Source organism: Desulfobotulus pelophilus, assembly GCF_026155325.1.
GTDB classification, from domain to species: domain Bacteria; phylum Desulfobacterota; class Desulfobacteria; order Desulfobacterales; family ASO4-4; genus Desulfobotulus; species Desulfobotulus pelophilus.
The window spans coordinates 1-57,671 of the sequence record NZ_JAPFPW010000017.1 but is presented as its reverse complement, the minus strand read 5'-3'; the positions used below and the strand labels follow the sequence as shown (position 1 = coordinate 57,671).

The window sequence follows — 57,671 nt, the reverse complement described above, 5'->3', positions numbered from 1 at the left end:
ATGTCCGGATATTTCTCGAGCATGCCCTTATCTCTGGTAAGAACAAAGGCATGGATCGCCTTCGCGGATGCAACAACCTGAGCACCTTCGATATCTTCGTAGTCAATTTCCATGTAGGAAGGCGTTTTTGCAATAGAAACTTTCAGCAGAAGATCTCTTATACAAAGTTCCATTAGCTTTTTGATCTGCCTCGCAGACAGCCTGTTACCAAGCCTTACTTTAAATTCATGGAATAAAATAACGCTGATATTATTCAGAGAAGAAGAACTAATATAAAAAGAAAATCCAGGCTTTTGCAGAAATTCAAAAACTTTCCCGGATTCCGGATATTTTACAAGTCTTTCATCGGATAAAAAATCAATGATGAGATTGTTATCCAGAACAAATTTTTTCATTGATATTTCTCCGCCAGATACCGGCCCCGGTCCTCAGTGTAACGGGTCATTTTACAACCAGCATCATTCAGGCCAGCCAACCCTTCCGATGCAAGCTTTTTCCAGTTTATATTAAGTTCTTCATCGGAAATAACCCCACTATCTGTGGGAGAAAGGGAGTTTGCGCCTGAAAGCGCAGGAGTTTCTTCTATGCACAGGGCAATAACTTCAATGGTTCTGGATTCAAGATAACGATAGGCTTCAGGCACATCTATTCGGCCGCTTTTTATCTGGGCCTTGAATTTTATAGCATGCATGGGATCCGCCTTTTTTATTTAAAGATGTTTTGATCTCAATGCATCAAAAAGACCGTCAGATTCATTCCGTGAAGCCGCATATGTATAGTGCAAAGACAAATTATTCAATTTGAAGGAAAGATAATCATTCACGCCCAAGGTATCATTGAGCTCCCTGAGCTTATGGATGGTATTGCTCTGACCAACCCGGGGCAGCATGACTTCAAGGGAAGGGTCTATCTCCACATAAAAAGAATCCAGCTCCAGATCCGTATTTTCCAGAATCGGAAGGACATAACTCGAACCCTGTTTTATGACTTTAACCTTCATCTTTCTGATTCCTGTCCTTTACAAAAAACTACCTTAATGTTTCAGAAGCAATTTTTTCCCAGTTTTTTACAACATCTACCGGATATCCACGAAAAAAATGCTTTCTCCACGGATAGGCTGCCTTTTGGGAGCCATCCTGGAGTTTTATTACTAATGTCTTACAAGTTTTTTTAGCAGGAGAGCCCGCATAAACAAAATCTTCTTCCGTAGAACCTTTCAGTAAAGAATGCGCTCCAACGAGTACACCCTTTGAAACATGTGCTCCCGGAAGGATTACGGACATTGTGGCGATGACAGCAAAATCATCTACTGTTACGCCCTGCATAATATTACTGGGGGGATGCGGATCATTGGTTAATACACTATAGGGAAAAATCCATACAAAATCCCCTATAATGCTTTGCTGTCCTATATGAACATTGCTGTGTAAACGAACATAGTTCCCAAAGCTACAGTACCCTTGAATATCGCTCAATGTACCAATCTGAAGGTTTTTACCTGATTTAGTATTTTCTCTGACAGTTACCCTGTGACCCGTAACAAGCTTTTCCTCAAAAATTGAACCTTCATAGAAAATAGAATGTGACCGAATATGAGAATCGCCACCTATAAATAAGTTTTTCCCTTCTGACAGATGATTGGAAACCCCAATCTCACAATGACTTTCTATGATCACATTATCGGCAATACTCACATTATCATAAACTATTGTAAACGGCCCAATATGGACATTTTTTCCTATTCTGGCAGCAGAAGAGACAATGGCTGTTGAATGAATAGTCATAATAGTAGCTCCAAAAAATTCTGATAATCCCTAATATAATCCCCTTCATCATAATACTCATTCGCAAAGACTATCAGCACACAGTCCGGACTGAAATCATGCATCTCGCGCCAGACCATATCCCCAACCAGAAGACCCTTTGACGGTGAATCCAGCCATGCTTCTCCACGGACTCTGCCATTATCCAGAATCATTCTGCATTTCCCACGGACACAGACCGCCACCTGCTGCAAGGATTTATGGGCATGGAACCCTCTGGCAACGCCTTCTTCGGTTCCAAAAATATAGTATACCCGCTTTATCTCAAAGGGGATATTCTTGCCCTCTTCAATAACCACAAGAAAGCCTCTTTCATCACCACGAACGGCAAAATCAATCCAGCGAAACAGGGTCATGTTCTTTCCCCACAAAGACTCAACAAATACTTACCATATCCTGTCTTCTCAAGACTCTCGCCAGTTCTTTGAATTGCCACCCGATCAAGCCAGCCATTGTTCAGGGCAATTTCTTCAAGACATGCAAGCTTCAGACCCTGCCGCGTCTCTAAGGTCTGCACAAACATGCCAGCATCCAAAAGACTTTCATGGGTCCCCGTATCCAGCCAGGCAAAACCCCTGCCCAAAAGCTCCACATGCAGCGTCTTACGCTTCAGATATTCCTGATTGATGCTGGTAATCTCAAGTTCTCCCCTGTCCGATGGCTTTACCTCTTTTGCAATACTCACGACATCATTGTCGTAGAAATAAAGGCCTGTAACAGCATAATTGGATTTCGGCTTTACGGGTTTTTCGTCAATGGAAACCGCCCGCCTGTTCTTATCAAAGGCGACAACGCCAAAGCGTTCCGGATCTTTCACCTGATATCCGAATACAGTGGCTCCATTTTCTCTGGCTGCGGCCTCTTTGAGCTTAGGTGAAAAGCCCTGACCGTAAAAGATGTTGTCTCCCAGAATGAGGCATACCCCGTCTTTTCCGATAAAGTCTTCACCAATGATGAAGGCCTGGGCCAGACCATCCGGGCTGGGCTGCACGGCATAGCTCAAAGAGATACCAAAATCCGAACCATCACCCAGCAGCCTTTGGTAAGAAGACTGATCTTCCTGGGTTGTAATCACAAGGATATCCCGGATACTCGCCAGCATGAGAACGGAAAGGGGATAGTAGATCATGGGCTTATCGTAGATGGGCAAAAGCTGCTTGGATACGCCTCTTGTGATGGGGTAGAGCCTTGTTCCGGATCCGCCAGCCAGCAGAATGCCTTTCATTGTCATACCCATGCCTCCATGGGGCTGTCGCAGCCCAGTCTTTCCAGCCTGTATGCCCCATTCAGTACCCGTTGCCACCAGTCTTCATTATCAAGGTACCAGCGTACTGTCTTTCTCAGCCCCGTTTCAAAGCTTTCCTCCGGCTTCCAGCCAAGATCCCTTTCCATTTTTGAGGCATCCATGGCATAGCGCAGATCATGACCCGGCCTGTCCGTCACAAAACGGATAAGGCCTCTGAATCCGTAAGGATTGCCGCTTTTCAGGCTGTTGGGGTTTTCCGGTGCCATTTCCTCCAAAAGATCACAGATGGTTTCCACCACCTCCATATTTCTCTTTTCGTTGTGGCCGCCGATATTGAAGGTTTCACCAACAGGGCCACGGCATAATACAAGGTAGAGGGCGCGGACATGATCTTCCACATACAGCCAGTCCCGTATCTGCCGGCCGTCTCCGTAAACGGGAAGGGATTTTCCGTGCAGAGCGTTGAGAATCATGTGGGGAATGAGCTTTTCCGGAAAATGATACGGCCCGTAATTGTTGGAGCAGTTTGTCACCAGAACGGGAAGGCCGTAGGTTCTGTGCCATGCTCGTACCAGATGATCGGAACCGGCCTTGCTGGCTGAATAGGGGGAACTGGGCGCATAGGAAGTGGTCTCCGTGAAGGCAGCTTCGCTTTCGTCAAGATCGCCAAAAACCTCATCCGTTGAAATATGATGAAAGCGAAAGGCGATCTTCGCCTCCTCAGGGAGGGTCATCCAGAAGGCCCTGCATACTTCGAGGAGGGTAGCCGTACCCACCAAGTTGGTTTCAATGAAGGCCGCTGGCCCGTCTATGGATCTGTCCACATGGCTTTCCGCAGCAAGGTGCATCACCGCATCCGGCCTGTGGGTGTCAAAAACCCGCTGAAGCTCACTGCCATTGCCGATATCCACTTGCTCAAAGGCATACCTTGGATTATGGGCAGCCTGTCCGAGGGATTCCAGGTTCGCCGCATAGGTAAGCTTATCCACATTAACAACGCTGTCTGTGGTGTTTTCGATAATATAACGGATCAGTGCAGAGCCAATAAACCCCGCGCCACCTGTAACGAGAATCCTCATGTTATGGAACACCGTCTTTCGCGATCTTACCACAAGCCTGATTAAAAATAAAAACCGATTGTTGTTAACCATTATACCATACAGAAGAAAAGCCACGCTGCCTAACACTCCAAAAACAGGCCATATTACCCACAGGCATACTCATATGGCTTATTGCAAAGGGCAACAGAAAGGACATAAACCCGCGTTGTTTAGCGCAAGCTGTTTCGCAAACATCATAAACTTAACGCAACATCCTGCATCACAAAACCCACGATAAGAATCAAAATAAAGGGCTGGAGCAATGCTGCCTCATCTCAACAGACAGATAAGTAACAACCAAGAAGCTATAGAGCCCAAGCAGCAATCCCTGCAGAAAGGTTTACGCCTCCGCCAACGCTATGAAACAACCGCTATGCACGACGAAAAACATAATTTAATTTTTTTACACAAAACGAGTGTATCACAACAGTTATCTGAATTTTTCAAAACCATACTCCCCGCCTGCAAAAATGGCAACGGGTTTTTTCACCAAAACGAAAAAATACAAACACACCTTTCCTTAAAACCAAGCAGAACGTCATCAACGGGTACAAGTTCGCTGGCAGCATAAAATGACTGGAACTCATGGAGGGAAAAAGCTATGCTGCGCCACGGCGCTGTTGCCGGATATCTTGACCCGGAACTGTACGGATATGAAACCTGCACCACCCTCCCCATACGGAACCCGTAACAACATCCCTGTTCCTTCCCGGCCCTCCGACCGGAGCCCTTGTCTGCGCATGGCAGATCTTCTTGCCCTTACGGTCTGCCTTGTCATAGCCACTCTGGTCACCAGCAAATACATGCCCAACCATCAGGCGCTGGCCCTGCGTGCCGAAGCCTTTGTAGGCGGGTACGTTATTCTGCACCGGGTGGCCGGGGCGGTGTTTACCCTTTCCGTGGTCTGGCTGTGCCGGGTACACCGGTGGCCGTGGTGGGGGCAGGGCTTTCTGTTCGCCGCCATCCTCACAGTCTTTGCGCTGGACGAATGGATCCAGAGCATCATTCCCCACAGACACGGCTGCCTGCAGGATTTTTACAACTCCGCCATCGGATGGGGAACGGCTCTGGCCATCTGGGGAATCGCCAGATTTCTGTGGAAGCTTCATGCAAAAAAAGAAGAAAAGCGGCTCTCCTAAAAACCGCATTCCGGCCGGAACAGAAGGCATCACCCCACACCCTGCACCCCGGCATTCTTCCATGGCCGTACGGTACCAATCCGTGCTGTTTCAACACATAAACCGGTAAACCCCTTGCCCGGCCGCCACTTCAATGGTATAGCCAATGATGTTTTTTGTGCCTTTTTCAAGACTTATACCCTTTCCGGGCTTTCCGGCCCAACGAATGCGAACCCCATGAACTCATCCCACAAGCCATCCGGAAAACCCGGTGCCAAACCTCACTTCCGCAAAAAACGTCACAGCGCGGACAAATCGCCCGCAGGCCGGACAATGAAGCCCGGCTCAGACCCCAGGCTCAAACCCGTATTTGCCAAAATAGGGGTGCCGGAATCCAAACCCTTCCAAGCCGATCCCTTTCAGGAGAAGGCCATAGAGGCCGTGGGTAAAGGTGATTGCCTGGTCATGGCTCCCACGGGTTCCGGAAAAACCTATATTGCGGAAAAAGCCATTGAAAAGGTATTCAGCGAAGGGAAAAGAGCCTGGTATGCCTCTCCCCTGAAAGCGCTCACCAATGCCATTCATACCGCTTTCTGCCGCCAGTTCGGGGAAAAGAACGTGGGAATCCTCACGGGTGACCGAAAGGAAAATCCAGATGCTCCGCTGATCATCGGCACCACGGAAATCCTCAGAAACCAGCTCTATGATGCCATGCATACGGGCGAGGATATCCGCTGCGACCTGGTTATTCTGGATGAAGCCCACTATCTGGGAGACCCCGACAGGGGTGTTGTGTGGGAAGAAACCATTATTTATATGCCACCAAGGGTACCCCTGCTGCTGCTTTCCGCCACCATCGGGAATGCGGAAGAAATTGCCGGATGGCTGGAATCCATGCGCAGCCAGACCTGCACCATCATACGGGCCAAACGCAGACCCGTTCCCCTCCAGCCCCTGTTTTTTCATCCCAGCGGTACCCTTTTTCCCTTTCTGGCAGAATACGATGCCAGCCTTCACATTGGCCGAAAAGGGCTGCACAAAAAAGTACTCCAGTATCTTTCCGCCGATAAACCTCCCCTGCTGGCCCCGCCCCGCAGACTGCCCAATATGGCGGATATTCTGGCGGTTCTCCGTCATTACAACCTTCTGCCCGCCATTTTCTTTCTCAAATCAAGGGCAGATTGTGACGCGGCCATTACCCTCTGTGATGAAGCAGGCCTTCTGGCGGATCCGGAACGGGCCAGCGCCCTGCGGAACCGCATGGACGAGCTCACCCGGTTCTGGCCCCATGCAGCCCGCCATCCCCAGCGGATGCACATTGAACGAAGGGGAGTGGCCGCCCATCATTCAGGCCATCTGCCCGCATGGAAAATGGTGGTGGAAACCCTGATGTCCGAAGGACTGCTGGATGCGGTTTTTGCCACTTCCACCGTTGCTGCCGGGGTCAACTTTCCCGCACGTACCGTTCTTGTGGCTAACTCAGACCGCTTCAACGGCACGGAATTCATGCCCCTTTCCTCCACGGAATTTCATCAGATGACAGGCAGAGCCGGACGCAGGGGCAAGGACCGAATCGGTTTTGCCGTGGCTCTTCCGGGAAAATTCATGGACCTGCGCCATTTCGGCCGCATGATCAATGCGCCGCCCACGGAAGTGGAAAGCCAGATCCGCATCGATTTTTCCATGGCACTGAATCTTCTTTTATCCCACACCCCTGCCATGGTAAAAGCTATCATGAACCGAAGCTTTGCCGCCTTCCGCATTGCCCACAGGCTTACGGGTAAAAGTTCCCGAAAGGCCAGTGCCGGAGCAGCGGAACTGCTCTTTGCCGATTTCAACCGTCATTTACGCTTTCTCAAGGAAAAGGGCTTTGTAAACAACGATGACCGCCTCAGCGATGACGGTCTCTGGGCCGCCCAGCTGCGCATCGACCAGCCCGTTCTTGTGGCCGAAGGATTCCGGCGCAGGCTCTTTCCCGAAAAGGAGCCCGCTGTCATGGCCGCTCTCATGGCCTGTTTTGTCAATGAACGGGAAGCGGATGATCAGGAAATTCCGGAGCACCTTATTCCTGAAAAACTGCTCAAGGCCTTTCTCCACCTGCGCAAGCAGCTGCAACCCTTTGCCAAGGAAATGGTGGCAAAGGGGTTTCCTGTTTTTCCGCTTTACCTTACGCCTGCGGTTACCGTGTACCACTGGACATCGGGAATAAGCTGGGAAGAAGTGCATAAAAACAGCCCCCTTGCCGAAGGGGATCTGGTTCGTCTCCTGATGCGCACGGCGGAAAATCTCCGCCATGTGGGTAATCTTGCCCATGTTTTTCCCGGTGTTTCCAAGAATGCCATAGCCGCTGTCAACGCCATACTCCGGGAACCCGTTACGGATGCCTACACCCTGTAGACCCCAAAAAAAACAGGGCGAAACCGTACGCCACCTTTTCAGGACAGTCATGAATGCTTCTGTCTTTTCTGTCAGAACAATCCAGGTTCTCATTCTTATGGTTCTCCTGCCCTTTTCCGCAGCGGCCAACCTGCTGCCCTTTCTGTATCAGGATGCCTACAGGGTAAGCATTCAGGGAGACGTTCCTCCGGAAATCCGGAATATTCTGGAAGCCGTCTCCGACACCTTTTCCATGAAAGACCGCCCGGTCCCCACAACAGAAATGCTGCGCAGACGGGCGGCCAATGATATACCCGACATGACCCGGGCCTTGCGCTCCGAAGGTTTTTACAACAGCCGTATCACAAGGGAAGTGAATCTGGAACGCAGTCTGCCGGAAGTTATTTTTTATGTGGATACAGGGCCTGCCTACATGATCAATGACATTATCATCACCACCGAAGATACCCAGATTCCCCTGCATGCCCTGCCCGTGGCATCCGATCTCCGCCTCACTCCCGGTACCCGGGCACGGGCTCCGGAAATTCTGCAGGCAAAAGAACACCTGAAATCATTTTTCAGGGAGCGAGGCTATCCCTCCCCGCGTTCAGATCTGCAGAGAACCCTTGTCAACCACGCCGAGCGAACAGTGAATCTTCACTATACCTATGCTGCCGAACCCCAGGCTTTTTTTGGTGACACCATCATAGAGGGCAACGAACGGGTCCATTCCCTTTATGTGGAAAACCGTATTCCATGGAGAAAGGGAGAGCTGTTTCAGGCCTCCCGCCTGAACCGGCTGCGAAGCCAGCTCATGCAGGACGGACTCTTTGCCATTGTGGATATTGAGCACCCGGCAGAACCCAATGAAGACCTCAGCCTGCCCGTTCATGTCTCCCTTCTGGAACGAAGCCCCCGAACCATACGAACCGGTCTCTTTTATGAAACAGACACCGGAGCCGGTACCAAGCTGGAATGGGAACACCGCAACCTCAGGGGGATGGGCGAACGCCTTTCCACGGGTCTCACCGTGGCGGAAAAACAGCAGCGCATATCATCGGAATACCGCATTCCGGATTTTCTGGATAAACGTCAGTCTCTTACCCTCACAGGATGGGCAGGCCAGGAGGAAAGCGAGGCTTATGAAAGTGAAGAAGGTGCCGTGGGAGCCAAGCTGTTCCGTCAGCTCAACCATTCATGGTCCGGTGGCATTGGGGTTCAGTACCGGGTCAGCAGTATCACCCAGCTGCAGGAGACCCAGACTTACGGCCTCCTCTCCTTTCCCCATGAACTGACATGGGACAAACGCAATGACGTACTCAATCCCACCCGCGGTTTCCGCATGCAGATCAAGGGGGAGCCTTTCTGGGATTCTCTGGATACGGGTCTGTGGTTCTACAAACTGTACGGCTCTCTCTCGGGCCATCTCCCCCTCATCGGGGAAGACCGGCTGGTTCTTTCCGCAAGGGGGGGTGTGGGCTCCATCATTGGTGAATCCAACCTCAATATCCCTGCGGATGAACGCTTTTACGGAGGCGGTGGCGGCTCCATCCGCGGCTATGCCTACCAGTCCATCGGCCCGGAAGAAAAGGGCGAAGTGGTGGGCGGCAGAAGCATGGTGGAAACAGGGCTGGAACTTCGCTGGCGCATGAAAAACAATCTGGGTCTGGTGGCTTTTCTGGATGGCGGCCAGGTTTTCACCCAGTCTCAGCTTCAGCTGGAAGATGAGTTCCACTGGGGAGCAGGGCTGGGCCTGCGCTATTATACGGATTTTGCGCCTTTCCGTCTGGATGTGGCCTTTCCACTGAACTCCCGACCCAATGATGACGCATTCCAGCTTTACATCAGTATAGGCCAGGCCTTTTAGCCTTCCGGCCCGCAACACATGCAACCCTCACCCTGAAAGCAACCGTAGGAAACCCACAATGACCGGGGAAACCGCACCACAAGCCACTCCGCAATCCCGCCGAATCAGAGGGCTGTTTCTTATCCTGTTATGGATATTCCTTGGCCTGATCTTCACCCTTTCCACGGCAAGCCTTGTTCTCCTGCGAACCCATACGGGCCATAAATTGCTGGAATCCGGCATCAACCGCCTGCTCCATTCGGAAGAAGGCCTCCGTGTGCATATTCAGGGCCTGCACGGTGCCCTTCCCTTTGCCATTGGCATAAGCGGGCTCCGTCTTTCAGACCCCGAGGGAACCTTCTTTGAGGGAAAAGACCTGCGATTGGTCCTTTCCCCAGCCGATCTTCTTTCCGGACGCATCCACATCACAGAAATTCACAGCCGCTATCTGGGCCTCTACCGCCTGCCCGGACTGCCACCCGGAAAAGCACCTGCCGAAAAACCCGGAAAGGAAAAGGCCTTTCCCCCGAACCTCCCGGCCATTCTGCTGGATCAGCTGCTGCTGGAAGAGGTCTATCTGGCAGATACTGTGGCAGGAGAAGATATCCGCTTTCGGGTGGAAGCCTTTCTCGGTGCCGATGATACCACCTGGCAGGCAGGACTGCATGCCAGAGTATTCGAAGGGCCTCCCGGTACCCTGCAGCTGGACGCCGGATATTTTCCGGCAACCCGACTTCTCAATATGAACCTGCAGCTGGAAGAGAGCAGCGGCGCTCTGGCTCTGATGCTGGGACTGGCGGAAAAAATGCCGCTGTCCGCAAGCCTCGGGGGAGAAGCCCTCAGCGGTGCCTGGTCCGGAGATCTTCATGTGCAGGCAGGAGACAGAAACAAAATCCAAACAAGCATTCACCTTTCATGGGAAGATCTTCCCACCCTTCTTCTGGACGGCCGATGGGAGCTGGATGAAAACCTCCTTCCCGCCCCCCTTGCAGGCCATATGGCATCGGGTCATTTTGCAACGGCCCTTTCCAGAGAACAATCCGGGGATATTTTCATCTCCGATCTTGCCCTTGGTAACAAGGCCCTGGACATCCGGGCCAAAGGCCACCTCCACCCGACTAAGCAGGAAATGGATACGGACCTGTCCGTTCATCTCCGGGATACGGAAACCATAGCCCGGTGGATCCATGTCAACCCCGGTTCGGAAGTCACCCTGCATGCCAATGTCTCCGGCTCCTTCACCTCTCCCCATACCCGGCTGGAGCTTCAACTGACAAATCCGGATGTTGTAGGTATTTCCTTTTCAGATCTCTCTCTCAAAGGAGAACTTTCTCTCAGAGAAAACAAAAAAGGCCTGCCAGACCTTGTTGCCAGCGGACGCATTACGGGCAAGGACTTTCTGTATGTATACGCTCCCCTGCCCGACCGTCTGGAAGCGGATTTCGACCTCCACTATGCCCTTTCTTCCGGAGACCTTCTGGTCAATGATCTCTCCATTACAGGAGAAGGACTTGCCTTTCAGGGCCATGGCAGCATGAACACCAAAAATCTCCGCAACAATTTTTCCGCTCGTCTGAATCTCAACCAGCTTACCCCCTGGATTGCTCCCTACGGTATGGCAGACCTTGGTGCTGCGGGGACCCTGACAACCCACATGCAGGGCGTTTTCTACCCTCTGGATCTTCATTTTGACATAGAAACCAGCCTCACGGAAATGACAGGCCTGCCCGCTCCCCTGGACATCCTTGCGGGCGAGCGGGCAAACCTTACGGGCGAACTGGAACTCGGCTACCGCCATACCGAAGGGAGTGAACTGGGAATTCACATACGGGGAGCCCGGCTTACCACCGCCCTTGCCGAATTAAGCGGTCACATGAATCTTTTCCCCATGAGCCGCCACATGGAAAGCCGGGGAGACATGCTTCTCCATGAAACCGCCGATCTTTTGCCGGATAAAGGCGTCAGCGGTGCACTGAATCTTGGCGCAACCCTGCAGGGCAGGCTGGACGAGCTTTCCCTTTCCGCCACCCTTACCAGCACCACCTTGACCCTGCCCACAAGCCCCATGCCCTTTTCCCTTGATCTTGCGATCACAGACATTCCCCGAAGGCCCACAGGCAACCTCACCCTTTCCGGCGGGCCGGAAAAACTTCCCTTTTCAGCCGACATCGCCTTTTTCCGTGATAACGGCGAGCTGATGCTGAATGAAATTACCTTCCGCCTCCCCGGCGCCGATGTAGCGGGTAATGCAGGAATCCATCTGTCCACCATGGATGTGCTTGCAGACATCAAAGCCCATATCAGCGATGCCGCTCCCCTGGCCAGCCTCGCCGGTCTGAATGCCGCAGGTACGGCAACTCTGGATCTGCGTCTTCTGTCCCATCAGGGGCAGCAGGATGCCACCCTTCTTCTCAGCATGAACCACTGGAAAACGGACGTTGCCAGTCTGGGTCATCTTCTTTTTGAAGGAACGGCCCATGACCTCACCGGGCAAGCGACCCTGGATGCCACTCTGCTGGCAGACAACCTGGCTTCCGGAACCAGTTTACTGGAACATACAAGGGCTTCGGCCCGGGGATCGCTGAAGGACCTTTCCCTTTTCTTTGAAAGTCAGGGAAAACAAAATGATCTGCCCTTTTATCTGGATTTTGAAGCCCTGTACAATGAAGAAAAACAGAAACGATCTTTCACCCTCCACAGCCTCTATGCACAGCTGGACGGACACACCCTGTCCGCCCTGTCTCCCATAGAACTCCACCAGAAAGGGGATACCTTCACTCTCCGCTCCCTGAACCTTGCTCTGGACAAGGGAGAACTGCAGGCAAAAGGCATATGGAGCCCTGAAAGAATTGAGCTGACAAGCCAGCTCCAGAAACTGCCCATCTCTCTTTTGCTGCCTGCCGCCAAGGGAACGGTCGATGCCCGCATGAGCCTAAGTGGCTCTCCTTCCAACCCGGAAGGGCACGTTTCCCTTACAGCCAGTCAGCTTTCAACCCGAACCTCCCATGAGCAGGCCCTGCCTGAAATGGAAGTGAAAACCGATGCTACATTCCACCATCAGGTTTTTTCCATTGCCATTCACGCCAGGGAAATGCACGGGAACAAACCTATTCTCACAGGAAAAGGCAGCCTTCCCGTGAAGCTTTCCCTTGCTCCCTTCCGGTTCCTCCTTCCTCAGGACACCCCGGTTCAGGCGGCCATCCGAGGAGAGCTGGACCTTGCACGTCTGGGTTTTCTCTTCATGCCGGATCATCAGCTTCTTGAAGGCAAAGCCCTTCTGAACCTTCAAATAGAAGGTCCTCTCCATGCTCCCCGGCCATCAGGAACCCTGACGCTGGAAGACGGAGTGTATCAACATCTGGAACAGGGGCTGCTGATCCGGGATATGGCGGCCTCCGTCTCCATGACGGGCGGAGCCATCCGGCTGGACAGCTTTACCGCCAGTGACGGCTTCCGGGGACTCGCCCAGGGAACGGGAGAGATTAGCCTTTCAAGTAACAATAATTTCCCCTTTCAGCTGTCCCTGAACACAGAACGCTTCCGGGTTGTGGATAACCCATCGCTTATGGCTGCCATTGCCCAAGGCTCCCTGAACATACAGGGTACGCACCTGCAGCAGGAAGTAACGGGAGACATCCGCTTCGAACGCGTGGAGATCTTTCTTAAAGAATTCGGCGGGCCGGATATAGCCGAACTTACCGTGGTAGAAATCCACGGTCCGGGGGAAGAGGATGAGCCTCCCCCGCGGACAAGGCCACCCATGGATACCCGCCTGAACCTCCAGCTGCATTTTCCTTCCCGCATTTTTGTACGGGGGCGGGGCCTTGACTCCGAATGGGGAGGCAACCTGGATATCACGGGCCAGGCAAAGGATCCGGTGGTTCGGGGCGATATACGGCTCATCCGGGGCCGACTGGACTTTCTGGGAAAACGGCTCACCCTTTCTCAGGGAACCATTATGCTGGACGGAAGCCAGCCGCCCAGCCCCTTTGTCTCCTTTGAAGCCAGACAGGAAGGCCGGGAAGTTGTTTCCATTCTCCGCGTGGAAGGCCAGCCCCCTCAGCTGGATTTCACCCTTTCCTCAGAACCTGCCCTTCCCCAGGACGAAGTACTGGCCCAGATGCTCTTCGGCCGGTCTCTGGCAACCATAACGCCCATACAGGCAGCTCAACTTGCCCTTGCCGCAAGGGAACTGGCAGGCTATGGTGGTGGTCCCGGTGCCATGGACACGGCCCGGAGCTTCTTCGGACTGGATGATCTCAACATCGTTTCCGATGGCGATGACAATGACGACATCCGCCTTCGTGCCGGTAAATATGTACACGAAAAGGTATACCTGCGCGTTGAAAAAGATCTGAGAACCAACGATGACCTTGTTTCCGCGGATGTGGAACTATCCCGCCGCATCACCCTTGAAAGTAAAATTGGCCCCAAGGGTGGCGGCATGGGACTTTTCTGGAAAAAAGACTATTAAAAGATCAATAAGGAGATTCTCACATGCGGCGCATTCTCACCCTTGCCATCTGCCTTGCCTTTATTACGGCCTCTCCGGCCTTTGCCGAAAAAACAGCGGCGGCGTCCCAACCTGAAACCGTCCGCATTGCCATGGAAACCAGCATGGGTACCATGATTCTTGAACTGTATCCTGACAAAGCCCCGGAAACCGTACAGAACTTTCTTTCCTATGCATCCACGGGTTTTTATAACGGCACCATTTTTCACCGGGTAATCCACGGCTTTATGGTACAGGGCGGCGGATTCACAGAAAATATGCAGCAAAAACCCACACAAGACCCCATTGCCAATGAAGCGGCCAACGGATTAAAAAACCAGAAAGGGACCATTGCCATGGCCCGTACCAATGCTCCCCATTCCGCCACCAGCCAGTTCTTCATCAATACGGTGGATAACGAATTTCTCAACTACAAGGCTTCCACCGCCCAGGGCTTCGGATACTGCGTATTCGGTCGGGTAGTGGAGGGCATGGATGTGCTGAGCAGAATAGAACGGGTGACCACAGGTCTTTCAAAAGGACACCAGAATGTACCCAGAGAAGCCATAAAGATTCTTTCCGTAAAAAAACTGCCCTGAATGGAGGGGCTGAAAGCTCTGATCCGAAACCGTAGCTATCAGGTCACTCACCAAAAGCCCGGGCATCTTGTCCGGGCTGAGAAAAACTTTCCGGGAACCAGCCCTTGCCATTCCGGCCGTCTTCCTTTAGATACGGACTGAAATGAGTGCCTGATGAAACCTTCTGGCACACTGACATATGGACAAAAAAGCGCACCCCATGGTGCGCTTCCCTTTTATGAAACCCCATCAACAAAGGAGCATTACCCATGAGCGTGGATACCAAAAAGGTCATCTACACAATGATGCAGGTAAGCAAACGGCATGGCACCAAAACCGTGCTGAAGGATATTTCCCTTTCCTATTATTATGGTGCCAAAATTGGCGTACTGGGTTTGAACGGATCCGGTAAAAGTACCCTTCTGCGCATCATGGCTGGTGTGGACAATGAGTTTGCCGGAGAAACCATCCTTTCCGACGGTTACTCCATCGGCTACCTGCCTCAGGAACCCCTGCTGGACGAAAACCGTACCGTACTGGAACTGGTGGAGGAAGGTGCCGGTCAGGTGGCTGCCCTGATGAAGGAATACAATGCCATCAACGAAAAATTTGCAGAACCCATGGATGATGACGCCATGAACAAACTGATTGAGCGTCAGGGCGAGGTACAGGATCTGCTGGACCGCATGGACGGCTGGGACATTGACGCCCGGCTGGAAATGGCCATGGATGCGCTGCGCTGCCCGCCGCCGGACGCAAAGGTGGCCGTACTCTCCGGTGGTGAGCGTCGCAGAGTGGCACTGTGCAAACTGCTTCTGCAGAAACCCGATATCCTGCTTCTCGACGAACCCACCAACCATCTGGATGCGGAATCCGTGGCATGGCTGGAACAACACCTGAAACAGTATGCGGGAACCATCATTGCCGTTACCCATGACCGCTATTTCCTCGACAATGTGGCCGGCTGGATTCTGGAACTGGACAGGGGAGAAGGCATTCCCTGGAAGGGCAATTACTCCTCATGGCTGGAACAGAAACAAAAACGCCTTGCGGATGAGGAAAAACAGGAATCCCAGCGTCAGAAAACCCTGGAACGGGAGCTGGACTGGATCCGCATGAGCCCCAAGGGACGCCATGCCAAATCCAAGGCCCGCATCAGTGCCTATGAGGAAATGCTGGGCCGCAGCAACGAACAGATGGACCGTGATCTTCAGATTTTCATTCCCTCCGGTCCCCGTCTCGGTAATCTCGTCATTGAAACCGATGGCGTCAGCAAGGCCTTTGAAGATAAACTCCTTGTGGAAGACATGAGCTTCAACCTGCAGCCCGGCAGCATCGTGGGCATCATCGGCCCCAACGGAGCCGGTAAAACCACCCTTTTCCGCATGATTTCCGGGGAAGAGACGCCGGATAAAGGGAACATACGGGTGGGAGAAACCGTAAAGCTGGGATATGCGGACCAGCACAGGGGATCCCTTGAATCCGGCAAAAGTATCTGGGAAGTCATTTCTGGTGGTCAGGATATCGTGATGGTGGGTGGCCGGGAAGTCAACTCCCGTGCCTATGTGGCCCGCTTTAACTTCTCGGGAGCAGATCAGCAGAAAAAGGTGGAAGTCCTTTCCGGCGGGGAGCGCAACCGGGTGCATCTGGCCCAGATGCTCAAATCCGAAGCCAACGTCCTGCTCCTTGACGAACCCACCAACGATCTGGACGTAAACACCATCCGTGCACTGGAAGAGGGCCTTGCCAATTTTGCGGGCTGTGCCCTCATCATCAGCCATGACCGCTGGTTCCTGGACAGAACCTGCACCCACATCCTCGCCTTTGAGGGAGATGCGGAAGTAGTCTTCTTTGACGGCAATTTCACGGAATACGAGGAAGACAAAAAACGCCGCCTGGGAGCCGATGCCCTGATTCCCAAACGCATGAAATACAGAAGGCTGACCCGGCAGTAACAGGGCCTGAAACCCCACATACCTTCACCCTTTTTCTTCTCCACACCCGGCAGCCACCACATGGCAGCCCGTCTCTCTCCGGGAGACGGGCTGCTGGGGCGAGGAAAACGGGTCAGCCCATAAAGCCCGGAGTCTGCCATTGTAACGCTGTAAAAAAACCTGCTTTGTCAGATAAAAAAGCAGTCCCTGCTGCTTCCATCAAAATCGTTTTCTTTCTTTACAGGATATGCTAAAAAATCCGTCCGGAAGAGAATTACAAGCCGGAACCGCGGAAAGATTCTTTGCGCGGCTCCGGCTTTCTTGCTGGACTTTGGCTTTATCGGCACAGGCAGCCGATACCGAAGAAAGGCTGAAAGGAACCGCAGTGGTCAGTATGTTTCCCTATGTTGCCCTTGTTACGGCCATGCTGCTCTGGGCCACAAGCTTCATCGCCCTGAAACTGGCATTTACAAGCTATGACCCCATGGTGGTCATCTTTGCCCGTATGGCCATTGCCAGCCTCTGTTTTCTGCCCTTTGTCTTTCGCCTGCTTCCACAGATCCGTTACCGGAACGGAGACTGGAAACTCCTTGGCATCATGGTTCTCTGTGAGCCCTGCCTCTACTTCATTTTTGAGGCCAAAGCCCTTACCCTGACCACAGCCTCTCAGGCCAGCATGATAACAGCTGTGCTGCCCCTTCTGGTAGCCATCGGTGCCATGCTCACCCTGAATGAAAAAGTGAGTACCCGGACTTTCTGCGGTTTTGCCCTGGCCATGGCCGGTGCGGTGGGACTCTCCCTGACAGGAACCGTGTCCGAAAACGCACCCAATCCCCTTCTGGGCAACTCCTTTGAATTCATGGCCATGGTCTGTGCAGCGGCCTATACCCTGCTTTTAAAACGGCTATCCGCACGTTACCCGGTTTTTCTGCTGACCGGTTTTCAGGCTTTCTGCGGCAGTATTTTCTTTTTTCCCGTACTCTTTTTCCCGGCAACCCCCCTGCCCCAGGCCTTTATCCCCATTCCGGCCCTCTCCGTTTTTTACCTCGGGGTCTGCATCACCTTAGGAGCCTACGGACTCTATAATTACGGGGTCAGCCGTATTCCTGCCTCCCAGGCTTCGGCCTATGTCAACCTCATACCCGTATTCACCGTTTTTTTCGGCTGGCTGATTCTGGGCGAACAGTTTACCATGCCCCAATATCTCTGCGCTGCCCTGGTTCTTTCCGGTGTTGCCGTCAGCCAGCATCGTCTCCCGGAACCCTCTGTGCCGCCCCTTATCCCTGCGGCCCAAACTCCACAGGAATAAAACCATGACACGACCCAACAGCAAAATCGCCCAGGAAGTGGCCATGCGCCGCACCTTTGGTATTATCAGCCATCCCGATGCCGGGAAAACCACCCTGACGGAAAAACTGCTGCTCTTTGGCGGTGCCATCCAGACGGCTGGTGCCGTAAAAGCCAAAAAAGCCCAGCGCCATGCCACCTCGGACTGGATGGCCATTGAACAGGAACGCGGCATTTCCGTGACCACCTCTGTCATGAAATTCAATTACAGGGATTATGAGGTGAATCTGCTGGACACCCCCGGCCATCAGGACTTTTCCGAAGATACCTACCGGGTACTCACCGCCGTGGACTCCGCCCTTATGGTCATTGATTCCGCAAGGGGGGTTGAAACCCAGACGGAAAAACTCATGGCCGTCTGCCGCATGCGCAACACCCCCATCATCACCTTCATCAACAAGCTGGACCGGGAAGGGATGTTCCCCCTTGATATTCTCTCGGATATCGAGGACAAACTGCAGATCGAGTGCGTACCCATGTCCTGGCCCATCGGTATGGGCAAACGGTTTAAAGGTGTGTACAATCTTTACAAAAAAGAGATTTCCCTTTTCAACCCGGGCGAAGACAACAAACCAAAGGAAGTCGTTACCATCAAAGACCTCAGCGATCCCGTGCTGGATAAGCTTTTAGGGTCACAGGCCGATGAACTGCGGGAAGACATCGAGCTGTTGGAAGGAGCGGCCAGCCCCTTTGAGATGCACCACTATCTCTCCGGCTCCCAGACACCGGTTTTCTTCGGCTCCGCCATCAACAACTTTGGTGTGCGCGAACTGCTGGACGCCTTTGTGGAAATGGCACCCGCCCCTTCTCCCAGAGCCACGACCACACGTATGGTTTCTCCCGATGAAGAAAACTTCTCTGGGTTTGCCTTTAAAATTCAGGCCAACATGGACCCGGCCCACAGAGACCGTATTGCCTTTGTACGCATTTGTTCCGGAAAATTCACCCGGGGTATGAAGGTCATGCACCACCGCCTTGGCAAGGAAATCACCATCAGCAATGCCACCATCTTCATGGCCCAGGACAGAAGCCATGTGGATGAAGCCTGGCCCGGAGACATCATTGGTGTGCACAACCACGGAACCGTGAAAATCGGAGACACCTTTTCCGCCAGAGAACCGCTGAAATTCACAGGCATTCCCAACTTTGCCCCGGAAATATTCCGCAGGGTCATCCTGAAGAATCCCTTAAAGCTGAAACAGCTGCAGAAAGGCCTTACCCAGCTGGCCGAAGAAGGTGCGGTCCAGTTTTTCCGCCCTCTCAATGCTCCGGATTACATTCTGGGGGCTGTGGGTTCCCTGCAGTTTGACGTGACCATGCACCGTCTCAAGGCAGAATACAGCGTGGATGCCATCTATGAAAATGTCAGCTTTGGCATAGCCCGCTGGATCCGCTGTGAAGATCCCAAAAAATTTGCGGAATTTGAAAAAAAACACAGCCACAACCTTGCAAGAGACGCCGAAGGGCACCTCACATTCCTCACCACAACGGAATGGCAGCTGGGATTTGTGGAGGAACAGTGGCCGGATGTTCTCTTCTTGAAAACAAGGGAAGCGGACTAGACCTCTCCTTGCCTTTTCCCTGTATAAAATGATAGGAACATACGGGCTGTAAAGTCGGAATCCGGCAGATTCAGGCCGGATTCTCCTGCCGGGAAACGTCCCCTATGCGGGTTTGTTTCCCTTTTTTTCCTTTTTAAAACAAGCAGGATGCTCTGCATCCGTACTGCAATATCCGGGAGGTCTGCCCCATGAACGTCAATTACCGGGAAATCCCGTACAATTACACTTCCGCCGATGACAGGCAGATCATCTGCCAGATTCTTGGCAATGACATCTGGCATGTGCTTGAAAACCTTAGAGATCAAAGGGTTACAGGCCGATCTGCCCAGCTACTCATGCGCTTTGCAGGCGATCTTTTCATTCTCCGTCGCAATCCCTTTGTCTACGAGGATCTCATCAATTCCCGCCGCAGACAGAAGGAATTCTTTACCAATGCGGGAAAAGATCTCAAGGCCGTTGCCGAAGCGGCCCTCAATTCCGATGTGCAGATCGTACTGGACCGCTGCCATATCCGCCTTGAAGAGCTCCAGAAGGAAATCCGCGAGATCAAGGCCCTGCGTCGCAAGGTAAAAAAACGCCTTGCCCCCATCACGGGAGAGGAAAGCATTTATTTTGACCCTTTCAGTCTGAACAGCCACGCCACGGATGCAACGGACTGGCGGCTCTGTCTGCCCTTTGCCGTGGTGCGGCCTTCCGAGGAACATCAGGTTCCCCGGATTCTTGCCGCCATCGGAGAGATGGGCATGCATGCCATTCCCAGAGGTGCCGGAACAGGTCTTACCGGCGGATCTGTCCCCGTACGGGATCGCTGCATCATGGTGAATACGGAAAAACTCAACCACATCCACGGCATCGATGAACAGACCTTTACCGGAGACGATGGCACGGAAACAAGCATGCCCGTCATCCGTCTTGAAGCCGGTGTGGTCACGGAAGCAGCCATGAAAGCGGCAGAAGCCAGAAATCTTGTCTTTGCAACGGACCCCACCTCTGCCTGGGCCTGCACCATCGGCGGTAATATTGCGGAAAACGCTGGTGGTAAAACCGCCGTGCTCTGGGGTACGGCCATCGACAATCTTATTGCCTTCAAAATCGCCATGCCCGATGGTCGTTTTCTGGAGGTCCGCCGGACCAACCACCCCATGCGGAAAATTCAGCCAGAAGATGTGGTGGCCTATGCGGTAAAAGATCTCAAAACCCGTGACACCGAGGAAATCCGCATACTGGGCAGTGAAATCCGTAAGCCCGGCCTTTGGAAGGATATCACCAATAAGGCACTGGCAGGGGTTCCCGGTATCCAGAAGGAAGGCTGCGACGGTGTCATCACATCCGCAGAATTCATCCTTTATGAAGCCTATGAGGAAAAGGCCACCTGCTGTCTGGAGTTTTTCGGCAAAGACATGGAAGAGGCCAGCCGGGTAATCGTCGCCCTGTCCGAAACCTTTGAAAACAGGGGCGAAGAAGCCCTCATGGCCCTGGAACACTTTGATGATGAATACATAAAAGCCATAGGGTATAAGGTCAAGGCGGCCCGCAGTGAAATTCCCAAGGCCGTACTGCTGGTGGACATGGTGGCCCACAGACCGGAACAGCTGGAACGGGGAAAAGAGAATCTGGCCCTGCTCCTTGAGCCTTACCCCAACACAGAAATCTTCTTTGCCAAAGATAAAACGGAAGCCACACGCTTCTGGCAGGACCGCAAACGCTTTGGTGCCATTGCGGCGCGCACCAATGCCTTCAAGCTCAATGAGGATATTGTGCTGCCCCTGCCAAAGCTGGCCGCCTTTGCCCGCTTTGCCGAGGACTACAATGGCGAGGAAAACCGCTACAATCAGCGGGCTGCCGTGGAAGCGGTTCGCATGTATCTGGATACCGCCCAGCCTGCGGATGCCGAAGACAGAGACTGGGTAAAGAGCAAGGCCTCCACGGCGGTTCAACTCTGCGAAGATGCCCTTCTGGCCATAAGCTCCGCCACCCACGAAGAACTGGCTGCCGAAAGTCTGCTCAAGGAATTTCAAGAAGATATCCTTGAACTGTTCCAGGGGTATAAAAAAATATCGGCAGAAATTGCCGAACTCATTACCGCTGTCAGATCCAGACAGATTATTCTTGCCACCCACATGCATGCGGGAGACGGCAATATCCATGTCAACATTCCCGTCTTCTCCAATGATCTGGAAATGATGGCCAGAGCCAATAAAACAGCCGATGATGTGATGGAAAAGGCTGTGGCCCTGGGCGGTGTGGTATCCGGGGAACATGGTATCGGCATCACAAAAATGAAGTATTTTGATAAAGAGCAGATTCTTGCCCTGAGCCAGTACCGCCAGAAAGTGGACCCTAAAAATGTTATGAACCCCGGCAAGCTGGAAGACCCTTCCGTTCCGGAAAAGGTGTTTACCCCATCCTTCAATCTTCTGGGCATTGAAGCCAAAATTCTGCAGCACGGGTCCCTCAAGGAGCTTTCCGATAAAATAGCCAAATGCGTCCGCTGCGGTAAATGCAAGGCAGACTGCTGTACCTTTTATCCCCAGCAGAATCTTTTCTATCACCCCCGAAATAAAAACCTGGCTGTTGCCGCCCTCATCGAGGCCATCCTCTATGATGCTCAGCGTACCCATACGGGTCGTTTCCGCGCTCTTCGCCATCTGGAAGAGATTGCAGACCACTGCACCATCTGCCACAAATGTAAAATCCCCTGCCCTGTGGACATAGACACGGGCGAGGTGTCCATACTGGAACGGGAGATTCTGGCGGCCCTGAAATACAAACGGAAGGTGCTGCCCACCCGTATGGTGCTGGCCTATCTCAAAACCAATGCCCCGCTTCCCAACACCATCTTCCGCAAGGGTGTGCTGCGTTATGGGGGTGAAGCCCAGCGCCTGGGTGCTGCCATCGTGGGCCGCATCCGGAAAAAAAGTCCTTTCCGCATTGGCAGCTTCCGCATTTCTCCCCTGAGCCCTGCATGGATCAAAAACCTGAAACCCATGCAGCTGCTGGATGCACCCATGCCCTCTCTGCCCAAAGAAACCCTGCGCGATGGGCTGCCTGCCTGCGGCCCCAACCAGGTACTGCTCATGGAACCTCCCGGAGAAGCCAGTGCCACGGTATTTTACTTCCCCGGCTGCGGTTCAGAGAGGCTGCACAGTGTGATAAGCCGTGCGGGAATTTACATTCTTCTGAAAGCCGGAGTCCGGGTGGTGCTGCCGCCTCCCTATCTCTGCTGCAGTTTTCCTGCCACCGTCAATGCGGAAACCCTGCAACGGGATCACCTGCATCTGCGCAACACCATCCTGTTCAACCAGACAAGGGAAATGCTCCGCTACCTCAGCTTCGACGCCTGTGTAGTGACCTGCGGTACCTGTAAGGAGGCGCTGGAAGAACTGGGAACGGGACATATTTTCGACTGCAACGTTACGGATGTCTCCCGTTTTGTCATGGAAAAAGGACTTCCTGTACCTGAATCAGCGGAACTCCGCCTCTACCACGCTCCCTGCCACGACTCTCTCGAAGGCACTGCCCAGCGCCTTTTCCAGGAAACCACAGGGGAAAAGCTGATCAACACTCCCCACTGCTGTTCGGAAGCAGGTACCATGGCCTTAAGCCGCACGGATATTACCAACCGCATGCGGCTGCGCAAACATGCCACCCTGAAAAGGACGCTTCAGGGGCTGGACAGCCATGAACCACCCGTGTTACTTACTAATTGTCCCTCCTGCATTCAGGGCCTCGGCCGCAATATGGATCTGGGCATCTTACCCAGGCATATCACCGAAGAAATAGCCCTGCGTACCGGTGGACCCCAGTGGGAAAAAGAATTCATCCGGCTGCTTGCCAATACGGATGCCATCAACATCTGAGAAGGCCGGAATGGGGCATCAAAACGATGTCTCATTCCGGAAACCCCAAGGGTTCCCTCCCCTTCCGGAAGTGGCCCGAAATGGCAGAGGGAAGAACATGGCAAAGTCATTCTGCCAATCACAGGAATGCTGCCTGCACCCTGTCTCCTTCCGCCCACAAGGAGAAACCATGCCCCACAGACTACCCGCATTCAGATATCTTCTGCTTCTTTTCATTCCCCTTCTCTTCTTTGGCTGTGAAAAGCTTGCTTTCATCCTTGGCGAACCGCCCTTCTCCTATACCTACACCTATACCGGCCCGCTGGCCGATCAATCCCTTGTCAAAGCAGAAATAACCCTTGGTTTTTCTTCTCAGGACGGCGTTCTGGAAGCCAGAAGACAGCTGGAACGCATGCGGTACGCAACGGACCTCATTGTCCGCCCCTATACAGGTAAACAGCTTAACGACAAAGGAAAGCGGATGCGGAGAATCATCAAACGCGTGTCCGATACCCTCCTGCAGACACCCGTGAAGCGCATCCACATTTCTCAATACGAAGTAATTTTCAGAGAAGACCTGCAAAGAACACCGGGCAGTGGTGAAACGGAAGGAGAAAGCCAGCTCCCCAGAACCTTCCACGGCAACTGACCTTTCGCTTTCCATTCCCCCTGCCTTCCCCCCGGGCCACACATTCCTCCGGCAAAAAAAGGCAGGGCCGGAGGGTCCGGCATCAGCCTTCATCAAGAATAAACTCCCAGGCACACCACCATTCTTCGGGATGGGCGTCCGGCGGGCACCCAATGCAGCGGGTCCGGATACGGCTGTCTATTTCCTTCGCAAAATAGGGATACTCCACCATACCCGCACTTTTACAGGGATAATCCGCAAGGCCCTTCCGTTTTCTGGCATCCTGCACCCGGCATTTATGCATGCGGAAAACAAAGCGATCCAGCCCCGTATCCTCCATGCTCTGTTCATTGATAAAGGCATAGAGCCGTCTTCCCAGAGCCTTTTTCAAGCCTTCCAGTCCGGATTGTTTTCCCAGCTGCAGTTCTTTACGGATCATGGCCGCCTCAAAGGGTGAAAAATGAGCCCAGCAGGAATCGTTGCACCGTTTGGCATCGTTCATTCCATGGGTAAATTCAACCCCCTGAAACCAAAGGCCATCCAGGGCCAGCCAGTTCAGGGAAACGGCTTCCTGAAGGGCCTTCTGCTTTTCTTTCGGCAGATCCACAAGGGGGGCGGGCAGACCATTTTTCAGAGAAAAGCCCAGCACCCCTGCCAGACGCCGGATATGGGCTTCCAGAACCCTGCCACTCACCGCTTCCAGAACCTCATGCCCCACCTCAGGTCCCAGCTGATGCCGTACCTCGGCAAACCAGAGACCATAATGAACCATGCTTCGGTGAAAAAGATCCAGTATTCTGGCTGCATTCAATTCAGCACTTTCCCCTTCATCCATCGTATCCATCATCCTGACCTTCCTTTCTGGCATCAACATTTACGGAGCATACAAACGGCAGGCTTTTTCAATCAACCAGCTTTTCACTGCTTATTTTGCATGCAAAAAAAAGACCTCCCGAATTTTCCGGGAGACCGGCACATTCTCAACACGAAAAAAAACGGGCAGGCTTCCATGAATGACAGGAACCAACTGGCAGGCCCTCAGGAATATCTGCCCCATTCTGTCTGCGAAGCCAGGGCTCCGTCCCCCAAAAACGGGGAGACCCTGCCACAGAAACCTCCTATCAAAACGATGTAACCAATTGATTTAAAAAAATAAAATACCCAAACAACGCAATCCCTCCCAGAGTGGCTTTTTCACCCCATTTTTGCCTATTCCCTCTTTTGTTAATGATGGGCAAACAGGATGAATGTCCTTGACAAATCTTTTAGCCAAGACTAAAAAATACCCAGCCATAAAACCCGCAAAAAATCGGATCCCCATGCGACTTGCCAACAGGTTCAGACTGATTACAGCCATCCATGCCCTCCTTCCTCTGCTGACGCTGACTCTGGCCTCAGGCAAATCCGGTCTGCTGATACACAGCCAGTTTCAGGACAGTCTGGGCATTGCCTGTATTGCAGCCTTTTTTATTATCTTCTTAAGCCCTTATGGCCCAACGTTAGCCTGGCTGGTCAGAACGCCCCTGAACAGAGTCATGGCCTTCTGCTGCAAAGTACAGGAAAACAGAGACCCCTATTTCAGCCTGCCCCCACAAAACGATGATGAAAATGAATTCATCACCCTGATGCGCCACATGAACTGGATGGCCAGAAAAATCCGCATCCGGGAGTCGGAACTGGCAGAGAGGGTTAAAGAACGGACCCTCGCACTGGAAGATGCCTACCATCATCTGGAACAGGCCCGCGATGCTGCCGAAGCATCCAACAGGGCCAAAGATGCCTTTCTTGCCACCATGAGCCATGAAATCCGCACTCCCATCCATGCCATTTCAGGGATGTGTGATGTCCTGCTCCGCACCCCCCTCACCTCCTCCCAGTCAGAGCACCTGCGGGTGATCCAGACTGCCAGCCAGTCGCTGCTGGATCAGATGACAGCCACGCTGGACTTCACCCGCATCAGTGCGGGTCGCCTGCCCATTCACGAAGCCCCTTTCCGTATCCGGGAAATGGTGGAGGAGGTCTGTTCCATGTTCTCGGCAGAGGCGGGGAAAAAAGACCTGGAGCTCATCGCCGACGTGGATGAAAAGGTTCCCAGCACCCTGTCAGGCGACGGACCCAAAATACGTCAGGTGCTCATCAATCTGCTGGGGAATGCCCTCAAGTTCACCGAGTCCGGAGAAATCTGTCTGGAAGTCCGCACCCTCAGCCCCGGCGCACTCCATTTCGGCGTACGCGATACAGGTATCGGCATCGCACCGGAATGCCGAGCCGATATCTTTCTGCCTTTCACACAGGCAGACGGTTCCATTACCCGCCGTTATGGAGGTACGGGGCTGGGCCTTGCCATCTGCAGGGGCATGATTGACCATATGGGCGGAACCATGGACATGGAAAGCTGTGAAGGAAAAGGAAGTCATTTTTATTTTTCCCTGCCCCTTTCGCCCCTGCTCCTTTGCCAGAACCGGCCGGATGTGCCGGAATCCATACAAAGCCTCCACTGCCTTGTGGTAGAAGATCATCCCGTAACCGCAAGGGTACTCTGCCGTTACCTGAGGGATTTCGGTTTTACGGAACAGCACAGCGAGTCAGCCGAAGGCCTGCGCCGGGCAATCAGCCAGACTCCGCTGCCCGATCTCATTCTTATGGACATCAGCCTGAAAGATACCGACGGACTGACCCTCTGCCGCGAGCTGGCATCCATGGAAAGACATCCTCCCGTTATTCTCATGGGAGGAAGGCCCGGAGAAGAAGGCCTTGCCATGGCCTGCCCCGGCTGCCTTGCCTTTCTTCCCAAACCCCTGCGCCAGTCCACTCTTTTTGACACCATCATGGAAATTTTCGGTTCCGATGCCCGCATCCATCCCTGCCCGTCTCAGAATCCTGGTATGGGGATGAAAGGGCTTCGTGTACTCCTTGTGGAGGATAACAGCGTCAACCGCATGGTGGCCGAAGAACTGCTGCAGCCTGCCGGGATTGAGGTGCTATGCGCCGCCAGTGGCCCGGAAGCTCTGGACATTCTCGCAAAACAATCCGTGGATATCATTCTAATGGATATCCGCATGCGGGGTATGGACGGACGGGAAACAACCCGTAGAATCCGCCGCATTCCCGGCATGGAGACAATTCCTGTCATTGCACTCACCGCCGATGCGGGTCCGGAAGAAGAGGCCATTTCCAGAATGGCGGGTATGAATGCCCACCTGACCAAACCCCTGCACAGTCAAACCCTTTTTAACCTCCTGTCCATCCACAGCCCTCACCGCTTCCAAATACATGAAAACCATATAGAAGCGGATATTCTGGATAAAAAAGGAGCTCTCTCGCGTTTTACCGGCAACGAAAAACTTTATGGGAAAGTGCTGGATGAATTCAGGCGGCATCAGGCAGGTCTGCCCGGTGCTATCCGCAGGGCACTGCGACGGGGAGAGACGGACGAGGCCCGCCTGCTGGCCCATACACTAAAAGGAAGTGCTGCCAACATCGGTGCCCGCCTTCTGGCCGATGCCGCAAAGAAAGTAGAGCAACAGATCCGCAAAGGGTGCGGCGAAGAAGATCTTCCCCATCATCTGAGCTTTCTGGACAAAACCATGGATACGTTGCTCCATGCCGTGCAAAATGATCCCCAGATCTCTCCACTTTGCGGGCATGGGGATCGTTACTCCACCTGCCTGTCTTCGGAACTGGAAGAGCTGGACACCCTTCTGGCAGCCAGCAGCATGAGTGCCAAGGCCAGAACCGCGGAGCTGGAAGGCGCACTGGCAGACTGCGGCAGGGCCAGAGATTTCCGTAGGCTCATGGACGCTGCGGAATGCTACGATTTTCAGAAAGCCCGCCATATTCTGCAGGATATCCGGATCAGTTTACCCAAACCCCTTCCAGCTACCCATGAGAAAGCTTCCGCATAATGACTCAGAAAGAACAGGCAACCCTGCTTATCGTGGATGATACCCCTGCCAACATTGATATTCTGGGTAATCTGCTCATGGACAACTATGCCATACAGGTTGCCACCAGCGGACAGCAGGCCCTTCAGCTGGTCCAGAGCCATGACAGAAAACCCGATCTCATTCTTCTGGATGTAATGATGCCGGGGATGGATGGCTTCACCGTATGCAGGGAACTGAAGAAAAACGAAGAAACCCGTGACATTCCGGTGATTTTTGTCACGGCCAAATGCGATGTGGCGGATGAGGCCGAAGGACTTTCCCTGGGCGCGGTGGATTACATACGAAAACCCATTGCACCGGCCATCACCCGCAGACGGGTGGACAATCATGTGGCTCTCAAACGCTATCAGGACCGCATCATCGCCAAACACCGGAAGGCCTGCCGGAACATGGCCGAAGCCTTGCACGAAGAAAACCGCCACCGTATCCGCCATGAAACATATTTTCGCCAGCTTTTCACCCATGCTCCCCAGGCCATTTTTCTCATGGACGCAGAAGGCAGGGTCATGGAAGCCAACCCGGGTGTAGAGCGTATTCTCGGCTACGCCAGCGACAGCCTCTCCGGCAGACCCCTGCCCTGCCTGGACAAAGAAAAGGCCCATGAAGTGAAAGAACTTTTTTCCCGCATCGGTTCCGGGGAGACCATTCACTGCGAGACTTCATCCCTCCATGCCAGCGGTCACAGCGTTCCCGTTTCCATGGTGGGCTACCCTGTACCCACGGACTCTGCCGGCTTTTCCGATATTTTTCTCGTTATGGAAGACATTTCCAGAAGAAAACGGCTGGAAGACGACCTCCGTCATCAGGCCTCCCATGATGCACTCACCAACCTTGCCAACCGCAATCTCTTTGCCAGAAAACTCAACACCCTGCTGGGTGACAAGGAACAACGCGGGCAAAGTGCCGTTCTTTTTGTGGATCTGGACCGATTCAAAGCCGTCAATGATACTCTGGGGCATTCCGCCGGAGATCGCCTGCTCTGCGAGGTGGCATGCCGCTTCCGTGAAAAAGTTCGTCCCTGGGATCTGGTCGCCCGCATGGGCGGAGATGAATTTGCCCTGCTGGTTCAGGGCATTCACCATGAAACAGAAGTCCATGATATCACCCGCCGCATTCTGGATGCGGCGGCCATGCCTTTTAGGGTGGAAGAAAAAACCGTTCACATCGGAGCCAGCATCGGCATTGTCTACCCACTGGACGGCTACGCCGCATCAGAATCGGTTATGAGGGATGCGGACCTTGCCATGTATAGAGCCAAATCCATGGGAAAGGGGCGGTTTGAAATTTTCCATAAAGATTTTCACAACCTTGCCGTCAATGCCATGGAAATGGAATCTTCCCTCCGGAAAGCCCTTGAGGAGAAATCCTTTCCCGTATGGTTTCAGCCCATCGTGGATATGCAGACCGGCCGCGTGGCAGGGTGTGAAGCCCTGGTCCGCTGGCAGCAGGCCGATGGCACCATGATATCGCCTGCGGATTTCATTCCCATGGCCGAAGAAACCGGCCTGATTGTTCCCTTAGGAAAGCTGGTACTGGAAAAAGCCATCGCCGCCGCCACTACCTGGCCCTGCACCCGGCAAACGCCTTATCTGGCAGTGAATGTGTCCGCACCTCAGTTTGAAGAGCCTGATTTTGCCGACATGGTGGCAGACTGCCTGACAACCAACGGTTTTCCCGCTAAAAGGCTGCACATAGAAATAACGGAAAGCCTTCTCTTTTCCCGATCAGAAAGGGCCATGGCAACCCTGCAGAGGCTGCAGAGACTGGGTATCTCCATTGCCATTGATGATTTTGGCACAGGCTATGCGAACCTGGCCTATCTGAGGGACTTCAGCCTGCAACAGATTAAAATCGACAAAAGCTTTGTGGCAGGGCTTCCGGATCAGCCCGAGTGCATGGAAATTGTTCGCAGCGTCATGGAACTTTCCTCCTGCATGGGGTTTTCCGTAGTGGCTGAAGGCATAGAGACCGAAGCCCAGAAAAAAATACTGCAGGATTTTTCCTGCTCGCTGGGACAGGGCTACCTCTTTTCCAGACCCCTCCCCGAGCAGAAGCTTCTTTCTTACTTCCGCTAAGGGGGCTGTGGGAAAAGGAGGCAAGGCAAAACAGGTGGGTGTCCATCTTTGCCTTTACCGCCCTCTCTTTTTTCTTGACAGAAAAAACGGGCGGGCCTATATGAATGACATGTCAGTCACCGCACCCGATAAAGCCACCACACGGCAAAATATCCTGGATGCCGCCGTACGCATCTTCAGGGAAAAGGGCTTCCAAAAAGCCCGGGTCTCGGATATTGTCTCGGCGGCAGGCCTGGCTCAGGGTACTTTCTACCTCTATTTCCGATCCAAGGAAGACATAGCCCGCCAGATCTGTAAAAAATTTATGGACCGCTTCACCCGAATTTTTGAAGAAGATCACGAGGTCTTTGACAGTACATCCCTTTCAGAACTGCATGTGCGCATTCGTAAAATGATACACTCCGCCCTGAAAACACTGAAGGAAGATGCCAATGCTGCGGAAATTGTTCTCCGGGAAGGCATTGGACAGGGGGGACTTTTCAAGGAATTGTACGAAGATCTGATTCTGAGCTTCATTGAACTGCTGCGGGAAAAAATTTCCATGGGGGCCAGCCGGAACATTCTCGGCATACGGGATCCCCATACTACAGCTGTTTTCATTGTCGGGCTTGTGGAACGCAGCTTTTTCTTCTTCATGATCATGAAAAAGGAACTGGACATTGATACCATTGCCGCCGATATGAGCGCCTTTATCCTGAAGGGGCTGGACCCGGCACCACTGCCCTGACTCTGCATCAAAACACCGGACCGTTCCCTTTCGGGATTTTTTTTTAAGAGACCAAATGACTGACAAGTCAGTCACGAAAAGCAGAGGGATCATCACACAAAAGACAGGGCTGTATCCCAGTTTACTCCATGTTTTGAAGGAAGGTCTGCCATGAAAAACCTGACTCTGGCCCGAATTATCCTGCCCCTGGCCCGGAATTTCCGGATGCTGGTCGCTGCCATTTTCCTCCTTACCCTCTTTTTTGCCTGGGGAATGACCCGGCTGCAAATCGAAAACGACATCATGTTCATGCTGCCGGACAGCAACCGGGCCAAAAACTTTTTTCTGGATACTCAGGAAACCTTTGGTTCCACCACTGGCATCGTCATAGCCATTGCATCCCAAAACAGCATCTACGACCCCTCACTGCTGGACAGGGTGGACAGGGCAGGCCAGCAGATCCTGAGGGTCAACCAGATCATTCCTGCCCGCCGTATACAATCCATACTGGACATGCAGCATGAACAGGCCCTTGTGATAACGGCCTACCTCCAAAATCTCACACGGCTGGAAGGCCCGGACTTCCTGCCCGATGCCAGCCATTTTTCAGACAGGGACATGCTGCTGGAGGAACTGGAAGAAGCGACTCCCCATTATCTCCATGGAAGACTGACACCCGAGATCCTTTCCCAGACAGCCGACCGCCTTGCCCGTGCCGTGCGGAGCGATCCCAGCCTTCCCAAAGCCCTTATGACCGCCGTCACCCGGCCTACGGACAACCGGGGCTTCAACCGTGGCATATGGGTGGATCAGATCTCATCGCTCATGGAAAGCGATACGGTATGGCCCGAATTTTACTTTCTGGAAGACATGGATACCTTTTTCCGCTCCCATGGATTCTCCGATACGGCTTCCGCCAGAAAACTGATCAGTCTGATTCTGGAAACAGGCCCGAGGGATACCTCCGCCATCCGGACCCTTTTCAGCGAAGAGACCAGCACCGAAACGGATACGGGCATACCACCTGCATTTTTCCACTCTCTCCGCCAGAAGGACCGGGAAGACCCGGCATTTCTTCCTGCCCTGCAGGAGGCCATCCTTGCCTCGCCCAAGCAGATTCGCACGGGACGCATGTACCGCCCGGAAAGCAGCAGTCTTGCGGAACTCCGCCTGCGGCTGCACAACTGGTCCCTTTTTGATAAGGGTCTCTACAATCAGGAGGAAAATGCCACCCTCCTTCTGGTGAAAACCGCCCCCAACCTGAACAAGGAAAACAAGGCCCTTCTGCTGGATGAGGTGCGCATCATACTGGAAGATGTGTTCAGGGATTCAGGCTTTCGGGTCCACATGGCCGGAGAACCCGTGGTGGATAATGAAATCGGCAGCCTCATGATCCGGGATATCCGCTGGCTGTTCCCCGTGGTGACCCTTGTGGTCATGGCATGCCTTTTCCTCATGTTCCGCAATCTGCCCGGTGTGCTCTACCCCATGCTCACAGTAATGATTTCCCTTGTCTGGTGCTTTGGCGTCATGGGCTATACCGGTGTTCCCGTATCCATCGTTTCCTCCGCCCTTCCCGTCCTTCTGGTGGCCGTGGGAACGGCCTATGCCATTCACCTTACCCATGCCTTCCAGCAGGGACAGGGCATGGGCCTCACTCCGGATCAGCTGGCTGGCAGGGTGCTGAACCTGACGGGTGGTGGCGTTCTCATGGCAGGGCTTACCACAGTGGCAGGGTTTGCCTCCCTTACGGCCAATGAAATCGTACCCTTACGTGATTTTGGCGTATTTATCGGTCTTGGCGTTGTGTTCGCCCTGCTCCTTGCCCTCTGCCTGATTCCAGCCCTCATGATCCGTTTCAGCGGCAAGCCGGGCAGCATAGCTGCCAAAGGGCCGCAACCTTTCCGGCCAGCGGCGGCCCTCTCCCTTTTCTGCTGCCGCAAACCCCGGACCGTACTGACTCTTTTTCTCATCATTTTCATCCTTTCCCTGACCGGCCTTTCCCTGCTCAGGGTGGAAATGAACAACATCACCTTTTTCAAAAAGGATGCGCCCATCCGAACGGCGGATACCTTTATCAATGATCATTTTGCCGGGACCACCGGGGTTTCCGTTATTTTTTCCGGTAAAAAACCCGGAGATGCACTGGATCCCGATGTGGTGGGTGTCATGGAAAGGCTGGGAGATCACCTCATGGCCGAACATGAGGAAATCGGCAAGGTGATCAGTAGTGCGGACTTTATCAAAAAAATGAATCAGGCTTTTTTTGACAATGATCCTGCCTGGTACAGGCTGCCGGGAATAGACGATCTTTCCGGAGAAAAAAGTGCCAAAGCGCTTCATGCCCAGTATGAAGCCTACATGGACAAATACCAGCGCAAGGACACGGAAAGCCTCATGGATCCCCTTAAAAAAGAGGCCGCCATCGGTATCCAGATGAAAACAGCCTGCAGCACGGCGGTCCGGTCCGTCAGCAACACGGCACTGGCCTTTCTGCAGGGACCGGAAGGACAGATTCTCCGGGACAGGGGCATTACGACGCACACCACAGGTCCGGGCACCCTCTATCTGGAAGCCAACCAGCTCATTGTAAAAGGCCAGCTCTGGTCCATCGCCATTTCCTTTGTTCTGGTATTCATTGTGGTGGCATGGATCATGAAGTCGCTTCTTTATGGCCTGTTCAGCCTCATTCCCCTGGCCGTCACCATCATGGGGACCTTCGGCATTATGGGATTTGCGGGTATTGCCCTGGATGTGGCCACGGCCATTACGGCCTGTGTGGCCATCGGTATCGGTATTGATTACGGCATCCACTATCTCGTACACTACAGGGAAGCCAGATTCCGGGGACTTTGCCACGAAGAAGCCATTCTGCACACGGCATCCGGGACGGGGAGGGCCATTTTCCTCAATGCCGCCGCAGTCACCTCCGGCTTTCTCGTACTGCTGGCCTCGGCCTTCATTCCCCTGATCAACCTTGGCATCCTGATTTCCATCACCATGATCAGCGCCGCCCTTGCAGCCATGACTCTGCTGCCTGCGGCCCTGACCCTGGCCGCATCCAGACTCCACACACCCAGGTCCGGCAAAAGCCACAGCCCTTCCTCTCATCCACAGAATCTTCATCAGAAAGGAGAATCCCATGCTGCATAAAATCCTGCTCCCCCTTATCAGCTCCGCCTTCATTATGGCCGGAAGCGCAATGGCAGAAATCGGTCCCTTCAACCCGGAAACCACAAAGGACGATGGCCGTCAGCTGGCCGAAATAGTGGAAGATTTCAACCGGCCGGAACAGGATCTTTCCATACTGGGTACCATGACCCTTCTTTCCGGAGAAAGGACCACGGACACCCGGCAGGTGGCCATCCGCCAGAAAGCCTACGGTCCCACGGACCGCTATGTGCTGCGCTTTCTGGATTCTATCAAACGGGGAGTCACCTTTCTCACCATAGAGAATGAACACACGGATAATGATCAGTACCTTTATATCCCCGCCCTTGGAAGAGCCAGAAAAGTAGCCGTAAACGACAGGCAGAACGCTTTTGAGGATACGGACTTTTCCTACGAAGATCTCGGAGGCCGCAAGATAGACGATTATCTCCATGAGCGGCGAAGCGACGCCCTGTTCAACGGCAGGGAGTGCTACCGGGTGGAGGCCATATCCAAAGACGCCTCCGCACGCTACCCAAGGCAGCTCAGCTGGATAGACAAGGAAAATTTTCTTCCCCTGCAGGTCCGTTTTTTCGGCAGGGACGGCAGTCTGGAGCGGGTCATCGTGGCAGGTGAGGTCCAGAAAATAGAAGGCATTCACATTCCATTCCGCACCGTTGCCAAGGATCTGAAAGCCAATCACACCACCATCATTGAGGCGAGGCAGGCCCTTGTCAACACGGGCGTGGACAGCATGAGTTTTGACCCGGACAGGATGGGGGACACATGGCGATAAACATTCCCGGCATTAAGACCTGTTACAGGATAGTGGTTTCCAGACTCGGCTCCATTCCCGCCCTCATTCTGATGTTCTGCCTTCCCCTGACGGTCCATGGGGCGAGTCTGGATGAGGATGATCTTGACTTTACGGATCTTCTGGGAACCTCCCTGCCCGGAAGTACGGAACCTCTTTCCTCCACAGGGCTGAGGGAGACCTTCCGGTTTGAAGGAGAGCTCAGGCCTTCCGTATGGTACCCCATGCAGTCTCCCCATGACCTGCAGACCACCAACCGGCTGGATATGCTCCTGGAAAAGCACATGGGGAACACCAGCTTCATGACAAGATTCCGTTTGGATTATCAGGATCTTGACAAAGATGAAGGATGGAAGGCCGATGTGCGGGAGCTCTACCTCGAACATCATTGGCACCTGAGCCAAACCTTTTTATCCCTCAGTGCGGGCAGAAAAATTCTGCACTGGGGCAAGGGAGATGAAATCCGTCCCATGGACCGTGTTTCCCCGGAAGATATGACAAGCTTTCTCTATTACGATAAAAACGAGCGGAAAACCGGTATCACCGGTCTTTTTATGGAATCTTCCCTGCCAGGCGGTCTGCGCGTGGAAGCCTTCTGGTCCCCCCTTTTTGTGGGCAACGACATGCCAGACTACGGAAGCTATTTTACCCCTGCCCGCCTTGAAGAATTCAAGGAGATGGGGGGCCGTATCCGAAACAGTGATGAGGACTGGACATGGGACGGGGATGCATCCATGGGCCTGAAGCTGGCCTTTCCCCTGCGCCGTGCCGACGCTTCCCTCTATGCCTGGCGGGGAAAAGATCCCATGCCCCATCTGAGGGTATCGGCCATTCACCAGATTCCCCTTCCTTATCCACCCCATGCCCTGCCCCTGCCTGCGGAACTCTCATGGGTTCACAGCGATGCCGTGGTCTTCGGAGCCGATATGGAGCTTACGGCCGGAGCCTATGTGTTCCGTATGGAGGGGGCCTGGCAGACAAAAGGGCACTATGAACGCGTAGCCTTTGAAGACAATCTTTCCCTGCTCAACGTTTTTTCCGAAGGTATTGAAGAAAAACAGAAGGGCGAGCTGCTCATCGGCATGGACAGAAACGATCTTTTTTTCCGGAATCTTTTCGTCAATCTCCAGTACATGGCCGTCTATATACACGACCACGAACCTTATCTGGAAAGCGATGCCTATACCCACGGTGTCAGTTTCACCATGAAATACTCTGCCTTTGACTCCCGATTCAACACCCTCTGGCGGGTCTTCACATGGCTGAACTCTCAGGACAGGCAGCATCAGCTGGAGGCATCCTGGAAACCGGCAAGAAACACCCTTCTGACTCTGGGTGCCTTCATCTACAGCGGGGGAGATAACCATGACACCTTCGGCCAGTTCAGAGACAAGGACTTTGCCTTTCTCCGGGCCAGTGTGATTTTCTGAAACAGGCCCAAAAGAACAGCGCCCGTCGGCTGAGTCCTGAGACTTGCAGCTTTTATTTTTCTGCCCCTTCATGGTATGATGTCCCATGCAGGATGATAACAATGACCTGAAAAAAGCCTGCACAGGGTTCTCCCTTACGGGAACACAGGGACCCGTTAACCGCTGATTCAATCCTGGAGGCAGAAATGACACAAGGTGCCAAAGAAGAGAGACGGGCAAAGGTGATTGAGGTTCTCAATCAGGCACGGTCCATGGAACTACAGGCCATTCATCAGTACATGAACCAGCATTACAATCTGGATGACATGGATTTTGGTGAGCTGGCGGCCAAGCTGAAGCTCATTGCCATTGATGAAATGCGCCATGCAGAAATGTTTGCGGAAAGAATCAAAGAGCTGGGCGGTGAGCCCACGGTTTCACCCGCCGGTGGAGTGGAAAAGGGGCAGGACGTGGAGGTGATATTTCCCTTTGACGCCAATGTGGAAGACGAAACTCTGGACATTTACAACCAGTTTCTTCTGGTCTGCCGGGAAAACGGCGATGCCATCAGCATGAAGCTTTTTGAAACCATCATTGAGGAAGAGCAGGCCCATTTCAATTATTTCGACAATGTGAGCGATCACATCAAAAAACTGGGTGCATCCTATCTTGCCCGCATTGCCGGAACTCCGGCAGAGGCAGGAACCATGTCCGGCGGATTCATCGGAAATCAGGGCGGCGCCTGACCAAAGCGGAGTGGTCGCCCACGGTACCCGGTCCACTCCGCACACCGTCTGCCAAAAAAGAACCATGCCAGAAACGGACCCTTCCCTTTGTCGTCCGGGCCGGCAAAGGGAAGGAACCTTGGTATGTTCAGGAAGATTTTTTTAGAGATTACCAGTGTCTGCAACCTGGCCTGCCCTTTCTGCTCCCCCATCCGGAGGGACAATACCTTTCTCTCTCCGGATCATTTCCAAAAAATACTGACAGAAGCCTCCTGCCTCAGCCAGCGGATTCTGCTGCATGTCAAAGGAGAACCCCTGCTGCATCCGGATTTTTCCCGCCTCATTCAGCTGGGCCAGCAGACGGGTGCCCGCTTTGAAATCACAACCAACGGTCTTCTTCTGGAAGGCAAGGAAGAGGCTCTTCTTGCCTCCTCCGTGGTTCAGATCAACTTTTCCCTGCATGCCCTGCTTGCCAATGAAGTGGAAAACCTCCCCCTGAAAGTGGAAACAGTGCTTGCCTTTGCCCGTAAAGCAGGCATTGTACGTCCCGACCTCTATATCAACTTCCGTTTCTGGGATATGGGCAGGCCGGAGGAGCTTCCCCGCAATCCCATCCTGCAAAAGCTGGAAGACCTGTACGGTTTCAGGCTGGGAGAAGTTGACGTGCGGAAGAAAAAAAGCTTTCTCCTTTCCGGCAGAACCTATCTTCATTTTGATACGGAGTTCCGGTGGCCCTCCATGAAGGATCCGTTCATCGGTGACCGGGGATTCTGCTACGGACTCAGAGATCAGATCGCCATTCTGTCCAATGGGGTTGTCACGCCATGCTGTCTGGATGCGGAAGGAATCATTCACCTTGGCAATGCCTTTACGGAATCCCTTTCCCATATCATCAGCGGCAGGCGGGCAGAGAATATACGCCAGGGGTTTTCCCAAGGGTTCCTCTCCGAAGATCTCTGCAGAAGGTGCACCTATATCCGGAGATTTTCTTCCAGAACGCTCAAACGAAAACGGGTGGCACACTCCCGGCCGGAAACCATAATCTGCTGACCATCAGCCATGCTCTGCATGCCATCCCGCAGGATATGGAAGCCTTTCATGGGTACTTCTTGCAGAAAAACATTTCTTTTTTCCATTAAAAGTCCTGTTATCATTGACAGCTACCTTCTTCTTATCTATATGACGGTGCGCCAAAAGCTTTTATGAAAAAGGCTTTTGGCGTCCTGCTTTTCGGCCTGTTGGAGCCCTCAGAAAGGTGATGACGGGATTGGGGGATTCCCCCTTATGCTGTTTGATGTTCTGTCCGAAAGGAGGGCCCCATGCCCTATGACACAGCCGGTTCTTCAACTTAAAAACGTAACAAAGCGGTTCCATGATGAAACCGCTGTGGAAAATTTCAGCCTGGATGTCCATCCCGGAGAATTTCTCACCCTTCTGGGTCCATCAGGCTGCGGCAAAACCACCATACTGCGGCTCCTGGCCGGATTTGAACAACCCACGACCGGAGAGGTCATCCTCGCAGGCCGCTGTGTGAACGAGGTGCCGCCCAACCAGAGGGATGTCAATACGGTTTTCCAGTCCTACGCCCTCTTTCCCCATATGAGCGTGTTTGATAATGTGGCCTTTGGTCTTCAGCTGAAAAAAACTCCCAAAAAGGAAATCCGTCAGCGGGTGCAGGAAGCCCTGTCCATGGTCAAACTTGCGGAATATGCCCATCGCAGGGTGCACCAGCTCTCCGGAGGTCAGCAGCAGCGGGTGGCCATGGCCCGGGCCATTGTCAACCGCCCCCTGGTACTGCTCCTGGACGAGCCCCTTTCGGCCCTGGACTATCAGCTCAGAAAAACCATGCAGCTGGAACTGAAACGCCTCCAGCGTCACCTCGGCATCACTTTTATCTTCGTTACCCATGATCAGGAGGAAGCCCTCTTTATGAGCGACCGGGTTGTGGTGATGAACGGAGGACACATCGAACAGGTAGGCGCACCCCAGGAAATCTATGAAGAGCCGGTGAACATGTTTGTGGCCCGATTTGTGGGCCAGATCAATGTGTTTGAAGGCCATATCCTTACGGCAAGGCCGGAAGGGGGCTACATCTGCCGCCTTGGCAAAACGGATTTCCCCCTGAACACCCGGAAATCCTTCCAGAGAAACCAACCGGTTCGCATACTGCTCCGTCCTGAGGATCTCAAAATCGAACGTCTTTCCGATGGCTGCATTCCACCCTATCTGCCCGGAGTGGTGGAAGAACTCCTTTATAAAGGCTCCACCGTGGATCTGGTAATCCGTTTGGATTCCGGAGAACAGATCTTTGTTACGGAATTTTTCAATGAAGATGCGGAACACATCTTCTATGCCGGGGGCGAAAAGGTCTGTGTGAGCTGGATTGAGGGATGGGAGGTGGTCTTTTCCCATGAAGAGTGAAAAGAGTTTCTTTAAAAACGGAGTCATCCTGCTGGTCTGCACCTGGCTGGGGCTCTTTGTTTTCACACCGAATATGCTGGTTCTGTTCACAAGCTTTCTGGAAAGGGATGCCGGTAATTTTGTACGCATCCGCTTCAGTCTGGAGGCCTACCAGACCCTCATTGATCCGGTATTTTTGAGTATTTTTCTGGAATCGTTCCGAATTTCCATGATCGTAACCCTGATCTGCCTGGTGGCAGGCTATCCCTTTGCCTATGGCATTGCACGGGCGCCCCGGCAATGGCGCCGACTGCTGCTGGTGCTGGTGATTATCCCCTTCTGGACCAGCTCCCTTGTCCGCACCTATGCCCTGATGATGCTCATGCGGGCCAATGGCCTGATCAATACCTGGCTGATGAACCTTGGCCTCATAGAGACTCCCCTTCCCATGCTGTATACAGAAGGAGCCGTTCTTCTGGGGCTTGTGTATAACCTGCTCCCCTTCATGATTCTGCCCCTCTTTGCCGCCATTGAAAAAATGGACCCCAAACTCCTTGAGGCCGCCGAAGATCTGGGGGCCAACCGTTTCCAGCGTTTTACCCGCATCGTCATTCCCCTGACCCTGCCGGGTATTATTGCCGGATCCATCCTGGTCTTCCTGCCTGCCATGGGACTTTTCTACATCCCCGATATTCTGGGTGGTTCCCGCAGCATTCTGGTGGGTAATCTCATCCGGGACCAGTTTCTTACTGCAAGAAACTGGCCCTTCGGATCCGCAGCCAGCGTCATGCTCACCCTTACCATGGCCCTCATGCTTCTGGCCTACTGGCGCAGCATGAAACGCTTCAACGAAAGCATCATCCGATGAGCGGAGGAGGTGAATAATGGCAAACCGGGATCAACGCCTCGGCCGCACCCTGTATATGGTAATGGTCTATGGATTTCTGTACACACCTCTGGTGATTCTCATCATCTATTCCTTCAACGCCGCCCGCTACGGAAGCCAGTGGCAGGGATTCACCCTGGACTGGTACAAAGCCCTTGCGGCCAACCCCATGCTGCTGAAAGCTGCCATGCATACTCTGGAGGTGGCACTGGTTTCCAGTTGTATTGCCACCTTTATCGGCACCCTTGCGGCACTGGCTTTTTACCGCTACCGTTTTGCAGGCCGTAAGGTTCTCTACACAATGGTGTATATTGTGATGATGAGTCCGGATATTGTCATGGGCATTTCCCTTCTCATTCTTTTTATCCTCCTCGGAATTCCCGTGGGCTTCATCACTCTGGTCATTGCCCATGTCACCTTCTGCCTGCCCTTTGTGGTGGTAACGGTCTACGCACGGATTTCCGGCTTTGACCATCATGTCATTGAGGCGGCCAAGGATCTGGGAGCGGATGAGTTTCAGACCTTCCGCCGGGTGATTCTGCCCATGATCATGCCTGCGGTTCTTTCCGGCTGGCTCCTGTCCTTCACCCTTTCGGTAGATGATGTTATTGTCAGCTTTTTTGTTACCAGCCCATCCTATGAAATTCTGCCTTTGCGTATCTACTCCATGGTTCGCCTCGGTGTAAAACCGGAGGTGAACGCCCTTTCCACACTGATGTTCGCCATCACGCTGGTTTCCGTGCTGGCTTCACAATGGATGATCAAGGAGCGACGACAATGAAAAAAATGGCTGTCACCCTGCTGCTGGTGTTTTGCCTGATATTTACCGGTTCCGCCCAGGCCCGGCAGACCCTTTACGTCTACAACTGGTCGGAATACATGCCCAATGCCGTCATTTCCCTTTTTGAGAAGGAAACGGGCATCCGTGTGATCTACACAACCTATGATGCCAATGAGACCATGTATGCCCGCATCAAACTGCTGGACGGCAAAGGCTATGATCTCATTTTTCCCTCCACCTATTTTGTGGATAAAATGCGTCAGGAAGGCCTGCTCATGCCTCTGGACAAAACCCGGCTCCCCGGCATGAGCAATCTGGATCCTTCCCTGCTGAACAAGCCCTATGACCCGGAAAACCGGTACTCCATCCCCTATCTCTGGGGCTCTACAGCCATCGGCGTACACGCAGGCATGACCGATGCCTCCGGGGTCAGCGCTTTTGAAGACTTCTGGAATCCCATATACCGGGGCCGGGTGATGCTGACCAATGACATGCGCGAGGTATTTGGCGTGGCCCTCCATGTACTGGGATTTTCCGGCAACAGCACAGAAGAGTCGGAAATTGCCGCTGCCTATGAGAAACTCCGGGCACTCATGCCCAGCCTGCGGGTCTTTGCTGCGGAAAATCAGAAACAGGTGTTGCTCAGCGGAGAAGCGGTCATCGGCGCCATCTGGAACGGAGAAGCCTATATGGCTGCCGAGGAGAATCCCGATATCCGTTACATTTACCCGAAGGAAGGAGCTGTTTTCTGGGTAGACTCCATGGTCATTCCAAAGGGCGCCGCCAACCCCGAAGCGGCCCATCGCTTCATCGACTTTGTACTCAGGCCGGAAATTGCCCGGATGATTACGGAAGAAATCGGATACGCCACACCCAACAAGGCCGCCAAAGCTCTTCTCAGCCCTGAAGTGGCCTCCAATCCTACGGTGTATCCCGATGCCGAACTGGTGGAAACAGGAGAGTTTCAGACCGACGTGGGAGATGCCATTCTGATTTACCAGAGATATTGGGAACGACTGAAGACCGGGCGCTGAAACGGGCGGGAGAGGGAGCACCCCTCTCCCGTTATCATGCCGACCTCCACGGGATCATGCGCCGGAGCGGGCCAGCAGAAGTGCATCGGAAGCCGTTGCCCCCAGATCCGCAAACCGTTTCACAAGACCTTCCACCGTAAGGGAGGTCTTTTCTTCACCGGCAATATCCAGCACAATCTTTCCCCCGTCCATCATGAGAAGACGGTTACCATAGCGGATGGCGTGGGCCATATTATGGGTGACCATCAGGGTAGTTAAGCCGTAATCCTGCACAAAAGAACAGGTAAGATCCATCACACGTGCCGCATTTCTTGGATCCAGTGCCGCCGTGTGCTCATCCAGCAGAATCAGGGAAGGTCGCGACATGACCATCATCAGAAGGGTAAGAGCCTGACGCTGTCCACCGGAAAGAAGGCCCACGTTGTCCCGCATTCTGTTTTCCAGCCCCATACCAAGACGGGAAAGATGGTCCCGGAACAGAACCCGTCTCTTGGCATTCAAACTGATACGAAGCCCGCGAAACCCCTTTCTGGCAGCTATCATCAGATTATCTTCCACGCTCATGGTGGCAGCAGTTCCTGCCAGGGGATCCTGAAAAATTCTTCCTATATACCGGGCCCGCCGATGCTCAGGCTCCCGCCCCATATCCATTCCGTTGATCACAACCCGCCCCGCATCCGCAAATATTTTACCGGATATGAGGTTCAGAAGAGTGGACTTACCCGCTCCATTGGAGCCAATCACCGTAACGAACGAACCCTCCGGTATGGCAAGTTCCAGACCCGAAAAAACCGGATTTTCATCCGCTGTTCCCCCATGAAAGGTTTTCACGATTCCTTCAAGGCGTATCATGAAAAAAGCCCCTTTCCACCCTTTTGGCCCCTTCGGGTCAGCATGAGTGCGGCAATAATCAGAAGGCCTGAAATCAGCTTAAGGTCATTGGGAGTCATGTGGATGGCGTAACCATAATACCGCCCCAGATACAGAATGGCCTTATAAAGGATGGCCCCCAGAAGCACCCGGAGGGTAAGCACCCAGATACGGTTGGAGGGTATAAGAAATTCTCCTATCATCACCGCAGCCAGCCCGAACACCACCATGCCCAGCCCCAGATTCACATCGGCAAAGCCCTGATACTGGGCCACCAGCGCTCCGGAAAGGGCCACCAGTGCATTGGAGATCCCCACACCGATCACTTTATACGTGGCAGGATTCACCCCTGCGGACACGACCATCTGCTCGTTATTGCCCAGAGCACCGAAAATAAGCCCCATATCCGTAAGAAAAAAAAGATCCAGCAGCAATTTGATCAGAAGGACCAGCAGCAGAAAAAAAATCAGCAGTACCCAGGAGGGATCCAGGCCGGGAAAGACTCCTGTAACCATGGAAAAAAGAGTGTCCGTCCGTACCAGAGGCAGGTTGGCCCTGTTACCCATGATACGGATATTGATGGAATAGAGCATGGTCATGGTCAGGATACCGGCAAGGAGATGGGGCACCTTCAGCCGGTTATGAATAACAGCCGTAACCGCACCGGCAAGCCACCCGGCAATAACAGCAAGGCTCAGGCCCCAGACGATACCGGCGCCACCGGCAAGACATGCAGCCATCACGGCGGCCCCCAGAGGAAAGGAGCCATCCACCGTGAGATCCGGAAAATTCAGAATCCGGAACGTGAAAAAAACACCCAGAGCCATAATGCCGTAAATCAGGCCCTCCACAAAAATACCTTCTATCATAGCCTAGCGAACCTCTGTCACCTGTCCGTTTTTAATTAGGATACTGGCCTGTTCCAGCAAATCGGCCGGGATCTCCACGCCCAGCATGGCAGCCACATCCAGATTCACCAGAAGCTCCATGTCCGATGGATCCTTCATATACTGGGTAGGAATATCCGCCGTAGGAGTACCGGAAAGGACCTCTCCGGCCAGCCGCCCCGTGGCCAGCCCCATGCGGTAATAGTCAAACCCCCAGGCGGCCAGCACAGGGATGTTGCGTGCGGAGCTGGGATCCGCCGTCACCAGCGGCACCCTGTGACGCATGCATACTTCCGATACGGCAGGCAGGGCCGCAAATACCGTATTGTCGTTACTGAGATACACTCCATCCACCCTGCGGATGATGGCCTGAATGGCCTGCCTTACCTCCGCACTGTTAGCCACGGTGCTTTCCACAAATTCTATTCCCCTTGCCTCACATACCCTGCGGGCAATTTCGGCAAGACGCACCGCATTGGCTTCGCCGCTGGCATAAATATGGCCCAGACGCTTCATAGGCCGCACCCTCAGCAAAAAATCAATCTGTTCTGCCACAGGGGTCATATCCGAGTACCCGGTTACATTATCCCCGCCCTGATCATAGGAATCCACCAGCCCGGCATCCACGGGATCCGTGACCGCACAGTAAATTACGGGCTGATCCCGGAGAAGATTCACCAGAGCCTGTGAGGTGGGAGTGGCAATACCCACCGCCAGATCCACCTTCTGAGCTCTGAATTTCTGGGCAATGGAAGCGGCCGTGGACAGATCCCCATTGGCATTCTGCAGATCAAACACCGCATTGGGCCAGCTCTCCCGGAGGCCGTCCTGCACCCCCTGCTCCAGCGCATCCAGCGCCGGATGGGCCACAATCTTGGATATACCGATCCGCACCGGCCGCATATCCGCAAACGATAAGCCTGCCAGCATCACCAGCAGAACCGACAGCAGGCACCTCATACTCCGCATTCCCATAAGACCCCATCCTTTTATTGAAAAAACGGTTTCAGATCCACATCCGTCCACTCCTGATAACCCGGCACCTTGATCCGGAACATGCGCTCCCCCGGAAGGGCTATCACCTGATAGACCGTTCGGATATTTCCCTCCGGCGGCCAGGTAGCTCCCCCCTGATCCATGGGTGTATCCAGCACAGCCGCCATGGTATCCAGCCCCATGACGCCCTTATGCTCTTCAGCAAGGTGCAACAGATTCTCCCGCCGCAGGGGAGACTCAAACCCCGTACCCGGCTGCAGGGCAAGGCCCCATGCCGGGTCTGCAAAATGGTTGGTGGCCACCAGCAGCCCCTCCCTGTCCGGCCCCCGCCGCTTCAGGTCAAAGGGTGCCCACTCATAGGCAAAGGCCCCCTCTTTATCCGCAACAGTAATGATAAAGGCAAACTCCGGCCTTGTGCTGTGAAAGGCCGCATCCAGCTGAGGAATCCTTTCATAATCCATCAGAAAACCCATCAAACTGACAATGGCAGGCACCCGGTTCGTGTAGGTAAGCCCGCCGCCGGATGGCATGCCGTTGTTCAGCTCCAGAAAAAGCCCTTCCGCGTTCATGCCTGTGGTCATGTACATCACGCCCGCAAAGGTGACCATGGCCGTGGGGATACCGGAATCGGGATGCCAGACCGTGACCGCAAGCTTCCGGGCAAAGCCCGCATAAGAGTCAAACCAGTCGTAGTTTCTACCGGCAATCAGAGGGCCATTTCCCGCATACTCTCCCCAGGCGAAAATCCCGGAACAACCCGTCAGAACCCCATACAGCTCCAGGGCATTGAGGCGGATCTGCTGCTTCAGGGAAAGCCCTGAGGTTTCCGCCATGCCCGTAAGAATATCCTTGAAGCGTCTGGGATACAGATCATAAAGGGCCTCTGCCGTCTGATCCATGACAGCGGCAGAAAGCCCCTTTTCCTTCAGAAAATAATTCTCGATGGCTTCTCCGTAAAGAAGCTGCAGCTCTTCGGCCAGAAGGTATCCGTACTGCCTGCCCATGGCATGAAAGGAACCGTGCAGATCCAGCACGGGTACTTTGCCGGAACGGTACAGAGATCCCCCTTCAAAGGTGACCACAGGGCCGGTCACGACTGCCTTTGCCCCGGCATGCATCATTCCTGTCACGACCATGATCCCTCCCAGCAGAATCAGAACCATTTTCTTCATATATTCCGGTCTCCAGCACCTAGAGCACAAAACGGCCGATGAGATTCTGGAGTGCCGCCGACATATCGGCCACATCTCTGGCCCGACCATTCACGTCATCACTTACGGCATACATCTTTTTACTGATTTCATCCACCGCCTCAATATCCTGACGGATACTACGGACAAAACCATTCATGGAAGCCATGTTCTTATTGACTTCCTGAATGCCCTGAGCAGCCTGAAGGACATTGCCGGAAATTTCACGGGTGGCGGCGGACTGTTCTTCCACGGCCGTGGCGATGCCCCCCACAATGTCACTGGTGGCAAGAATGGCCTCACTCACCTGCTTCACCTCACCTGTGGCCTGCTCGATAATACTGCGGGCAGCATCAATAATAGTACGGATATTTTCCGTAGCTGTCACCGTCTGAGTGGCCAGATGTTTAATTTCCGTGGCCACAACGGCAAAACCCTTTCCTGCCTCACCGGCACGGGCCGCCTCAATGGTGGCATTGAGTGCCAGCAGATTGGTCTGGGCGGATATTTCGGAGATAGACTCCGTGACTTTTCCGATTTCACCGGCAATACCGCCCAGCTCTGTCATTTTTTCCCAGGCACCCTCGGATCTCTCCACGGCCTTCTGCGTTGTCTGTCTGGCCTCTTCCGCGTTCCGGGCAATCTCATCAATGGTTGAAGTCATTTCCTCCGCCGCTGCTGCCACCATACCCGTATTGGACGCAGCTTCTTCCATGGCGGAAACCACATTTTCCATGCTGTGGCCCATATCACCCGTGGCCGTTGCAACGGCTGTGGCACGCTGCGCCGATCCCCGGGCATCTCCTGCCATCTTTTCAGAAATGGAAAGAAGGGAGGCGGAAGACTCCTTCAAAGTACTGCCGTTCTCCCGGATCTGTCCCATAATAACATGAATCTGAGAAATGAAACCATTGATCCAGTGAGCTGCCAGACTCAGCTCATCGCCCCTTTCTTCGGAAAGTCTCCGTGTCAGATCTCCCTCACCCTCCGCCATATCCCGAACCGCGGAAATCATACCCGTAAGGGGCTGGAACACCATCATTTTCAAAGAGAATGCCATCACGGCCAGCAACAGCACATTCAGGAGCATAATGGTGATAATGGTGTTCACAAGTACCTGCTGAAGATGTTCCCGGAAGGAATCCGGATCCATGAGAACGGTCAGGGATCCCAGAACGTCCTCGTCTCGCTGAAGAATGGCACGCCTTTCAAAAGCTCGGCTGTCGGGCAGGGCATCCGCCATACGGATTTCGTTTTCACCATCACGGATCAGCACCAGAATACTTTTTTCTCCGGAAGAATCGTATAGCGCCAGAGACAGCAGCCTGTGATTCTGCATTTCTGAACGAAGAATAGCTTCTACCGTACCCATATCAAAGTTATAAAGAGGTTCCTGAATGGTCAGGGACAAACGCTGAACGGCCTGATCTGCCCCCACATTCAGATCCTCTTCCAGACTTTTTTTGGCATCATAATACTGCCAGCATCCCATCAGAACCAGAATGGCTGTAGTCAGCATCAGCACGGTGAAAATAAGGCGGATAAAGATTCGTTTTTTCGGGGAAACGGCCTGAGCAACAGACTCCATGGGAACTCCTTAGGAAAAAAATCATACCAAAACAACCTGTTCCTCATACAAAAACCCGGTGACCCACGGCATGAAGATACGAAAAAGCAGGCTTTCTGCATCCGCGGGAATCTTCACAGAACAGGCACCGGGTTGAGCAGTCACGGCTTACTGGTTGTCAATAATCTTAGGGATGTCACCGTTTCGATAACCCTCTGCGATGACCGCATTGAACCGTTCGATAAATTCCCCCATTTCCATGCCTTTATGGAAGGCAAGGTAGTTAGGATCTACGGTCAGGGGCTTGGCAAGGGCGGTAAAATCATCTTTAATTCCCTGAAGCTGCGGATCTTTAAGGATGGTATGCATCGCAGCCCTGCCGGGGCTGATCACAACCGCATCCGCCCTTTCCGCATGCAGAAAGAGAAAAGCCGCCGTGGGGCTGTTGCTTTCATGGGGTTTGAAGTATTCTTTGGCTTTTTCAAAATCAGAGCCATAGCTTGCTCCCCTCTGGTAGGAAATGATCTTTCCTTTCAGATCTTCCAGCTTTTCAAAAGGAAACTCCCTTCCCTTCTTGACCACAAGCAGTACTTCATCATTGTAGACCACATCGGAATAATCATAGACCTTGCATCGTTCTTCCGTTTTAGAAAAACCAGTGATTCCCCCCAGCTGGTTCATGGCATGATCCAGAGCCCGGCTCATGGGAGAAAGCTGAAAATCAAAATGAACTCCCAGCTTCGGCTCCGCATACCGGAAAATATCCACCAGGGTTCCCTTGGCCTCGCTGCCATCTTTCCACAATTTAGGAGGCCTTGCTTCATTCCCGAAAATAGCCATCTCCTGAGCCATGGCCACCTGCCAGCTCAGCAGAAAAAGGGTCATCATAACAACCGTAATCCACATCTTTTTCACTTTCATAACCTTTCCTTTCCCATCATTTCGCAGCACAGTTTGTCAAAAGAGGCTAAACAAAAGGATGGCAGCCCTCTTTATCCCGACCAGCCCCAAGCTCACTTATTCTGGCTGCCATTGTGGTTCTATGGCTTCACCCGGGCCTTTTCAACCTTTTTGTTTGAATTGTTAAATTTTTTTTATTTATCTTAAAACCATTGTATCCCCTCTCCCCGCTTCCATAGGAAACGGATCAAAAAACAGCCGCTATCAATGCGGTCCCGTGCAGACCATGCGGCCTTTTACGGAACAAAAAAAGCCAGGGAGGCCACTCCCTGGCATGATCTGTCTACAAAAAGGAGCACAGGCTCACTCTGCAGGCATCCTATTTCCTCCCTTCTTTCTGAAAGGCATACCAAGCTTACCAAAAAGATTCCGATAACGTTCCTCAACAAGATTCCTGCCTGCCTTTTTAGCCGCCATGGTAAAATGGTGTATTTTTTCAATGGTCCTGTCGGAAAAAGTTTCCAGCTCACAGGAAAGATAGATTCTGAACCCATCGCCACCGGGCTGAAACACATCGGGATAATGGCTGGACACATCTTCCATCCAGCCGCATTCCGCATCCACAATCTCATCTATCAGAACACTGGTTTTCAGGGGCGGAATCTGACCTTCCATCCGCGCATATTTTTCCCGCATGAAATTCCGTCCCTCCGTAACTCCTTCCTGTAAATCATGGAAACAGGAGAACAGAATATCATCAGGAGAAACCGAATGGGCCATCCACCTCATGGCCCGGAAGGTTTTCAGATACTCCTGACAGGGCGAGGTGATGGTTGAGTTAACATTACGGAACATATCCATTTCTATACGAATAATCTCTTCTATAAGCTGATCACGCTGTGATATCATTGGCTTCTCCTTCATTCGGGTGGAAAGATTAGAACGGGGTTTCCCAGCCGATGAAGCAATAAAGCCCATAGGACTCGGCCATTGCCTGCAACGCCCGCATGGCCTCATCCGACGGTGGCGACTGATCCGCCATGGCATATGTCAGCCCAAGCTGCCGGTATTTGGATTCACCAAGCCGATGGAAAGGAAGCAGATTGACCACATCGAGACCGATGTCCTTTATAAATCGAACCGTGCGCTCCATATTCTCCGGGGAATCATTTTCTCCCGGAATTACGGGAACGCGGGGTACCATCACACCATTCCAGCTTGCCGATGCAAGTTTTCTGATATTATTCAGGATCAGCTCATTCCCAACTCCCGTAAGCCGCCTGTGTTCCCCGGAATCCATATGTTTGATATCCGTGAAAGCCCAATCCACATACTGCATGGCTTCCATGAAAAAATCCGTATCCATGCAGGAAGTTGTCTCCACGCAGGTATGAATGAAGCTGCTTTTGCAAGCCTTCAGTATTTCAATGATAAATTCTTTCTGAAGCAGAGGTTCGCCGCCACTGAAGGTTACACCCCCCTTTGATCCCCAGAACTGGCGGTCCCTCTGGAAAATTCTCATCAGCTCATCAACGGAATAATACCGGCCGCTCAATTCAAGGGCTTCCTGATAACAGGTATCCAGGCAGTTATAGCTTGTACATTTCGCGCAGATCTCCCTGTCATGCAGTAAAATGTTATTATCTACACGAACGGCCCCGTTAGGGCAGGATCGGAGGCAGTTCCCACAACGTTGGCATCTGGACAGCTTATGCATGACTACCGGACTTCGGTACAAACCTTCAGGGTTGCTGCACCACACACAATGGAGCGGGCAACCACTTAAAAAAACAGTTGTTCTGGTTCCAGGCCCATCATGAACAGAATGGCCCTGCACATCGAAAATCAATCCCATGGCATCTTGATTAGCACGGCTCCCCATCATCATTCTCCCCGGCTCCTTTCGGGCTTACATCACCCTTTGATTTTTGCAGATCCGGTTTCTCACAAAACTTGAGAAACCGGATGCATGCTTCATAACAAACGGCTATCCCTCTCAATGAACGGCATGGGTACCCATACTCCGGATGGCGGCATTATCCGCCTTAAGGGGCAGGGTGGAGGCGATGCACGCGGAAACAATGAAGGCTACCAGAGCAAAGAGAATGGAATAGGTATAGGAGCCGGTAGAATCTTTTAAAAAACCTCCTATCAACGGTCCAAGAAAAGGGCCAATCCCCATAACGATCAAGGTGGCAAGGCCCCATATCTTACCCAGGGTCTGTCTTCCGTAAACAGCTCCGGTATACCCAACAACTCCTCCCGGAACCACGGCCCAGTACACGGCAAAGATAAAACAGGAAATAACGCCCAGAAGAATGGAAGCAGGACCCGTTCCGGACTGAATCAAAAGAAATGCACAGGCTACAGCCCCCGCTGCCGGACCGAAAATCAGCATTCGCTTCCGCCCCTGGGATTCGCAGCTGGATACGGCCACAACCTTATCTGCAATAATGCCCATGATGGGCATAGAAAAAATCCCAACAATTCCTATGGCGACATAAAGATTGGTGGCCGTACTCAGGTTGTAGCCGAGGTCATCTTTCCAGTAGCTGACAACCTGGGTCCATACGAGAAATTCCGCGAGCATACTGGTCAGAAAGGTAAGGATCGCCCCCCATATGGGATAGGAGGCAAAGGCCTCTTTCACACCCCATACATATTCACTTTGCTGCCCCTGATCCGATGCGGGCGCTTCCCCAAAAGCTTTCAGACCGTAATCTTCAGGATTTTTCTTGGCTACGGCAGCCGCCAGCAAAAGACAGGCAAGGGTAAGCCAGCCCAGAAGCTGCATGGCACTTCGCCAGGCATCGCCCTGGGCACCTGCCAGGGATTCCTTGACAAAAAGGCTCATGATGACCTGGGACATGGGCGCTCCCATAAAGGCAATGCCGAACATCTTGGCGTAGTTCTTGCCTACGTACCACTTGCGAACGGAAATGGTGGATGAAACCCAGAGCATACCCGTGGCAACACCCGCCAGAACCCCATAGGAAGCATAATAAGCGTACAGCGAATGCACATGGCTGGTTACGATAAACCCGGCCGCACCAAAAACAGCGCCAATGACGTAAACCAGCTTGGTTCCCCATTTATCCAACAGCATTCCGCAGAAAAATGCGGCAATGGCATAAAACATCATCAGAATGGAATAGCCCAGAGTCACCTCCGTCTGGGACCATCCCATATCTGCGCTCATGGGTACTTTCAGTATGGAGAATGTCGCCCTGTATCCGAAAAGACAGAACAAAGCCAGCCAGGACGCCGCAACAACAGACCACCCCTTGATTTCAGAATTATTCATATGATCAGCTCCTTAGAGTCGAAAAACCTCATGGCGAATTTTGAATGCAGAACACCCTCTCGTTTTTAATGATAAAAACGGGCACAAAAAGAGGCGGAATCAAAACCCCTAGCATCAGAGCTGTGCTCCATATGGCGGCACACGGGCCGCCAATGGAACAAAAAGTTTTGAAACAGCCTCTCGTGCCGGGGCCTATGCCCCGGCCAAGCCATTCTTTAAATTTTCTGGAACTGATTACAGGTTACTGCCAACATATCGCCGTAGGCTATGAACTTAGGTGTCTGCTCGCTTGCTTCACAAATACCTATATAGTCTTTTTCCTCGGTGTAATTTTTACAGAATTTACACTTGGCAACCATTCCATAGCCATCGGGCGCACTGGCATCGGCCTTCACCATTTTTCCCGTCAGCCGGTCAATGCCCTTATCCACATCAACGGGAATAAACTCAAGCGTATCGCGGTATGGTATTGTCATGATTACACTCCTTCATATTCTGTTCTGGCAATCAGTTCGTCCTGAACCGATTTACCGATTTCCACCCAGTACTGCGTGAATCCGGCGACCCGGACCATAAGATCACGATAATTTTCAGGGTGTTCCTGAGCATCCTTCAGCATTTTTGAGTCAACAATATTATACTGAACATGGAAGCCACCCTTCCGCATATAGGCCCTTGTGAGATCAATCAGTTTTCGTGATCCCTCTTCGCCTTTGATGGCCGTGGGATGAATCTTGATGTTGAGCTGTGAGTTCTGGGATTTAGCATGGTCCCATACGGCAGCCGAAGTCATCAGGGCAAAGGGACCGTTTTTATCCGTTCCCGGATAGGCGGACATGGAGGCGTCGGCAAAGGTTGTGCCGGAAAGGCGCCCGTCTGCAGAGGCTATGGTGGCAGAGCCCATGGCTCCGTGTGTGGATACGGAAATCTGGCAGGCATAAAGGGGATGGCCATACAGTGATTCATAATTGTAGCAGTCATCGCAGAAGAAGGATTCCCAGTCCTGAAGAATACTGTCCGCATAGGGCTCGTCATTACCGTATTTCGGTGACTGGAGGCAGGCAAAGTGCAGTTTGTCCCACCGTCCTTTATCATCATCCCTTTTCTGCTGATCGGCGATGGAGAAGGAATTGACCTCATCAGCGGTTTTAAAGCCAAAGTTTTCCTTCATTGCCTGTTTCAGGGTTTCAAGGTCTGTTTTCTTCTCATCAAAAACGAGTCGGCGAATGGCCGCCAGGGAGTTCACCGTATTGACCGTACCCGTGCTTTCCACATTAAAGGTTGCATTATACCGATATCCCAGCTCATTGATCAGATGACCCGTGGTAAGACAGTCCGGCTTCAGTACGGAGTGGAAAACGCCCATATTATTTTTTCGCCAGACATCATGCTGAATATTGTTGGTAAGCGTCAGAACCTCTACCGCTTTTTGCCAGTATGCCTTGAACTGATCCCAGATCTTTTCATAGGAATCCAGCTCCACACCATGGGGTTCAAAAACCTGTTCGCCAGAACGCTGATCCACCCCGTTATAGAGGGTCAGTTCCAGTATCTTGGGCATGGAGATAAAGTGAACGCCCACACTCGTTGGCTGACCGCATCCACCCGGAATCCAGTATTCCCTGCCATTCAGGTGAAGAGGCTTCCAGCAGCATGCAGAGGTTTCAAGGCAGCCGCCAATGGCCCAGGCACGGGATTCTTCAATGGTCATGCCCTCAGGCCCGTAATGGGAGACCAGAAAGTGTTCGGCAACATCATTGTTCATGAAGGCCGGATAGCCCGCCCCGGTTTTAATGACTTCTGCCGCGAGCATAAGAAAATCTTCCGGCAGCTTTTCATCATAAAGGAGCGCGAGGGTAGATTGGGGCATGGCATTGCTTGCCGCCGCTTTCAGAATGAGATACTCAAGCCTGTTTACCGCAGAATTGCCGAATTTATCCAGCCCCCCTATGGAAACGGTGTTAAAGGTATTCCCGGAAAGAACACCTCCCACAACACCCACGGAAGCAAAGCAGTCGATGGATGTCTTGACCAGCCTGTCAAGCTCCAGCAGTTCCAGCGCCTCATCTTCTGTCAGGCGACCCGCTTCCATATCCTGCTCAAAATAGGGATACAGAATCTGACCGATACGACCGGGAGAAAGACCGGAAATGGCATCTTCATTCAGAACCGAAAGGTGCACGGTTTCAATCAGCTGAAAAGCCTCACGGAATGTCCGCGGAGGATGGTGGGCAATCCACTCAAGGCTATCGGCAATTTCGCCGTATTCTTTCCGCTGAACCGTATCCTTTTCGATGGCTTCCAGCCTGCGGGCCTCTCTGGCATAATTCAGAATCCATGCCTGTACACCTTCAATGGCAAGAATCACCGCCTCATAGTTGTACAGCCTGTTCATGCCGATCAAACCGTCTCCGTCGGCTCGCCCGGCTACTGTATCCTTCATTTCCCTTGCTATTTTGATGATCCCGTCAAAACCATATTCCAGCGGGTAGTAATAATTGATGACCTCACGGCCCTGAGGAAGGGTAAATCCTGAGTCAAACATGCATACAATGTTGCGCATGATTTTTTCTTTGATCTCATACTCAGGGACCATCATTTCGTACTTATGGCCCAGATCATCTACAGACTTGCCAACCCACTTTTTAGCCAGTGCCACAAGAACAGGAATTTCTTCCTTTCTCATGCCAAATTTCCCTGCGATGGAAACCACATTTCCGAAACTCGCCACAACGTTGCCACCGCCCTGGCCAAATTTGGAATGCTCATCCACGGAGGCAGAACCTCTTTTCATGGCTTCCTGATACAGCTCATCTTCCTTGGCCACATAAAAGCCTTCCGAAAGCCATGGCATGGGGAATGAGCCCCGGAAAAAATGAGCTTTGTGCATGACAAGCTTTTCTCCGGGATAAATAACCGGGGTAAGATGGCTGAAAGCACACTTCAGTGCTTTGGCCCTTCTCACAACCGGAATTTCATTGTCATGCTTCATGTACTCCCGGGTATACCAGTATGAAAATTCATTGTTTGCCGAAGAAAGGGTCTCCATGAAAATATTTTTCAGCTTTTTGACCCTTTCATGGGGCTCCTGCTTCACCTCCCGGTCCACCATCTCCTCAGGAGCCGTACCGCACGCCTGAAATCCCATGGAGATACCGGCATCTGCCATGACCTCTTTAAATGTCTTAGCCATTGAATCCTCCCCAAAAAAAGTTGACTGCTCAGATCACTGGAATTCATTTTCCACTGACATGCAGCCTGAACTATTTCAGTATCCGTGCCATCCAAACCGCAAGGGTATAAAACCAAGCAATTACCCTTTAAAACGAGTACCTTATCAATCGGCAAGGATGATTGTTTGACAAAAAAAACTATAGGGTTTATGTAATTGAATGTAACATTCAAAAACGGAGGAGGAGAGAAATCCGCAAGGACAGCAGGAGCTTTCACGCAGGAAAGACAAAAAGGAAGAGATTCGGAAAAAAACTATAATAACAATGCACTATTCAGCACAAACCTCTGGCTGCAGCCAGACCATTGCCCCCTTTCCACGGGTCAGTGAAGAGAAAAACTCTTCTTTTGTCAGAACCCGCCATATCAGAAGCAAAGGCTTTGAAACTCGAGATGTTATAGGGAAACTGCTAACAAAGACGAACATATGTCACGCTCCATTACAAAGCTGCGCACGAGCATGCCAGGCAACGGCTATATGGTATTATGCCATTTTTTACTTTGCTTCATGGAAGAGACCTGCTTTAAATCAAAACGCTCAGTTCATACACGGCAATAGAACCCCGAAATGGAGCGGACATGGAAGATGCCAATCATACCACAAGCGCCTTTAAAAGCTCCGATAACCAGAGCGGCAGCAACCTTGCCATTTCCAATGAAGCCTATGCGATAGTAAAAAATATCGGGACCTTCCCGGATTTAAAAAATCTTATCGATTTTCAGCGCACCATTATCAATTATTGCGCATGCGGCCTCATGGTCGTGGATACAGAGGGACAAATTATCTATGTAAACGATAGTTTCTGCGAAATTCACAATATCAGTCCCCATAAGGTCATCGGCCAGCATGTCACAAAAATTGTGGACAATACGCAACTCCATAAAGCAGCCGAGTCCGGTATTGCCCAGCATGACTGCTTTCAAGACATTTCTGGAAAACATTATGTGGTATCCAGAATTCCAATTCTCAAAAACGGTGACTGTGTCGGCGCACTGGGCCTGATACGTTTCCGATATGTGGAAGAGGTTAAGCTTCTCACAGAAAAAATAGCGGAACTGAATGCCAAAATTAAAAACCTTAAGGAAATCAGGGCCGTCAACATGAATGTCAAGTACACCTTTGATGACATTATCGGCTCTTCTGAAGAACTGACCATGGCGAAAGAAATAGCCATGCAGGCAGCCACAAGCGATGCTACCATATTGATACGAGGCCCTTCCGGTTCAGGGAAAGAAGTTTTTGCCCACAGTATCCATAACTTCAGCCCGCGCAGCTCCAAACCTTTTATACGGATCAACTGCAGCGCCATTCAGGAGAACCTCATTGAATCCGAACTTTTCGGCTATGAAGAAGGGGCGTTTACCGGTGCGAGAAGAGGAGGGAAAAAAGGTAAGTTTGAACTTGCCCATACGGGAACCATTCTCCTTGACGAGATTGGAGATATGCCCATAGCATCCCAGGTCAAGCTGCTGAGAGCCATTCAGGAAAGGGAAATATCCCCCGTTGGCAGTGAAAAAAACATTCCTGTGGATGTGAGAATCATTGCCTCGACCAACCAGCCTCTGGAAAAACTCGTGGAGGAAAACCGGTTCAGGGCCGATCTGTTCTACCGGCTCAATGTCATTCCCATCATTATTCCTGAGCTGAAACAGACTCCTGAAGAAATTCCATTTCTTAGCCGGAAAATATGGGAAGAGCTGTCAAAAGCCCATGGTATTTTTCATAAGACCCTTTCCAAGGGAGCTGTTCTTGCCCTGCAGAGCTATGACTGGCCCGGCAATATCAGAGAACTGCGAAATATCCTTGAACGCTTGCTCATTATGGTACGAAAAAGTCAGATCAGTGAAAATGACGTACAGCGCGGATTAATTTCCTATGCAGATTACGGTTCAGGCTCAAGAAAAGACGATTCCGAAGAAAGGTTCGGGCTGGATCTGCTTGTTAAGCAGACAGAAAAACAGGCTGTTGCTTCGGCACTGAAGACAAGCGGTGGGAATAAAAGCAAGGCAGCCAAACTGCTTGGAATATCGAGACCCCTTCTTTATAAAAAAATAAAAAAATATCAACTGTAATCGTCCGTAAGAATAGCCCGTTATGACTTTTGTCCGCAGACATCCCGCAGGTCTTTTGTTCTGCTGCATCCGGTATATATGAGGATAAGCATGGATGCCCTCTTTTCGGTCACCTCAACGGATCCTTCGGTTCGCGCGGGCAAACAGCAAAAGCCCAGTCATCCTCCCAGCAAAACAGGCAACCGCTGCAAAGGCAAACATTCCAACACAAGCGCCAATAAGTAGAAAAATATACTCAATAAATTCTAAGCCATAAGTCCAGTTTTGAAAATGAGATAAAAACAAGGACTCCATCAGGAAATAAATCCCAACAGCACGATACGCCATATAAAATGACAACATACGTACGAATTTTGGCCGGAACAAAAACCCCAAAAGAAACGCTCCGATAAAAAGCGATATTATATCAAAAGAATTTGAACTGATAAACAAAAGTATTTCTCTAGGGAATACAGACCCCGGATATTTATTTATAGCAGAGTGAACCATACCATGACTCATGGAAAACAGAATCTGTACGCTGAAAAGCCACGATAAAAAACCAACCAAGGCCCAAAGAACAACAATCTGTAACTCCTGCTTATTTATCATTTACTCTCAGTCACCTGCAGTCAATGGCTATGATAAATGACCCACCGTCCATAATCCTGTCCCACCTTACAGCACTACGACGGTTATTTTTATTACCAAATAAAGCTTCTTGCATAGCATACCCCCCTGTGTCAGGGTAGTTGTCACCTCCGTGCGAGCCTAAAATGTAACTCAAGTTTCGGACTTGAGTTATTGAGATAAAAATTGACCATTTTTATTATCTATACAATCTGTGGGATAAAGAAT

General features: G+C 52.4%; 44 protein-coding genes (1 of these 44 running past the window's edge). 24 read left to right on the top strand and 20 right to left on the bottom strand.

Features of this window, described 5'->3' with window-relative positions; all coding sequences use genetic code 11:
* The 7 genes in view from OOT00_RS13000 to rfbB are tightly spaced (at most 28 nt apart) and all read right to left on the bottom strand, a layout consistent with a single transcriptional unit that may run on beyond the window.
* On the bottom strand, positions 1–395 hold the start of the coding sequence (locus tag OOT00_RS13000; RefSeq protein ID WP_265425814.1) for a DegT/DnrJ/EryC1/StrS family aminotransferase. It extends 1,153 nt beyond the left edge of the window; 395 of the gene's 1,548 nt are visible here — the first part of the coding sequence; its start codon is at positions 393–395; its stop codon lies off the left edge, out of view.
* A complete protein-coding gene (locus OOT00_RS12995) occupies positions 392–691 on the bottom strand; it encodes a hypothetical protein (RefSeq protein ID WP_265425813.1) in 300 nt (99 codons plus the stop codon). The genes OOT00_RS13000 and OOT00_RS12995 overlap by 4 nt, the downstream gene beginning before the upstream one ends.
* An 18-nt stretch (positions 692–709) precedes the next feature.
* Positions 710–1,000: a hypothetical protein gene (locus tag OOT00_RS12990; protein WP_265425812.1), complete on the bottom strand. Its 291-nt coding sequence runs from the start codon at positions 998–1,000 to the stop codon at positions 710–712.
* A gap of 28 nt (positions 1,001–1,028) precedes the next feature.
* On the bottom strand, positions 1,029–1,784 hold the full coding sequence (locus OOT00_RS12985; protein ID WP_265425811.1) for an N-acetyltransferase: 756 nt from the start codon (positions 1,782–1,784) through the stop codon (positions 1,029–1,031).
* The gene (locus tag OOT00_RS12980; RefSeq protein ID WP_265425810.1) at positions 1,781–2,179 is read right to left on the bottom strand and encodes a sugar 3,4-ketoisomerase; all 399 of its coding nucleotides are present in this window, start codon (positions 2,177–2,179) and stop codon (positions 1,781–1,783) included. Before OOT00_RS12980 ends, OOT00_RS12985 begins: the two co-directional genes overlap by 4 nt.
* Positions 2,176–3,048: a glucose-1-phosphate thymidylyltransferase RfbA gene (gene rfbA, locus OOT00_RS12975; RefSeq protein ID WP_265425820.1), complete on the bottom strand. Its 873-nt coding sequence runs from the start codon at positions 3,046–3,048 to the stop codon at positions 2,176–2,178. Before rfbA ends, OOT00_RS12980 begins: the two co-directional genes overlap by 4 nt.
* Before the next feature lie 2 nt (positions 3,049–3,050).
* Positions 3,051–4,148, bottom strand: a complete 1,098-nt coding sequence (rfbB, locus tag OOT00_RS12970; protein WP_265425809.1) for a dTDP-glucose 4,6-dehydratase — start codon at positions 4,146–4,148, stop codon at positions 3,051–3,053.
* A 283-nt stretch (positions 4,149–4,431) separates the two neighbouring features.
* Between rfbB and OOT00_RS12965 the strand changes: the two genes are divergently transcribed.
* From OOT00_RS12965 to OOT00_RS12915, 11 genes are all read left to right on the top strand, one after another.
* Positions 4,432–4,740: a hypothetical protein gene (locus OOT00_RS12965; protein ID WP_265425808.1), complete on the top strand. Its 309-nt coding sequence runs from the start codon at positions 4,432–4,434 to the stop codon at positions 4,738–4,740.
* A 169-nt stretch (positions 4,741–4,909) separates the two neighbouring features.
* The gene (locus OOT00_RS12960; RefSeq protein WP_265425807.1) at positions 4,910–5,308 is read left to right on the top strand and encodes a VanZ family protein; all 399 of its coding nucleotides are present in this window, start codon (positions 4,910–4,912) and stop codon (positions 5,306–5,308) included.
* A 216-nt stretch (positions 5,309–5,524) separates the two neighbouring features.
* Positions 5,525–7,684, top strand: coding sequence for a DEAD/DEAH box helicase (locus OOT00_RS12955; protein ID WP_265425806.1), 2,160 nt, complete (start codon positions 5,525–5,527; stop codon positions 7,682–7,684).
* 49 nt (positions 7,685–7,733) lie between these two features.
* Positions 7,734–9,530 (top strand): autotransporter assembly complex protein TamA, encoded by a 1,797-nt coding sequence (locus OOT00_RS12950; protein WP_265425805.1) that lies wholly within the window; start codon positions 7,734–7,736, stop codon positions 9,528–9,530.
* A 58-nt stretch (positions 9,531–9,588) separates the two neighbouring features.
* On the top strand, positions 9,589–13,983 hold the full coding sequence (locus OOT00_RS12945; RefSeq protein WP_265425804.1) for a translocation/assembly module TamB domain-containing protein: 4,395 nt from the start codon (positions 9,589–9,591) through the stop codon (positions 13,981–13,983).
* Between the two features lie 23 nt (positions 13,984–14,006).
* Entirely contained in the window at positions 14,007–14,600 is a 594-nt protein-coding gene (locus OOT00_RS12940; RefSeq protein ID WP_303649985.1) for a peptidylprolyl isomerase, read from the top strand.
* Positions 14,601–14,848: 248 nt separating this feature from the next.
* Positions 14,849–16,534 (top strand): energy-dependent translational throttle protein EttA, encoded by a 1,686-nt coding sequence (gene ettA, locus OOT00_RS12935; protein ID WP_265425803.1) that lies wholly within the window; start codon positions 14,849–14,851, stop codon positions 16,532–16,534.
* A gap of 373 nt (positions 16,535–16,907) precedes the next feature.
* Entirely contained in the window at positions 16,908–17,822 is a 915-nt protein-coding gene (locus tag OOT00_RS12930; RefSeq protein WP_265425802.1) for a DMT family transporter, read from the top strand.
* Between the two features lie 4 nt (positions 17,823–17,826).
* Positions 17,827–19,422: a peptide chain release factor 3 gene (locus OOT00_RS12925; RefSeq protein ID WP_265425801.1), complete on the top strand. Its 1,596-nt coding sequence runs from the start codon at positions 17,827–17,829 to the stop codon at positions 19,420–19,422.
* 188 nt (positions 19,423–19,610) lie between these two features.
* Entirely contained in the window at positions 19,611–23,282 is a 3,672-nt protein-coding gene (locus OOT00_RS12920) for a DUF3683 domain-containing protein (protein WP_265425800.1), read from the top strand.
* Positions 23,283–23,451: 169 nt separating this feature from the next.
* Positions 23,452–23,910: a hypothetical protein gene (locus tag OOT00_RS12915; protein WP_265425799.1), complete on the top strand. Its 459-nt coding sequence runs from the start codon at positions 23,452–23,454 to the stop codon at positions 23,908–23,910.
* Positions 23,911–23,992: 82 nt separating this feature from the next.
* On the opposite strand, the gene OOT00_RS12910 is transcribed toward OOT00_RS12915, so the two are convergent.
* A complete protein-coding gene (locus tag OOT00_RS12910) occupies positions 23,993–24,736 on the bottom strand; it encodes a DUF6125 family protein (RefSeq protein WP_303649984.1) in 744 nt (247 codons plus the stop codon).
* A gap of 472 nt (positions 24,737–25,208) precedes the next feature.
* Between OOT00_RS12910 and OOT00_RS12905 the strand changes: the two genes are divergently transcribed.
* From OOT00_RS12905 to OOT00_RS12850, 12 genes are all read left to right on the top strand, one after another.
* The gene (locus OOT00_RS12905) at positions 25,209–27,794 is read left to right on the top strand and encodes a response regulator (RefSeq protein WP_265425798.1); all 2,586 of its coding nucleotides are present in this window, start codon (positions 25,209–25,211) and stop codon (positions 27,792–27,794) included.
* A complete protein-coding gene (locus OOT00_RS12900; protein WP_265425797.1) occupies positions 27,794–29,911 on the top strand; it encodes a two-component system response regulator in 2,118 nt (705 codons plus the stop codon). The genes OOT00_RS12905 and OOT00_RS12900 overlap by 1 nt, the downstream gene beginning before the upstream one ends.
* A gap of 100 nt (positions 29,912–30,011) precedes the next feature.
* Complete coding sequence (locus tag OOT00_RS12895; protein WP_265425796.1) at positions 30,012–30,638, top strand: TetR/AcrR family transcriptional regulator; 627 nt, start codon at positions 30,012–30,014, stop codon at positions 30,636–30,638.
* A gap of 150 nt (positions 30,639–30,788) precedes the next feature.
* On the top strand, positions 30,789–33,770 hold the full coding sequence (locus tag OOT00_RS12890; protein ID WP_265425795.1) for an efflux RND transporter permease subunit: 2,982 nt from the start codon (positions 30,789–30,791) through the stop codon (positions 33,768–33,770).
* The gene (locus OOT00_RS12885; RefSeq protein WP_265425794.1) at positions 33,760–34,563 is read left to right on the top strand and encodes an outer membrane lipoprotein-sorting protein; all 804 of its coding nucleotides are present in this window, start codon (positions 33,760–33,762) and stop codon (positions 34,561–34,563) included. Before OOT00_RS12890 ends, OOT00_RS12885 begins: the two co-directional genes overlap by 11 nt.
* Positions 34,554–36,011, top strand: coding sequence for a DUF1302 family protein (locus OOT00_RS12880; RefSeq protein ID WP_265425793.1), 1,458 nt, complete (start codon positions 34,554–34,556; stop codon positions 36,009–36,011). The genes OOT00_RS12885 and OOT00_RS12880 overlap by 10 nt, the downstream gene beginning before the upstream one ends.
* Before the next feature lie 185 nt (positions 36,012–36,196).
* Complete coding sequence (locus OOT00_RS12875) at positions 36,197–36,736, top strand: bacterioferritin (protein WP_265425792.1); 540 nt, start codon at positions 36,197–36,199, stop codon at positions 36,734–36,736.
* A 123-nt stretch (positions 36,737–36,859) separates the two neighbouring features.
* The gene (locus OOT00_RS12870; protein ID WP_265425791.1) at positions 36,860–37,765 is read left to right on the top strand and encodes a radical SAM/SPASM domain-containing protein; all 906 of its coding nucleotides are present in this window, start codon (positions 36,860–36,862) and stop codon (positions 37,763–37,765) included.
* 276 nt (positions 37,766–38,041) lie between these two features.
* Positions 38,042–39,136 carry a spermidine/putrescine ABC transporter ATP-binding protein PotA gene (potA, locus tag OOT00_RS12865; RefSeq protein ID WP_265425790.1) on the top strand — a complete coding sequence of 365 codons (1,095 nt, stop codon included), beginning with the start codon at positions 38,042–38,044 and terminating at the stop codon, positions 39,134–39,136.
* A complete protein-coding gene (potB, locus tag OOT00_RS12860) occupies positions 39,126–39,983 on the top strand; it encodes a spermidine/putrescine ABC transporter permease PotB (protein ID WP_265425789.1) in 858 nt (285 codons plus the stop codon). The genes potA and potB overlap by 11 nt, the downstream gene beginning before the upstream one ends.
* Before the next feature lie 16 nt (positions 39,984–39,999).
* A complete protein-coding gene (gene potC / locus OOT00_RS12855; protein WP_265425788.1) occupies positions 40,000–40,782 on the top strand; it encodes a spermidine/putrescine ABC transporter permease PotC in 783 nt (260 codons plus the stop codon).
* Positions 40,779–41,816 (top strand): extracellular solute-binding protein, encoded by a 1,038-nt coding sequence (locus tag OOT00_RS12850; RefSeq protein WP_265425787.1) that lies wholly within the window; start codon positions 40,779–40,781, stop codon positions 41,814–41,816. Before potC ends, OOT00_RS12850 begins: the two co-directional genes overlap by 4 nt.
* A 54-nt stretch (positions 41,817–41,870) precedes the next feature.
* On the opposite strand, the gene OOT00_RS12845 is transcribed toward OOT00_RS12850, so the two are convergent.
* From OOT00_RS12845 to hpdB, 11 genes are all read right to left on the bottom strand, one after another.
* Positions 41,871–42,668, bottom strand: a complete 798-nt coding sequence (locus tag OOT00_RS12845) for an ABC transporter ATP-binding protein (protein ID WP_265425786.1) — start codon at positions 42,666–42,668, stop codon at positions 41,871–41,873.
* Positions 42,665–43,555, bottom strand: coding sequence for an ABC transporter permease (locus tag OOT00_RS12840; RefSeq protein ID WP_265425785.1), 891 nt, complete (start codon positions 43,553–43,555; stop codon positions 42,665–42,667). The genes OOT00_RS12845 and OOT00_RS12840 overlap by 4 nt, the downstream gene beginning before the upstream one ends.
* Before the next feature lie 3 nt (positions 43,556–43,558).
* Positions 43,559–44,548, bottom strand: a complete 990-nt coding sequence (locus tag OOT00_RS12835; protein ID WP_265425784.1) for an ABC transporter substrate-binding protein — start codon at positions 44,546–44,548, stop codon at positions 43,559–43,561.
* A gap of 14 nt (positions 44,549–44,562) precedes the next feature.
* On the bottom strand, positions 44,563–45,741 hold the full coding sequence (locus OOT00_RS12830) for a C45 family autoproteolytic acyltransferase/hydrolase (protein ID WP_265425783.1): 1,179 nt from the start codon (positions 45,739–45,741) through the stop codon (positions 44,563–44,565).
* A 19-nt stretch (positions 45,742–45,760) separates the two neighbouring features.
* Positions 45,761–47,347: a methyl-accepting chemotaxis protein gene (locus OOT00_RS12825; protein WP_265425782.1), complete on the bottom strand. Its 1,587-nt coding sequence runs from the start codon at positions 47,345–47,347 to the stop codon at positions 45,761–45,763.
* 147 nt (positions 47,348–47,494) lie between these two features.
* Complete coding sequence (locus OOT00_RS12820; RefSeq protein ID WP_265425781.1) at positions 47,495–48,247, bottom strand: substrate-binding periplasmic protein; 753 nt, start codon at positions 48,245–48,247, stop codon at positions 47,495–47,497.
* Positions 48,248–48,589: 342 nt separating this feature from the next.
* The gene (locus tag OOT00_RS12815) at positions 48,590–49,135 is read right to left on the bottom strand and encodes a DUF4125 family protein (RefSeq protein WP_265425780.1); all 546 of its coding nucleotides are present in this window, start codon (positions 49,133–49,135) and stop codon (positions 48,590–48,592) included.
* Between the two features lie 28 nt (positions 49,136–49,163).
* Entirely contained in the window at positions 49,164–50,114 is a 951-nt protein-coding gene (locus tag OOT00_RS12810) for a glycyl-radical enzyme activating protein (RefSeq protein WP_265425779.1), read from the bottom strand.
* 108 nt (positions 50,115–50,222) lie between these two features.
* The gene (locus OOT00_RS12805) at positions 50,223–51,530 is read right to left on the bottom strand and encodes an MFS transporter (protein ID WP_265425778.1); all 1,308 of its coding nucleotides are present in this window, start codon (positions 51,528–51,530) and stop codon (positions 50,223–50,225) included.
* 215 nt (positions 51,531–51,745) lie between these two features.
* Positions 51,746–52,006 (bottom strand): 4-hydroxyphenylacetate decarboxylase small subunit, encoded by a 261-nt coding sequence (hpdC, locus tag OOT00_RS12800; RefSeq protein ID WP_265425777.1) that lies wholly within the window; start codon positions 52,004–52,006, stop codon positions 51,746–51,748.
* A 2-nt stretch (positions 52,007–52,008) separates the two neighbouring features.
* Positions 52,009–54,723: a 4-hydroxyphenylacetate decarboxylase large subunit gene (hpdB, locus tag OOT00_RS12795; protein ID WP_265425776.1), complete on the bottom strand. Its 2,715-nt coding sequence runs from the start codon at positions 54,721–54,723 to the stop codon at positions 52,009–52,011.
* Positions 54,724–55,340: 617 nt separating this feature from the next.
* On the opposite strand from hpdB, the gene OOT00_RS12790 reads away from it, so the two are divergent.
* Positions 55,341–56,834, top strand: coding sequence for a sigma-54 interaction domain-containing protein (locus OOT00_RS12790; RefSeq protein WP_265425775.1), 1,494 nt, complete (start codon positions 55,341–55,343; stop codon positions 56,832–56,834).
* Between the two features lie 114 nt (positions 56,835–56,948).
* Here the strand turns inward: OOT00_RS12790 and OOT00_RS12785 are convergent, their stop codons facing one another.
* The gene (locus tag OOT00_RS12785; RefSeq protein ID WP_265425774.1) at positions 56,949–57,425 is read right to left on the bottom strand and encodes a hypothetical protein; all 477 of its coding nucleotides are present in this window, start codon (positions 57,423–57,425) and stop codon (positions 56,949–56,951) included.
* Positions 57,426–57,671: the final 246 nt, after the last annotated feature.

What these genes read in the sequence shown, in the direction of transcription:
- OOT00_RS12995 (WP_265425813.1), bottom strand. Translation starts at nt 691, where the DNA reads ATGCATGCTATAAAATTCAAGGCCCAGATAAAAAGCGGCCGAATAGAT.
- OOT00_RS12990 (WP_265425812.1), bottom strand. Translation starts at nt 1,000, where the DNA reads ATGAAGGTTAAAGTCATAAAACAGGGTTCGAGTTATGTCCTTCCGATT.
- OOT00_RS12985 (WP_265425811.1), bottom strand. Translation starts at nt 1,784, where the DNA reads ATGACTATTCATTCAACAGCCATTGTCTCTTCTGCTGCCAGAATAGGA.
- OOT00_RS12980 (WP_265425810.1), bottom strand. Translation starts at nt 2,179, where the DNA reads ATGACCCTGTTTCGCTGGATTGATTTTGCCGTTCGTGGTGATGAAAGA.
- rfbA (WP_265425820.1), bottom strand. Translation starts at nt 3,048, where the DNA reads ATGAAAGGCATTCTGCTGGCTGGCGGATCCGGAACAAGGCTCTACCCC.
- rfbB (WP_265425809.1), bottom strand. Translation starts at nt 4,148, where the DNA reads ATGAGGATTCTCGTTACAGGTGGCGCGGGGTTTATTGGCTCTGCACTG.
- OOT00_RS12965 (WP_265425808.1), top strand. Translation starts at nt 4,432, where the DNA reads ATGCTGCCTCATCTCAACAGACAGATAAGTAACAACCAAGAAGCTATA.
- OOT00_RS12960 (WP_265425807.1), top strand. Translation starts at nt 4,910, where the DNA reads ATGGCAGATCTTCTTGCCCTTACGGTCTGCCTTGTCATAGCCACTCTG.
- OOT00_RS12955 (WP_265425806.1), top strand. Translation starts at nt 5,525, where the DNA reads ATGAACTCATCCCACAAGCCATCCGGAAAACCCGGTGCCAAACCTCAC.
- OOT00_RS12950 (WP_265425805.1), top strand. Translation starts at nt 7,734, where the DNA reads ATGAATGCTTCTGTCTTTTCTGTCAGAACAATCCAGGTTCTCATTCTT.
- OOT00_RS12945 (WP_265425804.1), top strand. Translation starts at nt 9,589, where the DNA reads ATGACCGGGGAAACCGCACCACAAGCCACTCCGCAATCCCGCCGAATC.
- OOT00_RS12940 (WP_303649985.1), top strand. Translation starts at nt 14,007, where the DNA reads ATGCGGCGCATTCTCACCCTTGCCATCTGCCTTGCCTTTATTACGGCC.
- ettA (WP_265425803.1), top strand. Translation starts at nt 14,849, where the DNA reads ATGAGCGTGGATACCAAAAAGGTCATCTACACAATGATGCAGGTAAGC.
- OOT00_RS12930 (WP_265425802.1), top strand. Translation starts at nt 16,908, where the DNA reads ATGTTTCCCTATGTTGCCCTTGTTACGGCCATGCTGCTCTGGGCCACA.
- OOT00_RS12925 (WP_265425801.1), top strand. Translation starts at nt 17,827, where the DNA reads ATGACACGACCCAACAGCAAAATCGCCCAGGAAGTGGCCATGCGCCGC.
- OOT00_RS12920 (WP_265425800.1), top strand. Translation starts at nt 19,611, where the DNA reads ATGAACGTCAATTACCGGGAAATCCCGTACAATTACACTTCCGCCGAT.
- OOT00_RS12915 (WP_265425799.1), top strand. Translation starts at nt 23,452, where the DNA reads ATGCCCCACAGACTACCCGCATTCAGATATCTTCTGCTTCTTTTCATT.
- OOT00_RS12910 (WP_303649984.1), bottom strand. Translation starts at nt 24,736, where the DNA reads ATGATGGATACGATGGATGAAGGGGAAAGTGCTGAATTGAATGCAGCC.
- OOT00_RS12905 (WP_265425798.1), top strand. Translation starts at nt 25,209, where the DNA reads ATGCGACTTGCCAACAGGTTCAGACTGATTACAGCCATCCATGCCCTC.
- OOT00_RS12900 (WP_265425797.1), top strand. Translation starts at nt 27,794, where the DNA reads ATGACTCAGAAAGAACAGGCAACCCTGCTTATCGTGGATGATACCCCT.
- OOT00_RS12895 (WP_265425796.1), top strand. Translation starts at nt 30,012, where the DNA reads ATGAATGACATGTCAGTCACCGCACCCGATAAAGCCACCACACGGCAA.
- OOT00_RS12890 (WP_265425795.1), top strand. Translation starts at nt 30,789, where the DNA reads ATGAAAAACCTGACTCTGGCCCGAATTATCCTGCCCCTGGCCCGGAAT.
- OOT00_RS12885 (WP_265425794.1), top strand. Translation starts at nt 33,760, where the DNA reads ATGCTGCATAAAATCCTGCTCCCCCTTATCAGCTCCGCCTTCATTATG.
- OOT00_RS12880 (WP_265425793.1), top strand. Translation starts at nt 34,554, where the DNA reads ATGGCGATAAACATTCCCGGCATTAAGACCTGTTACAGGATAGTGGTT.
- OOT00_RS12875 (WP_265425792.1), top strand. Translation starts at nt 36,197, where the DNA reads ATGACACAAGGTGCCAAAGAAGAGAGACGGGCAAAGGTGATTGAGGTT.
- OOT00_RS12870 (WP_265425791.1), top strand. Translation starts at nt 36,860, where the DNA reads ATGTTCAGGAAGATTTTTTTAGAGATTACCAGTGTCTGCAACCTGGCC.
- potA (WP_265425790.1), top strand. Translation starts at nt 38,042, where the DNA reads ATGACACAGCCGGTTCTTCAACTTAAAAACGTAACAAAGCGGTTCCAT.
- potB (WP_265425789.1), top strand. Translation starts at nt 39,126, where the DNA reads ATGAAGAGTGAAAAGAGTTTCTTTAAAAACGGAGTCATCCTGCTGGTC.
- potC (WP_265425788.1), top strand. Translation starts at nt 40,000, where the DNA reads ATGGCAAACCGGGATCAACGCCTCGGCCGCACCCTGTATATGGTAATG.
- OOT00_RS12850 (WP_265425787.1), top strand. Translation starts at nt 40,779, where the DNA reads ATGAAAAAAATGGCTGTCACCCTGCTGCTGGTGTTTTGCCTGATATTT.
- OOT00_RS12845 (WP_265425786.1), bottom strand. Translation starts at nt 42,668, where the DNA reads ATGATACGCCTTGAAGGAATCGTGAAAACCTTTCATGGGGGAACAGCG.
- OOT00_RS12840 (WP_265425785.1), bottom strand. Translation starts at nt 43,555, where the DNA reads ATGATAGAAGGTATTTTTGTGGAGGGCCTGATTTACGGCATTATGGCT.
- OOT00_RS12835 (WP_265425784.1), bottom strand. Translation starts at nt 44,548, where the DNA reads ATGGGAATGCGGAGTATGAGGTGCCTGCTGTCGGTTCTGCTGGTGATG.
- OOT00_RS12830 (WP_265425783.1), bottom strand. Translation starts at nt 45,741, where the DNA reads ATGAAGAAAATGGTTCTGATTCTGCTGGGAGGGATCATGGTCGTGACA.
- OOT00_RS12825 (WP_265425782.1), bottom strand. Translation starts at nt 47,347, where the DNA reads ATGGAGTCTGTTGCTCAGGCCGTTTCCCCGAAAAAACGAATCTTTATC.
- OOT00_RS12820 (WP_265425781.1), bottom strand. Translation starts at nt 48,247, where the DNA reads ATGAAAGTGAAAAAGATGTGGATTACGGTTGTTATGATGACCCTTTTT.
- OOT00_RS12815 (WP_265425780.1), bottom strand. Translation starts at nt 49,135, where the DNA reads ATGATATCACAGCGTGATCAGCTTATAGAAGAGATTATTCGTATAGAA.
- OOT00_RS12810 (WP_265425779.1), bottom strand. Translation starts at nt 50,114, where the DNA reads ATGATGATGGGGAGCCGTGCTAATCAAGATGCCATGGGATTGATTTTC.
- OOT00_RS12805 (WP_265425778.1), bottom strand. Translation starts at nt 51,530, where the DNA reads ATGAATAATTCTGAAATCAAGGGGTGGTCTGTTGTTGCGGCGTCCTGG.
- hpdC (WP_265425777.1), bottom strand. Translation starts at nt 52,006, where the DNA reads ATGACAATACCATACCGCGATACGCTTGAGTTTATTCCCGTTGATGTG.
- hpdB (WP_265425776.1), bottom strand. Translation starts at nt 54,723, where the DNA reads ATGGCTAAGACATTTAAAGAGGTCATGGCAGATGCCGGTATCTCCATG.
- OOT00_RS12790 (WP_265425775.1), top strand. Translation starts at nt 55,341, where the DNA reads ATGGAAGATGCCAATCATACCACAAGCGCCTTTAAAAGCTCCGATAAC.
- OOT00_RS12785 (WP_265425774.1), bottom strand. Translation starts at nt 57,425, where the DNA reads ATGATAAATAAGCAGGAGTTACAGATTGTTGTTCTTTGGGCCTTGGTT.